The following is a 54,252-nucleotide window of genomic DNA, read 5'->3' on the forward strand; positions in this document are numbered from 1 at the left end:
CGGAAGCCGTCCAAGGCTTTGCCCTGATCAGCCCGACCTTCGTTTACGCCCTTATTCTGCTCGTCCTGCCGATCCTTGTGGTCATCGCGCATTCCTTCTGGACGCAGCACTACCTGACCATCGACCACACCTTCACGCTGGAGAACTATCGGATCGCGCTGACCGAGCCGATCTACCGCGACCTACTCTGGCGCTCGCTCTACATCTCGCTGACGGTCAGCCTGCTCACCGTGGTGCTTGCCTATCCGATCGCCTATTTCATTTCCTTCCATGGCGGCCGCCACAAGAGCCTGTGGCTCTTCCTCATCACCATCCCGTTCTGGACCAGCTATTTGCTGCGCGTGATGTCGTGGAAGGTGATCCTCGGCTACAACGGCGTCTTGAATTCCGGCCTGATGGGCCTCGGCATCATCAGCGAGCCGTCGGATGCGCTGCTTTACAACTCCACCGCCGTCATCATCACGCTGACCCATGCCTGGGCGACCTTCGCCATCCTGCCGATCTTCGTCTCGCTGGAGAAGGTCGACCGCACACTGGTCGAGGCGGCGACCGATCTCGGCGACGGGCCACTGCGCTCCTTCCTGCGCGTGACCTTGCCGCTGTCGGCGCCGGGTGTCATCTCGGCGGCGCTGATCGTCATGATTCCGACTGTCGGCGATTATGTCACGCCCAAGCTCGTCGGCGGCAAGGACGGCGTCATGATCGCCAATGCCATCCAGGCGCAGTTCGGCAAGGCGTCGAACTGGCCGCTGGGCGCCGCGCTTTCGGTCACCACCATGGTCATCGTCTCGCTGATGGCCGGCACCACCGTGCTGATCATTCGCGCCCTGCAGAGGCTGGCAAGATGACCGCGATCAAACGTTTCCTACCAGGATGGCTGCCGACCTATGCAGGCCTCTACATCGTCTTCCTGTATCTGCCGGTGATCTTCCTGCCGATCTTCTCGATCAACATCGCGGCGACGCCGAAATTCCCGCTCTCCGGCGCCACGCTTCAGTGGTATGAGGACCTGCCGCGCACGCCAGCGCTGATCGACGCCACCTGGAACAGCCTGATGGTCGGCGTCTCCGCCTCGATCCTGTCGACGGTTCTCGGCATCCTCGCCGCCCGTTCGATCACCCGCTACCGCTATCCCGGCCGGCGCACCATCAACGGCCTGATCATGGCGCCGCTGGTGCTGCCCGAAGTGATCGTCGCCATCTCGATGCTCCTGGTGATGTTGCAGCTCGGCTTGAGCCTGTCGCTGTTCACGGTCGTGCTCGGCCATGTGCTGGTCTGCATCCCCTATTCGATGACGGTGCTGACCTCTGGCTTTGAAGGCTTCGACCGCAGCCTGGAAGAAGCGTCCGCCGACCTCGGCGAGAGCGCCTTCGGCACGTTCCGGCGTGTGACGCTGCCGATGGTCGCGCCGGCGATCATCTCCAGTCTGCTCGTGTGCTTCACCATCTCGCTCGATGAATTCATCATCGCCTTCTTCCTCACCGGCACCGAGGCGACGCTGCCGATCTACATCTGGGGGCAGCTGCGTTTCGCGGCGAAGCTGCCTGGCGTGCTGGCGCTGGGCACCTTGCTGCTCCTCGCGTCCTTCGTGCTGATGACTGTTGCCGAAATCCTGCGCCGCCGCGCGGCGAGACGCACCCAGAGTGAGGGAGGCCTCTATGCTTGAGCGGGTCCAATCCGAGCGCACACAGGGCGATCGCACGATGATCGACATCCGCGACGTCACCCGCAGCTACGGATCGTTCAAGGCGCTGGACAACGCCTCGCTGGCGATCCACGAGGGCGAGTTCTTCTCGCTGCTCGGTCCCTCCGGCTGCGGCAAGACCACGCTCTTGCGCATGATCGCCGGCTTCGACACGCCGACCAGCGGCTCGATCGCCGTCGACGGCCAGCCGATGGACGGCATTCCGGCCAACCGGCGGCCGACCAACATGGTCTTCCAGAGCTACGCCATCTTCCCGCATCTCAATGTCGAGCAGAACGTCGCCTATGGGCTGAAGCGGCTGAGGCTCGACGCCGGCGAGGAAAAGCGCCGCGTCGAGGAGGCGCTGGCGCAGGTGTCGCTGACCGGCCTCGGCAAGCGCCGCGCCACCGAGCTCTCCGGCGGCCAGCGCCAGCGCGTCGCGCTCGCCCGCGCGCTGGTCATGCGGCCCAAGGTGTTGCTGCTCGATGAGCCGCTCTCGGCGCTCGACAAGAAATTGCGCGAGCAGATGCAGGTCGAGTTGCGCCGGCTGCAGCAGGCGGTCGGCATCACCTTCGTTCTGGTCACTCATGACCAGTACGAGGCCCTTGCCATGTCGGACCGCATCGCCGTGATGTTCGGCGGCCGCATCGCGCAGGTCGCCTCGCCCAAGGAGATCTACCAGCGCCCGGTCAACCGCCAGGTGGCCGACTTCCTTGGCGGCATGAATTTCGTCAAAGCCGAGATCGTCGAGGAGAACGGCGCCTCGCTGGTGCTCGACACGCTGGGTTTCGGCCGTGTGAAGACCGACAAGCCGAAGGCTTTCGTGCGCAATGGCGGCAACGCGACACTCGGCATCCGCCCGGAGCGGCTGCGCGTTTTGTGGGACAATGCGACGGCGAAGTTCGAGGTCGCCGGCAAGGTCGTCGAGCGCCACTATTTCGGCGAGATCACCCATCTGATCGTCGAGATACCGGGGCTGGAAAAGCCGCTCTCGGTGACCGAGACCAACGATTTCGGCGCCGATGACATCCCGGTCGGCACCTCGATCCGCCTCGCCTACGACCCCGAGGCCTTGGTGGCGATGGCCGACTGAATCTTGGCCGCCGCGATGCGCCCCGCCACGATGGCGCCTTCGACATAGCCCGGGAAAGACGGCGAGACTTCCGAAGCGGCGAAATAGACCGGCGGCGCGCCGGTGAGGATAATGCGCTCGGCATTGCGAGTCGTCACATCGACGATGAGATCGCTATAGGCGCCGCCGCTCCAGCGGTCCTGCGTCCAGTCGCGCGCGCTGAAATCGAGGACATTGGCGGCCTGCGGGCCAAGTGCCTCCACGAGCCTTGCCGTAACCTCGGCGCGCAGCGCCGTCTCATCGAGCGGATGCCAGCGCAGCGCCAGAGGCCCGCCGACAAAGACGACCAGAGCGGCATGGTCGGCATCCTTGCTGGCGTCGCAGGCGAACAGCCCAGGCTGGTCGCGCCACATGACCATGCCGCACAGGTCACGCTCGCGCCAGAAGGGGCTGGCATAGCGCACCAGGATCTTGATCACCGCGCCGCTCTCCCAGACGCCGAGCGCTTTTGCAAGCTCGGCAGGCAAGGCAGGCGCGAAGTCGAGTTTCGCGGCCGTCGCCGGCGGCAGGGCAAGCAGCGCCGAGCGCGCTTCGATGACGCCGCGGGTCGAGACGACGCGAACGCCTTGCGGCCCGTGCTCGATCCGCGTCGCGGCCTTGCCGAGCCGCAGCCGGTCGGCGAGATCGCCGGCCAGATCGTCGGCCAGCGACTGCATGGTCTCGCGCAGAAAATACTGCAGCTCGAACACCTCATTGGTGATGCGGCGATCATTGTCGATCAGGTACCACAGCGGCACCTTGTCCAGCGCCAGGCACCAAAGGCCCTCGATCATCGACCGGAACGCGGCCTTGGCGTCGGCCGTGTCCTTCTGGCGCTCGAGCCATGTCGCCACGGTCAATCCGGCGATCGAAGCATCGTCCGGCTCGATCCTGTTCATGCGCTCGCGGATCGCCATCGCGACCTGATAGGTCCGCTCTGCCGCCTCGGCCGACATCCACGGATGGGTGATGAACTCGCCTTCGATATAGGTCTCGACGAAGGTCTTGCCGCGCGCCTTGGCCAGCGCCATCAGCTCAGGCATGTCCTGGCAAAGGAATTGCCCGCCGCTGTCGATCAGCTCGCCAAGTCCGTTCGGCCTCGCTTCCACGCGTCCGCCGGCCCGGTCGCGTGCTTCGAGCACAAGGAAATCGATGCCGGCGCGCTTCAATTCGAGCGCGGCCGACAGGCCGGTGAAGCCGGCGCCGACGATGACGACGTCGGTTCTTTCAATGATGCTGCTCAATAGCCGGCCTTGATCTTCTCGAACTCGGCGACCATGCGCTGCTTCAGGTCCGGCGCCACCGGCTGCTGGAACAGCGTCTTGTCGAGGAATTTGTCGAGATTGTCGAAGCCGCGATCGCTCAGCAGCTTCTGGTCCATCGCCGCCATGCCGGCGCTGTTGCCGTGACCGTAGCCGAAGGTCTTCACCATATACTCCGAAACACCCGGCGCGTTGACCGCGCTCAGGAAATCATAGGCCTGGTCGAGCTTGCCCGGCGCATCCTTGAGCAGCACATAGCCGCACACCCAGGTCGAAATGCCTTCCTTGGTGTCGCGGTTCATGGCGATCGGCATGCCCTGCCCTTTCAGCGTCACATAGGTCTCGTTCCAGCCCCAGACCAGGTCGACTTCGTTGCCGGTGAAAGCCTGGTTGAGGTCGGTGTCGTCGGTCCAGTAGAAACGGACATTCTTGTGCACGTCGCGCAGGAAAGCGGAAGCCTGCTTGAACTGCTCGTCCGTCATCCTGGTCCAGTCCTTCAGCCCGATCACCAGGCTTGCCAGCGCATAGGCGTCGTCGACATTGTCGCCGATGGTGACGCGGCCCTTGAACTTCGGGTCGGCGAAGATCTTCAGCGACTGCGCCTCGTCGGCCGTCACCTTGTCGGTACGGTAGAGCAGCGAGGTGTTGCCCCAGTCGAAAGGCATGAACCAGGCCTTGCCGTCGGCGGTAGTAGTGAGATCCTTCATCGCCATGATGCCTGGATTGAGGTCCTTCCAGCCGGCGATCTTCGACGTGTCCAGCGGCTGCAAGAGACCGGCCTCGCGCCACTTCACCACGCTTTGCGAGCAGGGATGCGCGATATCGGCCTTGAAGCCGGCGCGCATTTTCTCGAACGCCTCGTCCTCGTCGCCGAAGAAGGCGAAGGTCGGCTCGGCGCCATGTTTGGCGGTATAGGCCGGATGCAATAGCGGATCCTCGTAACCCGACCAATCGAAGACGACGAGGTCGCCGCCGCCTTCGGCAAGCGCATAGGCGGTGCCGGCGCCGATCGTGACGACAGCGGCAAGGACAAGGCGGCGAAGCATGGATGTCATGGCGCGAGAACTCCCCCATCGCGGGCGCATCGGGGAGGTTAGGAGAATTCCCGGCCTTTGGCGAGCCCGCTCACTTTGCTCTGCCTGGCAGGTGAGCGGGCCGCTGAAATTCGGCTCAATAGCCGGCTTTGATCTTCTCGAACTCGGCGATCATCTTCAGCTTGAGTTCCGAGGGCAGCGGCTGCTGGAACAGCGTCTTGTCGACCCACTTTTCCACATTGTCGTAGCCCTTTTCCTTCAGGATCGCCGGGTCGACGCCGGCCATGCCCTTGGCGTTGGCCTGGCCGTAGCCCCAGTCCTTGACCAGCGTCTTGGCGACTTCGGGATCGTTGACGGCATTGAGATAGTCATAGGCCTTGTCGATGTTGCCCGGCGCGTCCTTGAACAGCACGTAGCCGCACACCCAGGTCGAGATGCCCTCGTCGGTGTCCTTCTTGGACTTGATCGGCACGCCGGCCTTGACCGACTGCACCGTCGCATCGTTCCAGGCCCAGGCGAGGTCGACTTCGCCGCCGGAAAGCAGTTGCACGATGTCGGTCGTGTCGGTCCAGTAGGAGCGCACATTCTTGTGCACCTGGCGCAGGAAGTCGGACGCCTGCTTGAACTGGTCGTCCGTCATCTTGGTCCAGTCCTTGAGCCCGATGGCGAGGCTGGCCAGCGCATAGGCGTCGTCGACATTGTCGCCGATCGAGACTCTGCCCTTGTATTTCGGATCGGCGAACACCTTCAGCGACTGCACGTCCTTTTCGGAAATCTTGTCGGAATTGTAGGTGAGCTGGGTGTCGCCCCAATCCCACGGCATGAACCAGGCCTTGCCGTCGGAGGTCGTGGCGAGGTCCTTCATCGCCATGATGCCGGGATTGAGATCCTTCCAGCCGGCGATCTTCGAGGTGTCGAGCGGCTGCAGCAGGCCAGCCTCACGCCACTTCACCACGCTCTGCGAGCAGGGATGGCCGATATCGGACTTGAAGCCGGAGCGGATCTTCTCGAACGCCTCGTCCTCGTCGCCGAAGAAGGCGAAGGTCGGCGAGTCGCCGTTCTTCTCGACATATTTGCCGTGGAAGCTCGGATCTTCGTAGCCGGACCAGTCGAACACGATCAGGTCCTTGTCGGCGGCGACGGCGAACGCTGCCGCCGAGGCCGCGAGCGCGCCGCCAAGCGCCAGGGTCAAAGTCATACGTCGGCTAAGATTTTTCATGCGGTTCCATCCTCTTTTGATCTTGCCGGTCTTGTGGGCCGGCTGTTGCTATCCGTAATGCTTCGGGAAAGCGGCGGCCAAAAATGCGTTGGCCGCCTGCAAGGCCGTTTCGCGCGTGGTGTCCTCCGTGCCCATCATCAGCCGCAGCCACAGGCCCTCGAGCATGGCGCTGAGCGCCAGCGCCATCACCTGCGGGTCATAGGCATAAGAGCCGCTCTCTTTGAGCGCCGCGCAGAGATCGATGAAGACTTGCTGGTAGTAATTGTCGCGCGAGCTGCTCAGCGCCTGGTAGGTCGGCCGCGACTTGGCCTCACCCCAGAAGGCCAGCCATGCCGCGAGCTTGCGCTTGTTGCAGATCGAGCGGTCGAAATCGGCCCAGACCAGATACTGCAGCTGCCTGGCCGGATCGTCGCCGGCCTTCTGCAAGGCGGTGCGCCAATGCGCCGAATACTCATCATACATGTGCTGCAGCGTGGCGATCAGCAGCTTTTCCTTGCTCTCGAAATGGAAGTTGACGATGCCGCGCGACAGGCCGGCGCCGTCGGCCACATCCGCCATCGTCGTTTCGGCGTAGCCGCGCTTGGCCAGTGAATCGATCGTCGCCTCGATCAGCTGCAGCTGCCGGACCTCTTTAGAGGCCTTGCGGCCGCGCTTTTCGGCCTCGCCTTTTTGCGCCGTTTCGGAGAGAGCATCGCTCGCCGCTGCAGTCTTCATGGGTGTGACGGTCTCCAGCATTGCCGGCTATCCAACCGGCTTCCAACCGCGCAGATGAGTGGGGCGGTGCTCGCCACTGTCAAGCACCTTCTGCATCGCCTCCCAGGTCTTGATGTTCTTGTCGACATAGGCCGCGCCGACCGCCGCCGCGGCCCGGGCGTAGAGAGGTCCTCTTAGCCGTGCGAGTTCCTCCCGCGCGACCTCGCGGTACCATGGATTGCGGTCGCGGATGGTGATGTCGGTAAAGCCCGCGCGGCGCATCGCTTCGGCGTAGCGTGCAGGCGAGGCCATCGCGAAGGACAGGCCCTCGGCCGCGACATAGGCCTTCATCTGAGCCGACGGCTCGCCGTCATGTCCAATCATCCAGTTCGATGCCGCAAATACTCCGCCGGGCCTGAGCACGCGAAAAATCTCGGCGAACAGTGCGTCCTTGTCCGGCACATGCAGCAGCGCGTCCTTGGAGAACACGACATCGAAGGAAGCGTCCGGGAATGGCAGCGGCCCAGGCGGCGCCTGGACGAAGCTGACTCGATCCTCGAGACCTTGCCTGGCCGCCCCTCGCCTTGCCTTCTCGATCACTGGCCTTTCGACGTCGAAGCCGGTGGCGCGAGCCGCACCGTGCGTTGCCACCAGATGCAGCGTGATGCCGCCGGCGCCGCAGCCGATGTCGAGGATCGTCTTACCCTTGAGCGAAAGGCCCTCGACCACGCGGTCGACTTCTTCCGGACCGCCCGGCGACAGGTAGCCTTCGCCCCACAGCGCTTCGAGGAAGCGAATGGCCGTGTCGTCATATTCCGGCTCGGCGTCAGCCGTCTCGATCATCGGATCTTCAACCCCAAATGCCGATGTGGATCAGTCCAGAAATCAAGGCAAAGCCTAGCGCATCAACAGGAAAACGCAACACCATTTGTTGAACATTCATTCAATATGGCTGGACAAAAAACCGTGATCCGTGCCAAATTCGAGCAATCAGGGAACCAACGGCACCGAGCAATTCCAGGAAAAGTGTGAAGCGGCTTTCCGTCCGGAATTGCGTAAAAACAAGAAGATAGGGCGGCGAAATGGAGGGTGAGCGCGCATGAAGGCATGGGACGCGATCGTCATCGGCGGTGGCCACAACGGCCTGGTCAATGCCTGTTACCTGCAGCGCGCCGGGCTGGACGTACTAGTCGTCGAGAAGAACGACTGGGTCGGCGGCGCCGCCACCAGCCGCGAGCTGACGCCGGGCTTCCTCTACTCCAACTGCTCCTATGTCTGCTCGCTGTTCAGGCCCGAGATCATGCGCGATCTGGAGTTGCCGCGCTTCGGCCTGCAGGTGATCTCCTATGAAGGCGGCGCCGTGTTCACCCGCGACGGCGACTACCTCGCCAACTACCGCGACCACGACGCGCATCGCCGCGAGTTCGCCCGCTTCTCCAAGCGCGACGCCGAGGCTTATGACCGCTATTCGCGCGACGTCACGAGGCAGTGCCGCTTCATCCAGCCGCTCTTGATGCGCACCGCGCCTGACCCAACCAGTTTCAAGCCGCGCGACCTCGGCGAACTACTTTATCTCGGTAAGAAATTTGCCGGTCTCACCGCCGAGGAGATGGCGCTGACCCTGCGCTTCTGGACGATGTCGATCTCCGACTTCCTCGACGAGTATTTCGAAACCGACGTCATCAAGGCGAATTTCGCGCTCTCCGGCATCATCGGCACGGCGCTCGGGCCGATGTCGCCTGGCACCGCCTATGTGCTGCTGCACCATTATATGGGCGAGGTCGACGGCTCGGTCGGCGCCTGGGGCTATGCACGCGGCGGCATGGGCGCCGTCACCAAGGCGCTGGCCGCCTCCTTCAAGGCTTCCGGCGGCACCATCCGCACCGGCGCCGAGGTCGACCATGTGCTGATCAGGAATGGCAAGGCGAAGGGCGTGGTGCTCGCCGGCGGCGAGGAGATTTATGGCAAGCTCGTCATCTCCAACGCCGACGTCAAACGCACCTTCCTGAAGCTGGTCGAGGAGAAGGAGCTGCCCGACATCTTCCTGCGCCGTGTCAGGAATTTCAAAATTCGCGGTTCGTCCGGCAAGGTCAACATCGCGCTCGATTCGCTCCCCGAATTCCCGGCTTTGCCGAAGAACTCGCCGGTCTATCGCGCCGACATGCACTTCACCGATTCCATCGAACGCATGGAGCGCGGCTATGACGATTGGAAGGCCGGGCGCTGGTCGGCCGACCCCTTCCTCGACATGATGATCCCGACCACGCTCGACCCGACCATGGCGCCGCCGGGCAAGCATTTCATGAGCTGCTTCGTGCAATACGCGCCGCCCAAGATAGATGGTCGCGATTGGACCGATGCCGACCGCGACGGCTTTGCCGAAAGCGTGATCTCCCAGATCGCCGAATATTCACCCGGCTTCCGCGACCGCATCGTCCATATGGAGGTGCGCACGCCGCGCGAGATCGAGGCCGAGGTCGGCCTCACCGAAGGCAACATCTTTCAGGGCGAGCTCACCTTCGACCAGTTGCTGTTCAACCGCCCGGTGCCGGGTTACGCGCAATACCGCTCGGCGGTCGGCGGGCTCTATATGTGCGGCTCCTCCACCCATCCGGGCGGCGGCGTCATGGGCGCGCCCGGACGCAATGCCGCCGCCGAGATCCTGCGCGATCTCGCCAAGCCAACCCTGCATATGAGCCCCGCCCATGACGTCATCTGATTTGAACTGGGACGCCATCGTCATCGGCGGCGGCCATAACGGCCTCGTCGCCGCCGCGACGCTGGCCAAGTCCGGCCGCAAGGTGCTGCTGCTCGAGGCCGGCAACGAGGTCGGCGGCGCCGCGCGCACCGAGGAATTCGCACCGGGCTTCCGCGTATCGGCCGTCGCCCATCTGCTCAACCGTCTCCATCCCGATGTGGTGAAGACGCTGGAGCTGGAGCGCCACGGGCTGAAGGTCGAGCGTGGCGATTTCGTGCCCTCGATCGCCTTGTCGAAGGATGGTCCGCTGGTGCTGCACGGCGCCTATGGCGAGGTGCTGACCGGGGCCAGCCCCTCCGAGCAATCCGCCTGGCAGGAGCTGCGCGCGCAACTGCTGCGCTACGCCGGCATTCTGAAACCGTTCCTGTCGCGCCGCCCGCTGGATCTCGGCGGCATGTCGCTCGCCGAGATGACCGGTCTCGGCCAGACGGCGCTGGCGCTGAAGCGGCTCGGCAAGGAAGACATGCGCGACTTCCTGCGTGTGCTTCTGATGAATGTCTACGACCTGCTGGATGAGCAGTTGTCCGACAACAGGCTGAAGGGCCTGCTTGCTTTCGACGCAACGCTCGGCTCGCATCTTGGGCCGCGCTCGCCGACCTCGCTGCTCGGTCTCTATTACCGGCTGGCCGGCGAGATCGGCGGCCTCGCCGGCGCGCAGATACAGCCGAAAGGCGGCATGGGCGCGGTGGTCGCCGCCATCCGCGCGGCGGCGGAAAAGGCTGGGGTTTCGATCCGCCCCGCATCGCTGGTTGCCAAGGTCATCGTCGAGAAGGGCCGCGCCGTCGGCGTCGTCACGCAGAGCGGCGAGACGCTGCGCGCCAGGACCGTCGTTTCCGCGATCAACCCGGCGACGACCATTCTCGACCTCGTCGGTCCGCGCGAGGTCGACACAGGCTTCGTGCGCAAGGTGAAAAACATCCGCATGAAGGGCGATGCGGCCAAGCTGCATCTGGCGCTCGACCGGCCGCCGCAATTTACCGGCGTCGACGCCGCCGGCCACAGGGGCCGCCTCGTCATCGCGCCCTCGCCAGACCATGTCGAGCGCGCCTTCAACCCGTCGAAATATGGCGAGTTCTCGCCCGAGCCGGTGATGGAGATCACGCTGCCCAGCCTCGTCGATCCATCGCTTGCGCCGTCCGACGCCTGCGTGCTCTCGGCCGTTGTGCAATACGCGCCCTATGCGCTGAAAGAAGGCTGGGCCGCCGGCAAGCCGAAATTCCTCAAGGCGATCATGGGTGAGCTCGAAACTTATTCGCCTGGCATCGGCGCCACGGTGCGCCATGCAGAGCTGTTGACCCCGGCCGACATCGAGGCGCGTTACCGCATGCCCGGCGGCCATTGGCACCATGGCGAATTGCAGGCCGACCAGATGCTCATGTCGCGGCCGGTTTCCGGCTGGTCGGGCTACGACACGCCGCTCGAAGGACTGTTCCTCGCCGGCGCCGGCTCGCATCCCGGCGGCGGCATCTCCGGCGCGCCCGGCCTCAACGCCGCGCGCCGCATCATCGCGATGAGGGCCTAGGTATGTTTTTGCAAATCGCTGAAGTTGCGCTCTACGGCGAAGGAACGCCGTCATGAACCATCATCCCACCATCAAACCGTCGCTCGACGCCCGCACCCTCGCCCAATCCCACTTCCGCACGCTGCGGCTCGGCACGCCGTTCCAGCCACGCATCGACGCGCTGGGGCTGAAGCAGGAGTGGTACAGCTGGGCCGGCTACCGTGCCCCGCATTCGCTGTGGGACGAGGAGCTCGAATATTTCGCCATCCGCAGCCAAGCGGCGCTGTTCGACATCTCGCCGATGACCAAATACCGGATCGAGGGGGCGGACGCCGAAGCCTATCTCGACCGCGTCACGCTGCGCGACGTCACCAAGCTGAAGCCCGGCCGCGTCCACTACACCGCCTGGTGCGACGACGAAGGCTTTGTCCTTGACGACGGCACGCTGTTCCGGCTGTCGCTGACACGCTTCCGGCTGTGCTCGCAAGAGCGGCATTTGCCGTGGCTGCTCGACAGCGCCCACGGCTACGAGGTGAGTGTCGAGGAAGAGACCGAGGCCGTGGCGGGACTGGCGCTGCAAGGCCCGACGTCCTTCGCCATCCTGCGCGACGCGGGCTTCGCCGGCGTCGAGCGGCTGAAGGTCTTCGACCTTGCCGAGTTCGCGCATGACGGCGCTACGATCACCATCTCGCGCACCGGCTTCACCGGCGATCTCGGCTACGAGTTGTTCGTGCCGGCCGACAAGGCGCTGAGCCTGTGGGATCGGCTGATGGCGGCGGGCGAATTGCGCGGCATCCGCGCCATCGGCTACACTGCGCTGAACCGCGCCCGGCTGGAAGCCGGCTTCATCGTCGCCAATGCCGACTTCACCACGTCGGAGCATGCCATCCGCGCCGACCGCCTGCGCATGCCGGATGAAATCGGCCTCGGTTTCATGATCAATCCGGAGAAGGGCCATTTCAACGGTCGCCGCGCCATCCTCGAGGCCCGCGCCAGGAAGAAGCTGCGGCATGTGCTGGTCGGGCTCGAGATCGAAGGCAACATCCCGGCCGAGCATGCCATCGTCTATTACCGCAAAAGCCAGGAGATCGGGCTGGTCAGCGCGGCGATGTGGTCGCCCATGGCCAAGCGCAACATCGCGCTCGCCTCGCTCAAACGGCCTTATGGCGACACGATCGTCGACGACCTCTGGGTCGAGATTTACGCCATGCGCGAGTTGCAGTACCAGAAGCTCATGAAGAAGGCGAAGGTGGTGCCGCGTCCCTTCATCAAGCTCGATCGCCGCACCGCCAACCCGCCGGCGGACTTCTGAGATGCCAAGCAAAGCGGAAGATTTCGACACGGCGGCGGAAGCCACCGAGCAGTGGGAGCTGGTCAACACACCGCTCGGCGAGATGTGGTCCGGCCGCACCCGATATGCTGCGGCCATGTTCTTCTTCAAGCGCGGTGAGATGAACGCCGAGACGCTGGAAGTCTACCGCATCTGCGCCAGGCTCGATGCGGAAAATCCCTTGCCGATCATCCGCGACCGCGGCGTCGGCAAGGAATGGCTGAAGCGGATGGGCTACGGCCAGTAGCTGCGCTTAGCCTATTGTGCGCTCCAGCACGCTCAGCCAGTTGCGATAAGCGATCTTCTCGATCAGCGCGCGTCCAAAGCCGCGCGCGGCGAGCGCATCGATCAGCTTGGGCAGGCCGGCGACGTCGCCGATGGGGGCCGGGATCATGGCGCCGTCGAAATCGGAGCCGAGACCCACGCCGTCCTCGCCCAGCGCCTGCAGCAGCGAATCGATGTGGCGCACCATGATCTCGATGCTGGTGTCGGCATTCATGCGGCCATCCTCGCGCAGGAAGCCGGTGGCGAAGTTCAGGCCCACCATGCCGCCCGACTCGCGGACCGCGCCGAGCTGCCATTCCGTCAGGTTGCGCGAATGGCCGCAGATCGCATGCACGTTGGAATGGGTGGCGACCAGCGGCGCGTCGCTCAAGTCCACCACATCGCGAAAACCCTTCTCGTTGAGGTGCGAGAGGTCGATCATGATCTTCAGCTTATTGCAGGCCTTGACCAGCGCCTTGCCTGCATCGGTGAGGCCGGGCCCAGTGTCGGGCGACGAGGGAAAGCGGAACGGCACGCCATTGCCGAAAGCGTTCGGCCGGCTCCAGACGATGCCCAGCGAGCGCAGGCCTGCGGCGTGCAGCACGTCGAGCATGGCAAGCTCGGGGTCGATCGCCTCGACGCCTTCGATGTGGAAAATCGCCGCGATCGAGCCTTTCGCCATGGCGGCGCGCACGTCGCCGGCGCTGCGGCAGACGGTCAGCGCGCCGGCGCGCTCCAGCCGAAACAGGATCGAGGCCATGCCGATGGTCGAGGTGATCGCCTCGGCCTGCGGCAGTTCCGGCGGCAGCGGTTCATTGTCGCTCGGCGCCGGCGGCACGGCGCTGCGCTTGGACTTCTCGACGGGTGGCGGAAAGATCGCGAACATACCGCCGGCAAAGCCGCCCTTTTTTGCACGCGGCAGGTCGATATGCCCGCCCGGCGTCCCCTCGATGAACAGCTTTTCGACGTCGGCCTCCTTCGACTGGTAGAGTCGAAGCAGCGTGTCGTTATGTCCGTCGAAAACGGGGATCAGGTCGGTATCGGTCATCAGGGGAGCCATTCAAATCAGTGACGGGCGGGACGTTCGTCCGAGCGAACCGTCAACTTAGGCAAGATGACCGGGCGGTGCAAATGCCAAGGCTGGGCCTCTTCCTTCTCCCCCTGTGGGAGAAGGTGGCCGCGAAGCGGCCGGATGAGGGGTGCTCCAGGGAACGCCGACCTCTCACTCCGCTGGAGCACCCCTCAACCGTCTTGGCGCTGCGCGCCGATCCACCTTCTCCCACAAGGGGAGAAGGGAACGCCGCGCTACCGCTTCAGCACATCCGCCCATTCCGGGTGGCGCCGGAACTGGGCGTTGGCGAAGGGGCAGAGCGGGATGATCTTCTTGCCGGCGGCGCGCGCGTCCTCGACGGCGCGGGTGACGAGCCGAAGCCCGGCGCCCTGGCCGCGAAAGACATCCGGCACCTCGGTGTGATCGATGATGAGCTGGTGCTCGCCGATCTTGGTGAAGGTCATCTCGGCCTCGGCGCCGCCGGGTCCGCGCAGCACGTAACGCCCCTTGGAGCCGCGGTCTTCCAGTTCGATCTCGGGCAGTTGGTCAGCCATTTTGTTTGCCTCCTCAGAGCATGATGCCGAAAAGTGTGAAGCGGTTTTCGGACGACATCATGCTCTATCTTTTTGATTTGCAGCCGGCGCCGGCGCGAACAGCCGCCGCGCCGCCTCGATTTCATTCGGCCGAACCTCATGCCCGCCGTCGTGCCATTCCACTGTGACATCGGCGCCGTCAGCGCGCAAATAAGCCTCGAGCCGCGACGTCAAATTGGGTGGGCAGATCGGGTCGCGCCTGCCGGCCGTGATCAGGATATGGCGGCCGGCAAGGCTTCCTTGCACCTTCGGTTCGAACGGGATCAGCGGATGCATCAGCGCCGTGGCGTCGAACAGGCTTGGCTCGGCAAACACTACCGAAGCCAGGATGTTGGCGCCATTGGAATAGCCGAGGCCGAACACCGCCGAGGGTGTTGCCGCCTCGACATGCGCCTTGACGAAGCCCACCATTTTCGACGTCGCGCGAGCCAGGTCGTCCATGTCATAGACGCCCTCGCCGGTGCGGCGGAAGAAACGCGCGGCGCCGTGCTCCGAGACATCGCCACGCGGCGAGATGATCGTCGCCGAAGGCAAAAGCTCGCGGCCGAAGCCGAGAAGCTGGTTTTCGTCCGCGCCGGTGCCGTGGAAGACGAAGAGCAGCGGGCTGCCCGGCGAACCGGGCAGCATTTTATGGATGTAAGCGTCCTTGCTCATGGCTTCAGTCTTCCAGCTTCTGCAGGTGTTCTTCGAGGTAAGGTCTCAGATGCTGATGCTGTTTCGGCAGCTTCAGCGCTTCGCCCAGATGCGCGGTATCCTCGTCGCGGTTGAAGCCCGGCTCGTTGGTCGACACCTCGAACAGCACGCCGCCCGGCGTGCGGAAATAGATCGCCCAGAAATAGTCGCGATCGATGACCGGCGTCACGCCATAACCCGTGTCGACCAGCGCCTTGCGCACTTCGAGCTGCTTGGCGCGATCCTCGACCGCGAAGGCGACATGGTGCACCGAGCCGGCGCCGAGATTGGCGAAGCCGGCGCCCGGCAGCGATTCGATGTCGACGACATCGGCGCCGTTGCCGTTCTTGATCGCCATCCGGCGGACGTTGCCGGACTTGTCGACCTCCTCATAGCCCATGAACTTCAAAAGTTCCTCGGTGGCGCCGCCGTCCTTCAGCCTGAGCGAGACCGAGTGAAAGCCGCGGATCGCCTCGTCGCCGGGGATCCCGCCCTTGACCCAGGGCGCCCTGCTGTCGGCCTTGTCCTCGACCAGTGCAAAGCTGTCGCCGTCGGGACCGGTGAAGGTCAGCCGCTTCTCGCCAAAGGCCTCAGTGCGCGCGACATTACCGACGCCCTCGTCAGCAAAACGCTTTTCCCAATAGGCGAGCGTGCCTTCCGGCACCGAGAACACCGTCGTGCCGACCTCGCCGACGCCATGACGGCCCTTGGCGATGTCGGGGAACGGGAAATAGGTCATCACCGAGCCCGGCGTGCCGACCTCGTCGGCGTAGTAGAGGTGGTAGACGTCCGGCGCGTCGAAATTGACCGTCTTCTTGACCCGGCGCAGGCCGAGCTTCTTCGTGAAGAACTCATTGTTGCGGCGCGCATCGCTGGCCATCGAAGTGACGTGATGCAGCCCCTTGATCTGATTGAGCATGATTGTGCTCCTTCCCTTGTTCCTTGTGCGGCCCTCGCCGCTGTCCACGCCAATATGAGGATAGCTCAGGCCATGGCAAAGCAGGCAAACGCAGAATGGACTGTGTCATAATAGTGAACGACTGTTCAAAATATGTTCACCATTCTCTCACCGACGTCGGCTTGCAACGCCGGTGATTTTCCGTTCCATCTGGGCGCTTCCACAAGGACACGATCTTGCACGACCAGCCGAGCCGCCCGAATCTCCTCCTCATCACCTGCGACCAGTGGCGCGGCGATTGCCTGTCGGCGGCGGGTCATCCGGTGGTGAAGACGCCGAACGTGGATGCCTTAGCCGCCGAAGGCGTGCATTTCCGCCGCCATTATGGCGGAGCGGCGCCCTGTTCTCCCGCCCGCGCCTGCCTCTATACCGGGCTCTATCAGATGAACAACCGCGTCTGCCGCAACGGCACGCCGCTCGATGCGCGCCACGGCAACATCGCGCTTTCGGCGCGCGCGGCGGGTTACGACCCGACGCTGTTCGGTTACACCGACGTCGCGCTCGATCCGCGCGAGATGGCTGACAACGACCCACGCCTTCGCAGCTATGAAGGCGTGCTGCCCGGCTTTACCGTGCGGCAGGCTTTGCCGGAACACCAGAAGCAGTGGCTGTCGTGGCTGCGCGCGCAAGGCATCGACACCAGCGCCGGCAGCCCGGACATCCACCGTCCGGCCAGCGGTCAGACCAAGAGCGATGTGACCAACGCTCCTCCAGTCTATTCGAAGGACCAGACTCCGACGGCTTTCCTGGCCGGCGAATTCGTCCGCTGGCTTGGCGAACAGGAGAACAGCGCGCCGTGGTTCGCGCATATCTCCTTGATCAGCCCGCACCCGCCCTTCATCGTGCCGGAGCCCTACAACACCATCTACGACCCCGCTGACGGCCCGGCCTTTCAGCGCGCGGCAAGCTGGCAAGTCGAGGCGGAAAGCCACCCCTACCTCGCCTATGATCTCGCCAGGCAGAAGAGGAAAAAATTCGTTCCCGGCATCGAGGGCAGCGTGGCGGACTGGAGCGAGGAAGATTTCCGGCGCATCCGCGCGATCTACTATGGCATGATCTCAGAGGTCGACACGCAGCTCGGCCGCATCTGGCAGGCGATCAAATCAGCCGGCGCCTGGGACGACACCGTCATCGTGCTCACTTCCGACCATGCCGAGATGATGGGCGACCATTTCATGCTGGGCAAAGGCGGCTTCTTCGACGCCAGCTACCATATCCCGTTGATCATCCGCGATCCGCGCCGGAGCGCTGCGGCCGGCTCATCCGTGGACCATTTCACCGAAGCCGTCGACATCTTCCCGACCTTGCTCGATCTGATCGGCGCCACGCCGCAGCGCCATCTCGACGGCCGTTCGCTCGCGCCCTGGATCGACGGCAACGAGCCGGAAGACTGGCGCAACGCCGCGCATTGGGAGTTTGATTTCCGCACGGTCGCCGCAGGCGAAGCCGAGAGCCATTTCGGCATTGGATCGAGTGCCTGCAACCTCGCCGTTATCCGCACGGCGGACGTCAAATATGTCCATTTCGGCGGCGGCCTGCCGCCGCTTCTGTTCGACCTTCAGAAGGACCCGGGAGAGTTGAACAATGTGGCGAACGACCCGGCCTATCTGCCGGTGCGACTGGAGTTCGCGGAGAAAATGCTAGCCTGGCGCGCCGCGCATCTAGACCAGTCACTGGCGCTGGCCGAGCTGACGGACGATGGCGTGGCCGGGTACGTTGCCAAGGCAGTAGGGCAGTAAGGCAATAGGGCAGTATGGGAACCGCTCCCTGCTGCCCTACTGCCCTACTGCCCTACTTCAGCATCATCCGCTGCTGGTCGCGCTTCTCGGCATAACTGCTCTTGTCATAGGCCGTCTGCGCCTGCAGCTGCTCCTTGGTGAAGTTGGTGTAGAGGTACTTCTTGCCGTCCTTGTCGGTCATGAATTTCAGCTTGTCCATGCCGACCGCCACCTCCTTGGCGCCAATGCCGAGGAAGCCGCCGACGTCGACGATTACCGCGTCCGGCTTGTTGTCGGGCGTCAGCACGACGTCGCCGATGGAACCGATCTTGGCGTCGTTGGCGCCATAGACCGTCGCACCCTTCAGATCGTCGACCCTGATATTGCCCATCGGCATTTCCGTCAGCGTCGACTTGTCGATTGAAGCGGTCTTTGTCTGGTCGGTGGCGGCAGCACCGTTATCGGCCGGCTTGTTCTCGGCCGTGCTCTGGGCCGCCGGTGTCGCGGGCTTGGTCTCCGCGGTCGACTTGGCGGGCTCTGCCGGCTTGGCGCCCTTATCGGAGGTCGTGTCCGACGACGCTACCGCGGGCGTGGTCGTGGCCGGGGCATTGTTCGCGGCCGCCGTCGAGCCGGGCGCCGGATCATAGGCCTTGCGGTTGAAGTCGGGCCGTGCCTGCAGTTCCTCCTTGGTGGTCTCGGCCACCAGCCAGCGGTTGCCGTCCTTCTCCGCCCATTTTGCCTTGGCGAAGTCGTAGGTGACATTCTTGGTGCCGATGCCGAGGAAGCCGCCGACGCCGATCACCAGTGATTCCGCCTTGCCGTCCTTGGCCAGCACGATGTCCTTCACGTCGCCGATCTTCTGGGCATCGTCCGCGGTGCCGTTATAGACCGCCTTGCCCATGATGCTGGTGGCGATGTTGCCCTCCGCCTTCTTCACCGGCTCGGCCGGTTGCGCGGCGGCTTGCTTCTGCGTCCCTGTCGTATCGGTCGCCGCCGGCTGCGTGGCGTCGGTGGACTGCGCCGGCGCCGGATCATAGGGCTTGCGATCGAAAGCCGGCTGGGCGTTCAGCTCATCCTTGCTGGTCTTGGCCACCAGCCAGCGGTCGCCGTTCTTCTCGGCCCATTCAAGCTTGCCGTAGTCGAAGGCGACATCCTTCGTGCCGACGCCAAGGAAGCCGCCGACGCCGATGATCGCGGACTTGGCCTTGCCGCTTGAATCGAAGACGACATCGTCGACCTTGCCGATATTCTGGGCATCGTCGCCGGTGCCGTTATAGACGGACTCCCCGATGATATTGGTCATCAGCGCGCCGTCGGAACGCGGAACAGGAGCCGTGTTTTCGGCTGCGGGAGCCTGCGCCGGAGCAGGCGTGGTCGTCTGTGCAAAGGCGCCGGTTGCAAGCGATGTCGCCAGAGCGGTGGTCGCAAGAAGCGTGCGGATCATGACGGTCTCTCCTCGTGCCTGATTTCGTGCATGCCGCTCGCCCGGCCAGCCCTGCGCGGCAGGCCGGGAGCGGCATTGTCAACAGGTTCACAACGTTGTGACCCAAGCGTTGTTCCAACGCCGAGTTTTCCCGGGAGCTCGGATTCTCGACCTCTGGCGGAACCTTTGCGACCGCATCTTCGTTTCAGCCTGCGGCTGGTGGGTCTTCAGCCCAGACTTGAAGACAGACGGAGCGGGGCATGCGGTTTGCTGCGGTGCTGAACCAGGATGGCGGCACCTTGCGCACCATAGACATCGGAGCGTTTTCCGAGCAGTTGCGTCAGATACTCGAAGCGGCGGGGCATTCGGTCGAGATCGATATCGTCGCCGGCCGAGACATCGCCGCGGCGCTGGAAAAGGCGATCGCCAAGCGAAATATCGATGTCGTGCTTGCCGGCGGCGGTGACGGCACGATTTCCACCGCGGCCTCCCTTCTCATGAACAAGAAGAAGGCTCTGGCGATTTTGCCCGCCGGCACCATGAACCTCTTCGCGCGCGGCCTTGGCATTCCCCAGACATTGGAAGCGGCGCTGCAATCCTTTGCCCATGGTGAGGTGATCGCCGTCGATATGGCGAGCGCCAACGGCCGGCCTTTCGTGCACCAGTTCTCCGTCGGCATGCACGCCAAGATGGTCCAGCTGCGCGAGAAAATGGATTTCGGCTCGCGTCTTGGAAAGATGCACGCATCGGTGCGCGCCGCCTGGGCGGCGATCAAGAACCCGCCGGCGCTTAAGGTCAGCCTGAGCGTCGGCAAGGCGGAGATCGTCACCCGCACCACCGGCATCGGCATCTCCAACAACCTGTTCGGCGAAGGCCATCTGCCCTATGCCGACAATCCGGCCGGCGGCGTGCTTGGCGTCTATGTCAGCGTCGCGCGCCGGCGTCATCACCTGGCAAAGCTGCTGCTGGACATGCTGCGCGGCCGGTTGCGCCAGAGCGCGCATGTCGAAGTGCATCAGGCTGGCAAGGCGGTGCTGAAAATCCACTCTCCCGCCAGGAGGTTCAGCGCGGTTTTGGACGGCGAATTGATCAGGCTGGAGCGCGAAACAACGATCGAGATTCATCCCGGCGCGCTGAACGTGCTCGTTCCGGCAAGCAATGCGCAGGCAAAGGCGGCGTGATGCGGAGATCAACCGCCCTGGACGGGTTTTTGCGCCGCCGGAGGCGCTTCCGGCAGGGTCTGCTGCGTGGTCGGCGGCTTGATCAGTTCGCCATAAATCTCGACCGCGCCCCACGCGATAAAGGCGAGCAGAAGTCCGGCGACGAGGATTCTGAGGCCATGCCAGCCCCAATGCCCTTGGCGCGCTTTGTCTTCAGGTACGATCTTGGTCACCTTTGGCCTCCATACTGCGCGGCGGCGGGCACTTCAGGTGCGACATGTCAGGTAACGGGGCCTGTTCGGGAAGGTTCCGCGCTCAGGGCGGACGCTCAGGCATGTGCGCGGCGATGGATCGCATATACGCGGGGATGATTGCATGACCACTCGGGGGATTGGTGACTAGCAAGGCAGACAGTTTGCCGGAGGATGTGGGCCGCGTTGTCATCGATGCGGACCGGCTCGCCGTGCTTGCGGGCCTGGGCGCCATGGATGCCGCGACCGATCCTGACTTCGACCGCATCGCTGGTCTTGCAGCGGCCATTGCCGAAGCGCCCATCGTGCTGGTCAGCCTCGTCGACAGCGATCGCCAATGGTTCAAGTCGCGCATCGGTCTCGACGAGCAGGAGACGCCGGCCAGCATCTCCTTCTGCGCCCATGCCATCGCCGCCGGCGACGATCCCATGGTCGTGACCGACGCCAGGCTCGACCCGCGTTTTACCGCCAATCCGCTGGTCAATGGCAAGCAGCACATCCGCTTCTATATCGGGGTGCCGATGGTGGTGGCCGGGGCCAGGATCGGCACACTTTGCGTGCTCGATCGCGAACCGCGACCGTTTCCGACCGCGGACAGGCTGGCGAAACTGAAGACGCTCGCCGACCTCGCCGCCAGCCTGTTCACTTTGAAGGACGCCACCCGCAACGGCGCCATCGCCAAGACGGAACTGGCGCGCGAGGAAAAACGCCGCGCCATTGCGCTCGATGCCGCTTCGCTGGCAAGCTGGGTGTGGGACATCCGCACCGACATGATCGAATGCGACTCGCTCCTGGCCGGGCTTTTCAACCTGCCGGCGTCGAACCGGCTGAAGGCGCGCGACATCCTGCGTGCCATCGACCCGCGCGATGTCTACCAGACCGAGACGCGTTTTCGCGACGCGCTGAGCGGCAGCGACGACTATTTTGGCGAGTACCGGGTCAATGGATTCGACCCTCCCCGCTGGGTCGCCACGCGCGGCCGCGTCGTCGAACGCGACGGCGAGGGCAAGCCGACACTGATCTTCGGCGTCAATTACGACATCACCGAACGCAAGCTGGGCGACGAGCGGCAGCGCCTCCTGCTGCGCGAGCTCAACCACCGCGTCAAGAACACATTGGCGACCGTCCAGGCGCTGGCGACGCAGACGGTCCGCCACGCGCGTCAGCCGAGCGAGTTTCTCGAAGCCTTCAGTGCGCGATTGCACGCGCTCGGCGCCGCCCATAGTCTACTGTCCGATCGGGAGTGGCGCGGCATCGGCATCGGTGAGTTGGCGCGTATCGAGGCCAAGGCTTTCGACACCGGCGACCAATCGCGCATTACGATTTCCGGTCCCGAGCTCCTGCTCTCGCCGGACCAGGCGGTGGGTCTGGGCCTGATCCTGCATGAACTCGCCAGCAACGCGCTGAAATACGGTTCGCTTTCCGTCCCATCGGGAAAAGTCGATCTCGACTGGAAGACGAAAGGCCGCAAAGGCGCGCGCCGCCTGGTGCTGACCTGGCGCGAAAGCGGCGGTCCGGAAGTCGAACCTCCCGACCGCCAGGGTTTCGGCTCGATCCTCATCCGCCGCAGCCTTGCCAAGGTGATCGACAGCGACGTGACCCACGAATTTCGCCCCGGCGGTGTCTTCGCCGAGATATCGATGCCGCTCGAACCGTCCTTGAAATGAGTGGTCCGGCGATTTGCTAAGCGGATCTAAGGCATGCCGTCCGGACCCGGCTTCGGCGGATTGGGTTTGGCGTTCTCGCGATAGATGGCGTAGGCGACGATCGCCAAGGCAGGGGCCACGACGGCTCCCAACCCGCCCTTGCTCTTGGCAAGCGCCGGAAGCAGGGCAAGTGCCGCGGTAATGCCCACCGCCGTCATGTCGGCCTGCCGCCGTCTTGCGCGCCGCCTGCTGCGCATGCTGGCGGTCAGCTTATGGATGACCACGATCAGGCCGGCTATGACCAGGAATCCGATGCCGAAACCGAGGCTGGTCGCCAGCGGTCCGTAGCGCGCCGCCAGCCAGATATAGGCAGCCCCTATGAGGAAGCCGACGCCGCACAACGCAAAAATGGCGGCAAGCCCGTAAAGGATTGCCGTCATCCGCGCCCTTTGCAAAGCGGCCATCGCTTCGCCCGAAGCAAGGGCCGAGATCAGCGAGACAATCGTCCCCATCTGCGGCTAACGGCGGGACAGGAGAGCGAAGAGGAAGCCGACGCCTGCGGCGATCGCCAGCGACGTCACGGGCTTCTCGCGCACTTTCGCGATCAGCTGGGCTTCGATGTCCTCGGCGCTTCCCCGCATGCTTTCGAATGCGGCCTCACCTTGCGCCCGCAATTGTTCGACGCCGTCGGCGGCGGCGCGACGGGCCGCGCCATAGCCGTGCTGGCCGGTCTTGGCGAGTTGCTCGGTGAGCTTCTGGATGTCCGCTTTCAGCTGCTCGATATCGGCTTCCAGGTCGGCGGTGGTCGCTTGCTCAGTCGTGGATCTGCCTGCAGCGGTTGCCATTCTCTAACTCCTTGCGTTTGCTTGGATTTCAACGTCTGTTCTGCGCCAAGGTTCCGCACCTGGCCACTCAAAGCACTCTAGGGTGTGTTGAGATTCAGGTCAGGCCGAGTCGAAAATGGTGGCTTCCGAGAACCGGAGCGGAGCGTACTTAAAGTACGTGAGCACCGGAAGCGCAGGAAGCCGCCATTTGCAGGCCGGCATCACCTGAATATCGACGCACCTAGATAAGCGGCCGGCGTTCTTCACCGAGCCCTTCCCAGCGGGCCAGGTTCTTCAGCCCATCGTAGTCGATTACCTCGCAGCCGCCGTCGCGCCACCTGACGAGCTTGCGGTCCATCAATTTGCGGATCGTCTTGTTGGTGTGAACCAGCGAGAGGCCAAGCGTGTCGGCGATGTGCTGCTGCGTGATCGGGATTTGCACCGGAGTCTTGCCGTTGAGGCCGGCGCCGCGGGCCCGGCTGGCGATGAAGGCAATAAGATAGGCAGCGCGTTCGAGCGCGGTGCGGCGGCCGATGCTGAGCAGATTCTCATCCAGCATCCGTTCCTCGCGCGACGCGATCCAGGTGATGTCGTAGGCAAGGCCTGGATAGTTGCGATAGAGGTCGTGCAGCTGCTCGCGCTCGAAAACGCAGAGCAGCATCGGCGACAACGCCTCGACGGAATGCTGCATCTCGCCCATCAGGCTGCCTTGCAGGCCGATGAGGTCGCCAGGCATGGAATAATTGAGGATCTGCCGTCGCCCGTCAGGCAAGAGCTTGTAGCGGAACGCCCAGCCGGACAGCACCGTGTAGAGATGCGCGCTGTGGCTGCCCTCGACCAGGACCGTCGCCCCCTTGTCGACAGCCAACTCGCCGCGTTTGAAGGTGCTGATGAACAGCAGTTCCTGCATGTCGAATTCGCGAAAGGCCGGCAGCGGCCGCAGCGGGCACTTTTCACAAGGGTATTGACGACTGGCGACCGAACGTGTGCTTTGGCTGGACATTTCGACCCCTCTCGAAATCCCTGCCCTTATGGGCGCATGGAAACGTCTGAGACCGGCAGGGGTTCCGCGAGGCATGGAGGCCCATGTCTTTTTTAAATGACATAGCGCCGAATTCCGCGCATGAGTGCGGCCCGCCGAGGAGACACTGATAGGTGCCAGCATTGCTTGACGGACTGCGTATTCTCATCCTGGAAGACGAGTTCCTGATCGCTATGGATGTCGAGCAGCTTTGCCGGGATCACGGCGCCGCGGATGTGACGATCGCGCGCGATCTCGCAGAGATCGACGGGCAGGCATTGCCGTCCCGCTTCGACGCGGCGGTTGTCGATCTGATGCTCGGCGGCGTATCGACCCTGGACTTTGCCGCGCGGCTGCGCAGCGAGGGCGTGCCGTTCGTGTTCGCTTCCGGCTATTCGGATTCGGACGAAGTCAAGGGTTCGTTCCCGGACATCCGGCTGGTGACCAAGCCTTATTCGGGAGACGACCTCATCGAAGCCGTGGCCATTGCTTGCGGCCGCGCAAGAGCTGCCTGAGGCACTGTCGCGCCCGAACTACCGTGGTGTGATTCAGCTCACGCCGCGTTTGAACCCGTCACCTGCGCCGAGATGGCGTCGGGACCGAACTCGTCCTCTCCGGAAATCTTGAGGATCTCCTGCAGCCTTGTGCGCGCCCGGCTGACCCGGCTCTTGATCGTGCCGACCGCGCAGCCGCAGATTTCGGCGGCTTCTTCATACGAGAAGCCGGAAGCGCCGATCAGGATGATGGCTTCGCGCTGGTCCTCGGGCAGTTGCTCGAGCGCGCCGCGGAAATCCTTGAGGTCGAGCTGGCCGTGCTGGGCCGGATGAACGGCAAGCCTCGCCGTCATGATGCCGTCGCTGTCCTGCACCTCGCGGCCGCGCTTGCGCATCTGCGAATAGAACTCGTTGCGCAGGATGGTGAACAGCCAGGCCTTGAGGTTGGTGCCCGGCTGGAAGCTCTCATGCTTGTCCCACGCCTTGACCAGCGTTTCCTGGACGAGATCGTCGGCCCGGTCGGCATTCTGCGTCAGCGACACGGCGAAAGCGCGCAGGCTCGGGATCGCACCGAGCAACTCGGTCTTGAAGCTCTGGGACACCGCCGCCATGCCTCAGTCCTTTTTCTGGGCAGGTTCGGTCTGTTCCAGCTGGCTGAGCAACTGAGCGAAACGGTCCGGCACCTGGTCCGAGACCAACTCATCATAATATTGCTTGAGCTTGCGGGCAATTTCGGAGTTCGCTCCAAGCGGGTTGCCGTCCCCGTTCCGATGCCTGTTTGCGGCATCAGCCATCTGTTTTTTCGACATGTCTTTCATAGTCGCCCTGATTTCCAGCACCCGAACCGCTCTTCGACTTCAAACCACAACGCAAGCGGAACGCTCGTCTGGTTGCCCATCCCGAAATGCCCAAACGCCGGCCTGCTAATTTAGTTCCACAGCCGGCGGAACTTTTTCTGAAAGCCGGCGTTTGATTTTCCGGGGCTTGCACCGGCATGGCCTTGAACATGCAACGTCATCTGAGGGAGACGTAAATAATGAGTTTGTCCGCAACCATCGCTCCGCATCTTCCGTTCCTGCGCCGCTTCTCGCGGGCGGTTTCGGGATCGCAGGAGAGCGGTGACGCGCTGGTCGCCGCGATGCTGGAAGCCATCATCGCCGACACTAACATCTTCCCCGACGCCTCCAGCGACCGCATTGCGCTGTACAAGGTCTTCGCCAGGCTGTTCACGTCCGTGGCCATCCGCGTCCCGCAGGAACAGGCGCAGACCGCCTGGGAGCAACGCGCCGCGGCCAATCTGAACGCGATCGCGCCGCTGCCGAGGCAGGCTTTCCTGCTGGTGGCCGTCGAAGGCTTCAGCGAGGATGAATCGGCCGAGATTCTCGATGTCGACGAGGATGAATTCTCAGGACTGCTTTCCCAGGCGAGCAACGAGATTTCCCGACAGGTCGCGACAGACGTGCTGATCATCGAGGACGAGCCGCTGATTGCCATGGACATCGAGGAGATGGTCGAAAGCCTCGGCCACCGCGTCGTCGGCACGGCGCGCACGCATGCCGAGGCGGTGGCCATGTTCGGCAAGACCCGGCCGAAAATGGTTCTGGCCGATATCCAGCTCGCCGACGGCAGCTCCGGCATCGAGGCGGTCAACGAGATTTTGTCCTCGACGCCGGTGCCGGTTATTTTCATCACCGCCTTCCCGGAACGCCTGCTGACCGGCGAACGTCCGGAGCCGGCCTTCCTGGTCACCAAGCCCTTCAACCCCGACATGGTCAAGGCTTTGATCAGCCAGGCCCTGTTCTTCGACCGGCAGGCCAAAGCCGCGGCCTGATCCCGTCAAAAGCCCGGACTTTTCAGTGTCATGCGAGGCCTTCGCCCCTCGTGTGACGCTTGTCTGTTTTTACGATCTGAAAAGCCCCTTCAAGGGGATCGTCTTTTTCGGCAAATGGTGGAACAAACGGCACCGAGCCACGTTCTTTTCCCGACATAAGAAGGAGACGCATCATGCTGTACTGGGCGCTCGTATTTCTCGTAGTTGCGATCATCGCCGGCGCGCTTGGGTTCGGCGGCATAGCCGGTACGTCGGCAGGCATCGCGCAGATCCTGTTCTTCATCTTCCTCGCCTTCCTGGTGATTTCGCTCATTGCAGGCCTCTTCAGGAGAGCCTGACCGCTACACTGGAAGCCGCACCCCTCAAACGGTTTCCAGCCCCCGCCGGGCGGCGCCTCGAAAGAGCACCGTCCGGCGGACCGTTTTTGGAGAGCCTGCAATTTTCGGAGCGCCGAGACGGCGCGGAACCGGTGCGAGGTGAAGCCGTTCATGGAACGGGTGCGGACAAGGAGCGAGTGCGGGGATGTTTTCCAATGCCTTCCGAGGGTCCCACGAAAGACAGGGTTGAAAGAAAGGACAGCGAAGTGATCGCGATGCACCCTGCCGAAAGCGGGATGCAGTTGGGGCGGGCGTTGCTTCATGCCCTGCACAATGCGGGAATTTCGGTTCTCTACCAGGATCGGCAGATGAAAACGGTCTGGGCGCGCAACATGAGCGCGCCCTGGGCGTCCGAAACCGCCGACGGCAAGGATTTGCTTTCGCCCGCGCAGGCCGAGCGCATAAGAGCCACCAAACTCAAGGTGATCGATTCCGGCAACGCTGAACGGCTCGAGCTCAGCATTCCGGGAAGCCAGGGCGTACGCTGGTTTCAGCTGTGGATCGATGCCGATCGCGGGGATACCGGAGAAGTCCTCGGCATCGTCACCACGATGGTGGAGACGACGGAGCAAAAACGCCGCGAGCAGACGCTGAAGACGTTGCTGCGCGAAGTCAGCCATCGATCGAAAAATCTGCTCGCCATCATCCAGAGTATCGCCACCCAGACCGGGCGCTACACGGAGACGCTCGGCGAATTCCTGGCGCGCTTCCGCGGCCGGCTGCAATCGCTGGCTTCCTCGCAGGACCTCGTCACGTCCTCCAACTGGCGAGGAGCGGCGCTGCAGGAGCTTGTATCCGGCCAGGTCGGCCGCTACAGCAGCGATCTGTCGCAAAGCCTGCGCTTCGCGGGCGAGAATCCTTTTCTCAATCCCAACGCCGCCTTGCATATCGGCCTGGCGATGCATGAGCTGGCCGTGAACTCCGTGAGCTACGGCGCGCTGTCGCGGCCGGGCGGCCACGTCGAGGTGCGCGCCAGGCTGGAAGCGGAGAACGGAGCCCCGCCCAACCTTCTGCTGACCTGGACGGAAGTGGTCGGCGACGCGCCGCGCAATGAGAAGCGCTTCGGCAGCGTGGCGCTGGAGCGCGTCGTGCCGATCTCGCTGAATGGCTCCGCGACGCTCGACATCGGCAAGGACCGCATGGAATACCGTCTCACCGTCCCGCACGGGAATTTTGAGACAGATTAATAGCGTGGACCTTTGCCGGCGAAGCCTTAACCGGCTGTTCACCATAAAGTCCGATCCTGTGCTCCCGGCTAACGAGGCGCCGGAGACCCATCCGCGCCCGGTGCGCGATCTGGGAGATTGAATGATGGTTGCCGACTTGAACAGGCTGGAACAGGCTGCCCGCGTCTCGATGAGCGGCTTCCAGGAAGCCGAGCCGCCGCCGGTGCCAAGATCCTCGCACCTCCCGCTTCGCCTCGGCGCCATCGCGCTTCTCGCCGCCGTGGCCCTGACCGCGGCCTGGCAATTGTTCTGATTCCGTAGACGGCTTTGAAGTCTGACTAAAATCCAGGCCCGGAACTTTTATTCGCCAAGAATCGTTGTTTGCGGCGAGAGGTTTGGAGCCATGGAACACATCGCCGCATTGCTCTTCGTGGTCGGCTGTTCGAGCTCGATGACCGACTGCCGCGAACTCCAGGTGCCGGTCAGCGTTTTCGAGACCGAGCAGGCCTGCACCGCCGAAAGGCCCTTCGCGCTCGGCGACCTGCAGGGCCAGGCTCCCCACATCATCGGCAGGTGCCTCGCCGTCGATCCGGCGCTCGAGGACGACTACGACGAGGTCGTCTGGAACGTGCGGCCCGACGGCACGCTGGTGGCGTCCCTGGAGGTTTCCGGCATGGTCGTCGCGTCGAACGGCGAGCGCCCTGAAAAAGACTATCTTAGCCAACAGTAAAATCGGGCGGGCAAAGCCCGCTTTTTCATGCTAAACGATTGCCGGCACTGCCAAAAGTGAGGACAAAAGTGAGGAGCAATTCAATGCGGAAGATGATCATTGCCATGGTTGCCGTGGTCGCTGTCAGCGGCTGCACCAGCACCGAGCAGGACGTCGTCGGCGGCGGCCTGATCGGCGCTGGCATCGGCGGCCTGGTCGGTGGCGGCAAGGGCGCGCTGATCGGCGCGGCCGTCGGCGCCGGGTCGGGCCTCCTGGTCCGCAACCTGCGCAACGGCTACTGCCAGTATCGCGATCGTCACGGCCGGATCTACACGGCTCGCTGCAACTGAAGCAATTTCAGGAAAAGCGTGACACGGTTTTCCGTCCGAAATTGCGTCACAACAAGAAGATAGGGCGGTTCGCCGTTTCCCTGAAACGGTGAACCGCCCTAGTTCGGTACCGCAAAAACACCGGGGGCCGGCTGCCGGCCTCCGGTTTCTTTTTGAATTCAGATCGCTTATTCGCCCGCCGCCAACGCTTTTTTGGCCGCTCACACAGCCAGCGGGATCCTGATTTCCACCTTCAATCCGTCGTCGTGGTAGTCGCGCGCGATCGTGCCACGCAGTTCGCGCGTGACGTTGAGATCGATCAGCTTGGTGCCGAAGCCGGTCTTGGCCGGCGCTTCCAGCTTCTTCTGACCGGCTTCGCGCCAGTTCAAGAGCAGCGTGCGCGCGCCGGCGCGCGTTTCGACGCTCCAGTCGACCTTGAGAGCGCCCACGGAGCTGCCGGCTTCGCCATATTTCAACGCGTTGGTGGCAAGTTCGTGGAAGGTCAGCCCGAGTGCCTGCGTCGTCGTCTCGTCGAGCAGCACTTCCGGCCCGGACAACAGGCCTTCGGGAAGGTCCTTGCCGAACACCTGTCCGAGCTCGATGCGCAGCAGATCGCCGAGATCGGCCTTCTGCCAGCGCGAGCGTGTCAGCATGTCCTGCGATGCCGCCATGGCCTGGAGGCGCGCCGAGAACGATGCCGAAAACTCCTTGACGTCGGTGGCTTGCGAAGCCGTCTGCCGCGCGATCGCCAGCACGCGGGTGATCGAATTCTTGATACGGTGCTTCATCTCCTGCAGGATCAGGTCCTTTTCCAGCAGGCTCTTTTCGGTCGCCTCGTGCAGCGCCGATTTCGCGTCATAGGCACGTTCCTGATAGCGCGCCACCAGGGCGATGGCTCCGGCCAGCAGCAAGCCGAACAATCCGAGCATGACCGGAATGGCGCGCGAGGACGGCGGCTCGAAAGCGCTTGTCGGCCTGAACAGCAAAGTCCAGGGCTGACCCGCGACGACGATATCGCGGCGCGCCAGAAGCTTGGCGCCGATGCGTTCCGCCGGCGGCGCCTCCGAGCGAAAAAGCAGCTTGCCGGCTTCCGGCTTGCCGTCATAGACCTCGACATTGACCGGCAGCAGCGGCGAATGGCTGAGCGCCACCTGGAACAGGTCCTGGGCGCGGAAGGCGGCATAGAGAAAACCGGCCGTCGAGGAACGGCTTGCGTTGATGACGTCGGGGGCGGTCTCCACGTTCAACCGTACGAAGACCAGGAAGCCCGTGAAGGTCTGCGCCACGCCGGTGCCCTGGCCGAGCTGGACCAGGCCGCTCGCATGCTGCTGGTCGTCGGCCATCGCCTTTTCGATCGCGGCGCGGCGCACCGGCTCGCTGAACATGTCGAAGCCGATGATCGACTGATTGGATGTATCGAGCGGCTCGAACAGCACGATCGGTGTCCGCCATGGCTCGGTTGTCTTGGGATAGATTGGGTGGGCCGTTCCATGGTCGCGCAGGATATCGCGTTCGACAGCGGCCTCGTCGCCGGCTTTGGCGAGCCTGAGGAAGCCGATACCGCGCAGGCCGGCGAAATTGTCGTCGATGTTCAGCGCGGTGAAGAAGGCCTTGAACTCGCCGCGCGTGATATCGCCGTTGCGGGCATCGAACAGCGCCTGCGTCGAGCGCAGCAGCGACAGATGCAGGTCGATGCGGCTTTCGATGCGGCTGAGCGCGTCGTCGGCGGTGCCTTCGAACTTGATTCGCGCCGCTTCCTGGGTCGCGAAATAGGCAAAGCCCGCCATCGTCAGGCTGATCAGCGCGACGGCGATGAAGGCGACGATCGGAAAAAGCTTCTTCAAATCAAAAAATACGGCCCGTGGACGGTCGACGACCTTTATGGGCAAGTCTCCGCGCCAACACAATGGCGAGGCCAAGTCTTCATGGTGGCTGGTACATCAACCGGTCGTTAATTAGCCGGCTATCTTATAGTTTCATGCAGCGATCTTCAGCGCGCCCGGCCCCGGGATGGCGCCGGGTGGGCATTTGCCCAGGATGATCATGCCGAGCACCTCGTCCTGTGTGACATCGGTGGTGCGCGCGGTGCCGACCACCTGGCCGTTCTTCATCACGCAGACCCGGTCGGCGAGCTCGAACACGTCGTGGATGTCGTGGCTGATCAGGAAGATGCCGATGCCGTCGGCCTTGAGCTGCTTGACCAGTTCGCCGACCTGGGCCGTCTCCTGCGGACCGAGCGCGGCCGTCGGCTCGTCCATGATCAGGATGCGGGCGTTGAACAGGATCGCGCGCGCGATCGCCACCGACTGCCGCTGTCCGCCCGACAGCTTGACGACCGGCTCCTTGAAGCGCTGGAAGCGCGGATTGAGCCGGCCCATCACCTTGCGCGCCTCGGCTTCCATGGCGACGTCGTCGAGCGTGCCCCAGCCCGTCATCAACTCGCGGCCGAGAAAGAGATTGGCCGCGGCATCGACATTGTCGGCCAACGCCAGCGTCTGATAGATCGTCTCGACGCCGTACTTCTTGGCGTCGCGCGGGTTGGAGATCGAAGCCTCCTCGCCGTTGATGAAGATCTGCCCGCTGTCGCGCCTGTAGGCGCCGGACAGGATCTTGATCAACGTCGATTTGCCGGCGCCGTTGTGTCCAAGCAGCGCCATCACTTCGCCGGGGAAAAGATCGACCGACGCGTCGTCGACGGCGCGGATGCCGCCGAAGGCGATCGAGATGTTGCGCATATCGACCAGCGGAACGCCGGTGGGAGTGGATTTTTCAGCCATGTTGGTTCTCCTCCCTATAGTCCATGCTTGGGCATGATCTCGTCCGAAAACCGGCTCATGCTCAGACGCGCTTGCGATAGATGGTGTCGAGCCAGACGGCGATGACCAGCACGGCGCCGACGACGATGCTCTGCAGCGGCGAATCGACACCGAGCAGCACCATGCCGGACTGCAGCGACTGCATCAGCAGCGCGCCGAGCATGGCGCCGAGCACGGTGCCGGAACCGCCGGCGAGCGAGGTGCCGCCGATCACCGCGGCGGCGATGACCAGAAGCTCGTCCAGAGTGCCGAGCGCATTGGTCGATGAGTTCTGCCTGGCCGACGAGATGGCCGCGGCAATCGTTGCCAGCACGCCCATGATCATGAACACCTTCATGGTGATCCAGCGCGTGTTGATGCCGGCAAGGTTGGCCGCTTCCGGATTGCCGCCGATGGCGAAAACATAGCGGCCGAAGCGCGTGCGCTTGGTGACGAAGGTCATGATCAGGCCGACGGCGACCGCCATCAGCACCGGAATGGCGATGCCGTGCGCTATGAAGAGCCCGCCTTCGGGAACGGTGATGTTATTGGCGGCGGCGTAGCGGTTCACGATGCCGACCGGCCATGGATAGGAATTGGCGAGCCATACCGCGCCCAGGATGATCGCGCAGGTGACCGTGGCGAGCAGCGTCTCGGCCCAGACCGGGCGCAGCGGGAAGCGGAAGCGCTTGCGCTGCACGCGGCCATTGAAATGCATGAAGATCACCGCCAGGCAGGCGACGATGCCGACGGCCCAGCTCCATCTGGCGCCGATCGAGCCCGCCGGACCGCCGCCCATCAGCTGGAAGGTGGCATCGAGCGGGGCCACCGTCTGGCCGCTGGTCACCCACCAGGCGGCACCCCGCCAGACCAGCAATCCGCCCAGCGTCACGATGAAGGCCGGCACTTCGAGATAGGCGATGATGAAGCCTTGGAAGGCGCCGATGATGAGGCCGAGCGCCAGCCCGATCAGCAATGCCAGGATCCAGATCCAGGGATTGCCAAGCTCGAGCCCGACGAAGCGAACCAGGAAATGCACCTGGGCAAAGCCCATGATCATGCCGATCACCCCTTCGGCCGATCCGACCGACAGGTCGATGTTGCGCATCACGATGACCAGCACCATGCCGGAGGCCATGATCGCCACAGCCGAAGTCTGCACCGACAGGTTCCAGAGATTGCGCGGCGTCAGGAACGTGCGGCTGTCGAAGTCGAGCGGATTGACGCCAAGGCGCAGGCTGGAGATCACATGCAGCCCGACCCAGATCAGCAGCAGCGCGCCGATCATGCCGAGCATGCGGGTGTCGAGCTCGGTGGCCTTGAGGAAGCGGGCGACAGCGCCGAGTTCGGAAGCACGCGCGGTGTCTGCCGGTTGGGTAGACGTCGTGTCGGTCATGATTTCCTCCCGCCGGCCTGCCGTCTGACGCGGATGCCGGACCTCAGCCTGGAAGCCTATCCGCTCGAGGCGGAACGGTAAATCTTTGAGAAAACGCCGCGGCTTTCAGGCCGCGGCGCAGGGATTTTGGTCTGGTGTCGTCAAAGCTTAGTTGCAGACCTTGACGCTGCCGGCGGCAACGCCCGCGCAGACTTCGTCCTTCTTGATCCAGCCGGCGTCGATGACGACGTTGAGATTGTCCTTGGTGATCGCGATGGGGGTCAGGAACAGCGACTTGACGGTGTTGCCGCCCGGCGTGGTGAAGTCCTTGGCGCCGGCGATGTCGGCATTCTTCTTGCCGCCGGCGAGCTGCGAGGCGATCTCGGCGGCGTTCTTGCCGAGCTCGCGCGCGTCCTTCCACACCGACACGGTCTGCGTGCCGAGCGCGATGCGGTTGAGCGCCGCGTGGTCGCCGTCCTGGCCGGAGACCGGAACGGTGCCGGCCAGGCCCTGTGCCGTCAGCGCCGCGACGACGCCGCCGGCGGTGCCGTCATTGGCCGCCACGACCGCATCGACCTTGTTGTCGTTGGCGGTCAGGAACTGCTCCATGTTCTTCTGCGCGTTGGCCGGCAGCCAGCCGTCGGTATAGGCCTCGCCGACATTCTTGACCTTGCCGCTGTCTATTGCCGCCTTCAGCACTTCCATCGAGCCGGAGAACAGGAAATCGGCGTTCGGATCGGAACCCGAGCCCTTGATGAAGACGTAGTTGCCTTCGGGCTTGGCCTTGAACACCTCGCGGGCCTGCATGCGGCCGACTTCCTTGTTGTCGAAGGTCAGGTAGAACACGTCCTTGTTCTCGATCAGACGGTCATAGCCGACGACCGGGATGCCTTCATCGAGCGCCTTCTGCACCGCCGGACCGATCGCCGAGGCATCCTGCGCCAGGATGATCAGCGAATTGGCGCCCTGCGAGATCAGGCTTTCCACGTCGGTCAGCTGCTTGCCCGGATTGGACTGCGCGTCGGCCGAAATATACTTGTCGCCGGCGGCCTCGATGGCGGCCTTCATCGCGGCTTCGTCGGTCTTCCAGCGCTCTTCCTGGAAATTCGACCACGAGACGCCGATCACCTTGTCCTTCGCCTGTGCGACCGACGCCAGCGCCAGCGACATGGCAACGCCCGCCAGAATGGCGGTTGCAAATCTCTTCATGATTTCCTCCCTTGCGCCCTTACGGCGCGACCCAGACTGACCCGAAGGTCGGTACAGAGGCTTTTTTTCGAGCCTCGAAAAAACACTGATCCAATGCTAAGGCTCTGTCAACTCGGATTCTGATGGGTTTTGAGGTGCCTCGAACTTTTTTTCGAGCTCCGCAATAAATAATGACAGCTTCGTCGGCTTCTGCCAGTATCTCTAGCATGTCACCGACGGCCCGTGGCATCATCAGGCCGTGATGACCAGGAGGAAATGTTTCAGACAATGTCGGTCGGAATCCGCCACGACGATCTGCGCCGGCGCAACCGCGCCATGGTGATCTCGGCGGTGCGCCGCGCGGGTCAGCCGTCGCGGACCGAGATTGCCGCCACCACCGGGCTCAGCCACTCGACCATCTCGGCGATTTCCGCCGACCTGATCCAGGAGGGCATTCTCACCGAAAGCAAGGCCAGCGAGCCGACGGCGTTGAAGCGCGGCCGGCCGCAGATCGGGCTGGCGCTGAACCCTGAAGCCGCCGCCGTGCTGACCGTTGTCTTGTCGCTGAACTTCCTGTCGGTGGCTGTCATCGACTATGCCGGCCAGGTGGTTGCCGAGGAACAGCTGCGTCTGGACACGCTCGTCATGCCGCGCGACGAGCTGATCGGCGAATGCGTGGCCATCGTCCGGCGGCGGCTGCGGGATCCCGACCTCGATATCGGCAGCGTCGCCCGCATCGCCATGGGCATCCAGGGCATCACCGATACGCATGCGCGCGCCATGCTGTGGTCGCCGATTACGCCGTTGACCGACATTCCTTTTGCCGACATCCTCGAGACGGAATTCGGCATCCCCGCCACCATGGAGAACGACTGCAACATGATGGCGGTGGCGCTGCAATGGCGCGACCCCGAGCGCTACCGCGACGATTTCATCGCCATCCTGTTGTCGCACGGCATCGGCATGGGCCTTGTGCTGAAGGGCACGCTGTTCACCGGCACGCATTCCTCAGGCGGCGAGTTCGGCCACATGATCCATCGTCCGGGCGGCGCGCTATGCCGCTGCGGCCGCCGCGGCTGTGTCGAGGCCTATGCCGGCAATTACGCGATCTGGCGCAGCGCCATGAAAATGAGCGAGGACGCCGAGCCGGTCGATATCGGCGACGCCGATATGCGCGCCCTTGCCGCCAAGGCGCGCGAAAAGGACGGTCCGGAGCGCGAGGCTTACCGCCGGGCGGGCGAGGCGCTGGGCTTCAGCCTCGGCAGCCTGTTCGCGCTCATCGATCCGGCGCCCGTCGCCATGGTCGGCGTCAGCGCGGCCGCCTTCGACCTGATCGAGCCGGCGCTGCGCGAGGCGATCGCCCAGACCGCCGGCGGCCAGCACTCGACATCGATCTCCTTCGACACCGAGCCGAACGAACTGCCGCTGATCCGCGAAGGCTGCGCCATGCGCGCTCTGACCTTTGTCGACCAGGAGATCTTCGCCCCGGGCGTTCAGGCGCGGACGGGCAAGCACGTCGCATAAGCAGCTTTGAAGTGACCGTTGATTTCCGAGTGTCCCGCCGGACGCCAGAGATTAGCGAAGGCCCCGAAGCTTCGTCATTCCAGGGCGGAGCAGGAGCGAAGCTCCGTCGCGAAGACCCTGGAATCCATGCCGCTACCTCGGAGGTGGGGCGCAGCGGAGCAGAATTCCGCACCGTGGCGGCGCGTCGAGGTCACGGAATGGATCCTCGGGTCTGCGCTGCGTCGCTTCGCTCCTTGCTCCGCCCGTGGATGACGAAGCACGAACGTCGCGGCTACTCTTCAACGCATGCGATCCGGTAGCGGGTGCGTCAATTCTACGAACGGCGCGCCTAATCCTCGCGGATGGCATAGCCCGCCCCACGAATGGTGCGGATGACGTCCGGCATGCGGCCGTTGTTGACGGCTTTGCGCAGGCGGCCGACATGGACGTCCACGGTGCGTTCGTCGATATAGATCGTCTCGCCCCAGACATTGTCGAGCAGCTGGCTGCGCGAGAACACGCGGCCGGGGTGCCGCATCATGAATTCGAGCAGGCGGAACTCGGTCGGGCCGAGCCTGATCTCGCTCTTCTTGCGGTAGACGCGGTGCGACTCGCGGTCGAGCACGATGTCACCGACCTTGAGCACGCTGGACAGCACTTCCGGCTTGGCGCGGCGCAGCAGCGCCTTGACGCGCGCCATGAATTCCGGCGTCGAGAACGGCTTGACCAGATAGTCGTCGGCGCCGGTCGAGAGGCCGCGCACGCGGTCGCTTTCTTCACCCCGCGCCGTCAGCATGATGATCGGCAGCCGCTCGGTCTCGGGCCGCATCCTGAGACGCCGGCAAAGCTCGATGCCGGAAACCGCCGGCACCATCCAGTCGAGCACGAGCAGATCGGGAACATTTTCCTGCAGGCGGATTTCGGCCTCGTCGCCGCGGGTCACCACTTCGACCTGGTAACCCTCGGATTCGAGATTGTAGCGGAGCAGCACCCCCAGCGGCTCCTCGTCCTCCACCACCATGATGCGTGGCGCGATCATCGGGGTAACCTTTTCCGTCAGGCCGCCGGCGCCGACATCGCCGTCTCGTCCTGCTTCGGACGGTTGGCGGGCAATTGCGTACCGGTCAGCACATAATAGGCGTTTTCCGCGATGTTGGTCACATGGTCGCCGATGCGTTCGAGATTCTTGGCGCAGAACAGAAGATGCGTGCAGGCGGTGATGTTGCGCGGGTCTTCCATCATGTAGGTCAAAAGCTCGCGGAACACGGAGGTGTATTTGACGTCGATGCGCTCATCGTCGTTGCGCAGCTTGGCCAGCGCCGAAGCATCGCCCACCGTGTATTCCTGGATCACGGCCTGGACCTGGATCAGCACCAGCTGCGCCATGGAATCGATCGAATGCGTGAGGTCGCGCGGCGCGGCGCTGATGCCGACCGAGCCGACGCGCTTGGCGATGTTCTTGGCAAGATCGCCGATGCGTTCGAGGTCGCCCGCCATGCGGATCGAGCCGACCACGTGGCGAAGATCGTCCGCCATCGGCTGGCGCTTGGCGATCAGCGTGATGGCGCGGTCGTCGAGCTCGCGCTGGCGCGCGTCCATGATGGCGTCGTCGGAGACGACGCGCTGCGCCAGCGCATTGTCGGTCTCGAGCAGAGCCCTGGTCGCCGCGCCGACCATCGAACCGGCCAGGTCGCCCATGTCGTTGATCAGCCGGCTGATCTGCCTCAGATCCTCGTCGAACGAGGCAACGGTATGTTCGGCCATAATGATGTCCTCGTATATGAAATCAGCCGAAGCGGCCGGTGATGTAGTCCTGCGTGCGCTTCTCATGCGGCGAGGTGAAGATCTTCTCGGTCCGGTCGAACTCCACCAGCTCGCCGAGATACATGAACGCCGTCTGCCGCGACACGCGCGCCGCCTGCTGCATGTTGTGGGTGACGATGACGATCGTGTAGTCGGCCTGCAATTCGTCGATCAGTTCCTCGATCTTGGCGGTCGACAGCGGATCGAGCGCCGAAGCCGGCTCGTCGAGCAGGATGACCTCGGGCTTCACCGCGACGGTGCGGGCGATGCACAGGCGCTGCTGCTGGCCGCCCGACAGGCTCTGGCCGCTGGCGTTGAGCTTGTCCTTGACCTCGTTCCAGAGCGCGGCGCGCTTCAGCGCCGACTCCACGCGGTTGTCCATCTCGGCCTTGCTGATCTTCTCGTAGAGCCTGACGCCGAAGGCGATGTTTTCGTAGATCGACATCGGGAACGGCGTCGGCTTCTGGAACACCATGCCGATCTTGGTGCGCAGCAGGTTGAGGTCCTGCGAGCGGTCGAGGATGTTCTTGCCGTCGAGCAGCACCTGGCCCTCGGCGCTCTGCTTCGGGTAGAGCTCGTAGATGCGGTTCAAGACGCGCAGCAGCGTCGACTTCCCGCAGCCCGAAGGCCCGATGAAGGCGGTCACGCTGCGCTCCGGCAGGGACAGGTTGATATCCTTCAGCGCCTTCGACTGGCCATAGTAGAAGTTGAGGCCCTTGACCTCGATCTTGGCCTTCTCGACGGCCGTGTCGGGTACGTTCAGGTCGGTGGACAACATCGGTTTCATCTGTCCTCTCTGCGTCCGGTTAGGCTGCGGGCGAAAATGCTCAGCCCGAGAACCGTCAGGGTGATTATGAGTGCGCCCGTCCAGGCCAGCTGCTGCCATTCCTCATAGGGGCTGAGCGCAAACTGGAAGATGGTGACAGGCAGGCTGGCCATCGGGGCATTGAGATTGCTCGACCAGAACTGATTGTTGAGCGCGGTGAAGAGAAGCGGTGCCGTCTCGCCGGAAATGCGGGCGACGGCCAGCAGGATACCGGTGACGATACCCGACATTGCCGCGCGATAGGCGACCGAGCGGATCACCACCCAGCGCGGCGCGCCGATGGCGGTGCCCGCTTCGCGCAAGGCGTTGGGCACCAGGTTGAGCATATCCTCGGTGGTGCGCACCACGACCGGGATCACCAGGATCGACAGCGCGACGGCGCCGGCAATGGCCGAGAAATGACCCATCGGCCGCACCATGAGCTCATAGACGAACAGGCCGACGATGATCGAGGGCGCCGACAAAAGGATGTCGTTGATGAAGCGCACCACCGTGGTCAGCTTCGAGAAGCGTCCATACTCGGCCATGTAGGTACCGGCCAGCACGCCGATCGGCGTGCCGACGAGGATGCCGATGATGGTCATGACGATGCTGCCATAGATGGCATTGAGCAGGCCGCCGGCATCGCCGGGCGGCGGCGTCATTTCGGTGAACACCGCCAGCGAAACACCGGACAGGCCCTTGTAGATCAGCGCGCCGAGGATCAGCGCCAGCCAGGCGAGACCGATGCCGGCGGCGACGACGCACAGCGCCATCATCACGCTGTTCTTGCGCTTGCGGCTCTGGTGGAGGGACAGGGCTGTCGACATGGATCAGGCTCCCGCGCGGCTGTCGATGCGCAGCAGCATGTAGCGCGCGATGGCAAGGATGATGAAGGTGATGATGAACAGGATGAGGCCGAGCGCCACCAGCGACGAGGTGTAGAGGTCGCCGACGGCTTCGGTGAATTCGTTGGCGATGGTCGCCGAGATCGTCGTGGCCGGAGCAAAAAGCGAGGCGCTGATACGGTGCGCGTTGCCGATGACGAAGGTGACCGCCATCGTCTCGCCGAGCGCGCGCCCGAGAGCGAGCATGACGCCGCCCATGATGCCGACGCGGGTGTAAGGGATGACGACGCGCCGGGTCACTTCCCAGGTCGTGCAGCCGATGCCGTAGGCCGATTCCTTGAGCACTGAAGGCACCGTATCGAACACGTCCTTGGTGATCGAGGTGATGAAGGGCAGGATCATGATGGCCAGGATCATCGCCGAGGTCAAAAGGCCGATGCCGTAGGGCGGGCCGGCGAACAGGCTGTTGAGGCCGGGAATGCCATGAAACATCCAGATGATGAAGGGCTGCACCGTCGTCTGCAGGAACGGCGCGAACACGAACAGGCCCCAGATGCCGTAGATGATCGACGGAATGCCGGCCAGAAGCTCGACGGCCATGCCGATCGGGCGCCGCAGCGGCCGCGGGCAGAGCTCGGTCAGGAATATGGCGATGCCGATGCCGATCGGCACGGCGATGACGATGGCGATCGCCGAGGTGATGATGGTGCCGTAGATGGGCGCAAGCGCGCCGAATTTCTCGGTGACCGGGTTCCACGCCTCGGAGCCCACGAAGGAGAGACCGAAGGTCGAGAGCGCCGGCCAGGATCCCGCGATCAGCGAGATGGCGACGCCGCCGAGCAGGACCAGAACCAATATCGCGGCGGCTTTCGTCAGCGCGCGGAAGATCGCATCGGTGAGGGCGAAGCGCCGGACCGTGGCATCGCGCGAACCGCGAGCGGCCGGCATGGCTTCCTGGACAGCACTCATGGAAGGTCTGCTCTTTGGCTGGAGGAAAAGGAGCGCCGCGATGCGGCGCTCCTTCGATTTTATCACTCGCCGGCGTAGAGGGGCTTGCCGCCAGCCTGGATGTCGGCCTTCCACGAAGCCTTGATCAGGTCGACGACGCTGTCCGGGATCGAGACATAGTCGAGGCCCTTGGCGGTTTCCTTGCCGTCCTTGTAGGCCCAGGCGAAGAACTTGAGCGCTTCACCGGCGGCGGCGGCATCGTCCGGAGCCTTGTGGATCAGCACCCAGGTCGAAGCCGCGATCGGCCAGGTGGCGTCGCCGGGCTCGTTGGTGATGATGACGTTGAAGTTCTTGGCGGTCTTGAAGTCGGCGTTCGAAGCGGCGGCGCCGAAGCTGTCGAGCGACGGCTCGACGACCTTGCCGGCCGCGTTCACCATCTTGGAGTAGGAGAGCTTGTTCTGCTTGGCGTAGGCATACTCGACATAGCCGATGCCGCCGTCGGTCTGCTTGACGGTGTTGGCGACGCCTTCGCTGCCCTTGGCGCCGACACCCGTCGGCCATTCGACGGCGCTGTCCGAACCGACCTTGTCCTTCCAGTCGGGCGAGAGTTTCACCAGATAGTTGGTGAAGTTGAAGGTCGTGCCCGAGCCGTCCGAACGGTGGACGACGGCGATGGCGGTCGACGGCAGGGTGACGTTCGGGTTCAGCGCCTTGATCGCGGCGTCGTCCCAGGTGGTGATGGCGCCGAGATAGATCTGGGCCAGGGTCTTGCCGTCGAGGACGAGCTCGCCCGGCTTCACGCCCTGCAGGTTGACGATCGGCACGATGCCGCCCATCACCATCGGGAACTGCACGAGGCCGTTCTTTTCGAGGTCGGCGTCGGACATCGGCTTGTCGGTGGCGCCGAAGGTCACGGTCTTGGCGATAACCTGCTTGATGCCGCCGCCGGAACCGATCGACTGGTAGTTGAGGCCGGTGCCGGTGTTCTTCTTGTAGGTGTCGGCCCACTTGGCGAACACCGGGTAGATGAAGGTCGAGCCGGCGCCGGAAAGGTCAGCGGCCATGGCCGCGGTCAGCGTAACGGTCGACGCCGCGGTCATTGCAATCGCAACGACCGCCGAGCGGATGAAGTGTCTCATATGGCCTGCTCCTGTTCGGAAGATAGTCTCTTGGCACCTGTCTCTGTCGGCGCCCGACGAGGGGCATAGCTTTCGATTATTACAGTCGCATGACAGTTTCATGTCAGCCCGGTAACGACTGGAGAGTGATGTGGGGAGAGGCCTTCGGCGGCCTCTCGGGGCCATCCGGAGTTTGCCGCGGGAATCAGCAACTTGTCTGACTTTTGAAATAAAATTTATCCCGGCGGCCGGATCACGGCCGCCGGGAAATAAAATCCGGACGAGAGCGCGTTGCCTGAACGCCAGAGCGGATCATGACGTGGCCATCGCCGAAAACAGGTCCGTTGGGGTAGAGTCGACGCTGTTTCTTGTTGGCGGTCGCTTGCTCCCGCCCGTAACCGACAAGCGGAATCAATGTTCGTTATTGTCCGAACTTGGCGTTTGCTTTGATATGGTGCGATCGCACCATACGCATGCGTCAGCGTCTCGCCCACACCCGCTGACGATTCTTCGGGCGGTTAGCCGGCGTTGCGCCGGGCTTCCGCGTCCGTACCCAGCCAGCGCTCCAGCTTTTCGAGCAGCGCCCGCGGACTGATCGGCTTCGGCAGATAATCGTCCATGCCGGCTTCCAGGCAGCGTTCGCGGTCGCCCTTCAGCGCATGCGCGGTGACGCCGACGATCGGCACATGCGTGCCCATGTCTTGCTCGAGCCGGCGAATGGCGCCCGTTGCCTCAAGCCCGTTCATCTCCGGCATCGACACATCCATCAGGATCATGCGCGGATTGAGCTTGCCGAAAGCGTCGAGTGCCTTGCGGCCGTTGCCGACGATCTCGAAGCGATAGCCGGTCTCGCCGAGGATCTGGGTGAACACCAGCTGGTTCACCTCATTGTCCTCGGCGACCAGGATGTCGAGCCCGAGCTCCGCATCGGCGGGGCGCGGACGCGCGCGCGCCGGCGGCGGCTGCAGCATGGCGCGGTCCGATGCCGCGACCTGCGCCGGCGCGGCCCGCGGCGCGCCTTGGCCGGCGGCGGCCGATTGCGCCGTGGCGCTGCTGTGGCGATGGCGCTGGATGGTCGCGACGAGCGTTTCCAACAGGATCGAGGAGCGCGCCGGCTTGATGAGCTGCGCATCGATGCCGAGGTCGCGATAGGCCGTGTTGGCAAGCGACTGGTCGACCGAGGTCAGCATGACGATCGGCGTATGCGCGAGGCCCGCCGTGTTGCGCACGATGCGCGCCATCTCGGCGCCTGTCATGCCGGGCATCTGGTAGTCGAGCACGACGCAATCGACCGGCACGCCATAGGCGGCGGCGGCAATCAGCACCTTCAATCCCTCGGCGCCGCTCTCGGCCGCGCAGGCATCGAACGTCCACGACGCCATCTGTTCGCTCAGGATCGAGCGGTTGACGGCATTGTCGTCGACGATGAGCACGCGCGCGCCGGTGACGTCGACCGGCGTGATGCGCTGTCCGCCCTGCTCGGCCTTGGGCAGCGTGACGGTGAACCAGAAGGTCGAACCCTTGCCTTCGGCGCTGTCGACGCCGATCTCGCCGCCCATCATCTCGACCAGCCGCGAGGTGATGGCAAGCCCGAGCCCGGTGCCTTCATGTCGCCTGGTCGAGGAGGTGTCGACCTGGCTGAATTTTTCGAACACCAGCTTCAGCTTGTCTTCCGGAATGCCGATGCCGGTATCGGTGACCGATATGGTGAGCCTTGTTCCCGCCGGTACTCGCTCGCCCGTCACGTCGACCAGCACATGGCCTTCGTCGGTGAATTTCACCGCATTGCCGAGCAGGTTGGTGACGATCTGCCTGATGCGGCCGACATCGCCGACGAACTGGCCGTCGAGCCCCGGCTGGACGCGGACGATGAGCTCCAGGTCCTTCTCCTTGGCGCGCGTCGACACCAGCGTCGCCACGTCCTCGATCGCCTCGGCGAGGTTGAAGGGCGCCGGGTCGAGCACCAGCTGGCCCGCGTCGATCTTGGAGAAATCGAGGATGTCGTTGATGATGGTGAGCAGCGCGTTGCCGGATTTGACGATGATGTCGGTGAACGTCTTCTGCTTCGGATCGAGCTCCGACTTTGCCAGCAGTTCCGCCATTCCAAGGACCCCGTTCATCGGCGTGCGGATTTCGTGGCTCATATTGGCGAGGAATTCCGACTTGGCCCGGTCGGCAAGCACGGCGCGCCGGCGCGCTTCGCTGAGTTCGGCCTCGCGCTGCTTGAGCTCGGTGATGTCGGTGGTGGAGCCGATCAGATAGAGCGAGCCGTCGGAGGCGATCATCGCGCCCTTGCGCGCGAACTGATGACGGACACTGCCGTCGGGCATCGTCACCGTCTCTTCGATCTCCTGCGTCTGACCGGTGCGCAGCACGGCAAGGTCGCCTGCGACGAAGGCTTCGCCATCCGGACCGAAAATCTCGACATCGGTCTTGCCGACCGCCTCTTCCTGGCTGAAGCCGGTGAGATCGGACCAGCCCTTGTTGACGTAGAATTGCCTGAGGTCCGAGCGCTTGGCGTAGATCGACACCGGCACATTGTCGATGAGGCTGCGAAACACCTCGTTCTCGCTCATGCTTTCCTTGAGCGCCTGCTCGCGCCGCTTGACGTCGGTGATGTCGGTGCTGGAGCCGACCAGATGCACCGAGCCGTCGGTCGCCACCAGCCGGCTCTTGCGCGTCATCAATTGCCGCACCGTTCCGTCGCGGCTGGTCACGGCCTCCTCGACCTCGCGCCCGGCGCCGGTTGCCACGACTTCCGTATCGTCATTGGCGAAGCCGTCCGCCTCGTCGCCGGCGAAAAGCTCACGATCCGTCTTGCCGATCACGTCATCCTTGGTCAGGCCGGTCAGCGCGCACCAGGCCTTGTTGACGAATTCGATGGCGAGGTCGTCGGCCTTGATGAAGGCGGCGACCGGCAATTCGTCCATGACGTGCCGATAGAGGTCGATCTGGCGCATCGAGTCGCGCAGCGCCTTCTCGCGTACCTTGAGGTCGGTGATGTCGACGCGCACGCCGATGAACGTGCCATCGTCGGTGCGCATGTCATAGACCTGATACCAGCGCCCGTCGGGATTGAGGCGCTCGTAGGACGAGTTCGGCAAACGGTATCGTTTGAGCATGGCATCGAGCCAGCGCTCGGTGTCGACGCCATAAAGGCCGTCGATCCCGGTATCGCCGCTCGAGCGGAAGTAGCCGACGGAGTGGCCGAGGGCCAACGCCTCGCGAAAAGTGCGGCCCGGCTGCCAGGCCGGCTTCAGCGCCGGCAACGTGTCCTGCAGCTTTCGGTTGGCGAAGACGAAACGATCGTCGCGGTCGTAGATGATGACGGCGGCCGGCAGCGACTCCAGCACGGTGGCGAGGTTGCGGCGCGCGTCCTCGGCTTCGCTCTCACGCTGTTTCATGTCGGTGATATCGACATAGGAAATCAGTCGCTTGCCGCCGGCGAGAGGCGCCAGCGAGGCGATCAGCGTGCGGCCGTCCTTGCGCGGCAACTGCCTGGAGCCGGCGGCGCCGGCCCGGATTTCGGCTTCCCGCTCGGCGACATGGTCCTGCCAGGCCCGCTCCTCGCCGCCGAACGGATCGGCGTCCCGACTGGCTTCCATGAGGTCGCGAAACGAGCTGCCTGCCGGAGCGCGCCGCGGGTCGATCTTCCAGAAGTCGTAGAATGCCCGGTTGACCACCTCCGCCCGCAATTCGGCGTCGAGAACGATGACGCCGATCGGCATCGAATCGACCATCAGGCTGAGATTGGCGAGCGCCTCCGAAGCCCCGGCCATGTCGCGACCCTCGCTCGGGGAGGCCTCGTTGCCAAGCATGTCCGCCTTGTTGAAATTCCGCGCGCTGCCCGCCCCGACAGTCCCGTCCGTATCCGCCATTCCCACCCCCAAGGCCGAACCGTACCGGCCCATCGGCGGAATGTGCCCGACAAGCATTAACGATCCGCTAACCATAACGAATTGCAACCACGCGCCGTCGAATGCCGTTGAGACAATCGCAACCGTGGCGCCGGATGCGCTAATCCGCCTGTTGGCGATCATGGGAACGACGCCTATAAGGTGCCTGAGGTGTTGCTAATGTTCGGTCGATTCGCGGCTTTTATCCTGTGCCCGGCGCTGCTTGCAGCGGGCGGCTGCGCGCGCAGCGACGACGGTACGGTGATCGTTCCGAGCCGGATGGATGTCAGGCGTGTCTGGGACCGGGCGCCGCCCGGAACGATCGCGTCGAGGCAGATCGCCTCGGACGTATTTCCCTTGCCGCCGAGCTTGCCGGCGAGCCCTGCTGTCCGACGCCATCTCCGGCCCGCCGCGGCGAGGCCATCCTTCAGCCAGGATCTGCCCAACTCGTCTTCCGACCAGCAAAGCCCCCTCACCTGCAGGAATGTCGGCGAGAACGGCAAGCGCTACCGCGTCGTCTGCGAATAGCTTTGCTCAACCCGGTGACGGCCGATCAATTCGCGGGAAAGAAGGTGGGTCCGACCACGCGCACCGGCTTGGCGCTTACCGGGACAATCGCCGCGGACGGCGCGGTGCCGCCGGCCGCATTTGTTTGCGCGCCATCAGTGCCGCCCGAAGGAATGTCCGAGACCGTGCCCATGTCGGGCCTTGTTGTCGGCAGTGGAATGATGGCGTTTTCCATGTTGCCCGGCGTCACCGTGCGCGCCCTGAGTTCGGCCACGCGCTCAGAGTAGCGCTTGAGATCGCAGGCCTTGAACTCGGCGGCGTCGCGATAGCGGAAGGCGGTCGGCAGCTCGGAATAGGGCTTGCGTGTCTCGACCGCGACCATCTGATCGGTCTCGAGGCTCGGATCGCCGAGCGTATAGAGATCGACGCCCGGATCGTCGCAGATGTAGCGGCACTGATCGACGGTATCCTTGATATCTCCGGCTTGTGCGAATTGCGAGTTCGGCGCGGGGAAGAAATAGCCGTCCGAGAGGCGAACGCAAAACAGCATCGAATTGCCGCCATATCCCGGACCGGAAGCTTCCCCGTTGGACGCCTGCTTCGGCGCCTGTTGCCGCTTGGGTGCCGCCTGACAGCCGAGGGCGACATATCTCGCCTGCAGCCCGGAGACGTCGCGGCCGGAATTGCCGATGCCGGCGATCCGGCGCTGCACTTCGGCCCGGTTGCGGGCAAGATCCGCGCAGGCATTGAAGAAACCGCCGGCGCTGCTAGCGGTGCAGCGGCGCTGTCTCTCCAGCCCCTGGATCGCGGCAAGCTGGCGCCGCAGTTGCGCCAGTTCAGGGCTCGCCGCGCCGCGGCCGCCGGACAGCATCTGACTTCTCAGTGCCGAGCAAGGATCGGCGTAAGAAACCTGTGTCAGCGCCAAGATCGTAATGGCCACAAGGAATGGTATCTCAAGAAGCCGTAAACTCGCCATCGGGTGCCACCCCTGCTCGAAACACGAGATCGACTTAATCAATGCCGGCTAATTAAGGATATACTCATCAACCGGAAGATTAGCCCGAGAGTCTCTTATAGGGTTTGAGTGTTACTCTCAACCATATGAAGCGAATATTACGCTTTCATTTCAAGATTGAGACAGTAGCCGAAAAACCATTTTCAGGTTGGTAGCCACCGATCCCGGCCAGCTGATCACGGATTGCTGATGAAACCTTTGGCCGCCGATGAACGTTGCTAGCGCTGATGTGATCCGCGCGGTGCAGAGGAGACTGAAGATGTCCATTCACTTCACCGTCTCTGGCCTGACCAGGAACCTGATCCACTCGCTTGGGCTGGATCATGAGCAGGCGCCGAGACCCCTTACTCCCGAACAAAACCTTCTCCTGGACTGTTACTTGGCCGGGCAGATCCCGGACTCCGCCTGGAGCGACTATGTCTTCGAGATGCCGGAACTGGAAAAGCATGCCCGGGCCAGGCGCACGCGCGGTTCGACCTAGAGCAATTCCAGGAAAAGTGTGAGCGGTTTTCCGTCCAGAATTGCGTAAAAACAAAAAGATAGAGCGGTTCGCCGTTTCCATGAAACGGTGAACCGCTCTAAAAGCAATTCCAGGAAAAGTGTGAGCGGTTTTCCGTCCGGAATTGCGTCCAAACAAATTATCAGGGCTGCCGCTTACTTCTTCGGCGAGTTGAACTGCAGCGTGAAGATGTTTCCGGCAACGCCTTGCGCCAGCGACGGCGAGAAGCTGAGCGGCAGGCAGTTCTGCAAGGCCTTGGCCGCCGCGTCGACATAGGCCATGCGCGCGGCGTCGTCGCCGATGACATGAATAGCGGTTGTTCTTGGCGGGCCGATCAGCGTGCCGTCGCGCTTGAAGCTGAAGCTCAGCGTCACCGAGGAGTTGTCCGTATTGGCCGGCGGTGCCCAGCAGGCGAGCAGAGCGGCGCCGACGTCGTTCATGCTGTTGAGCGACGCGGCCACTGCGGGAAGGGGTACGGCCAACAGCGCGGCGGCCATCGTCAAAAACCTGATCATCTTCGTCGCGGTCCTCGTTGCCATCGCTCAGCCGCCTAGAGCAATTCCAGGAAAAGTGTGAGCGGTTTTCCGTCCGGAATTGCGTAAAAACAAGGAGATAATGCGTTTCGCCGTTTCCGTGAAACGGCGAAACGCATTAGCGGCATGGTACGATCCACGACGAGGATGACAACAGGATTTCGGGCAACCCGTCTGCGAGGCAATCATACTGTCGTGATTGCGTGAAAAGCAAAAGGCCGGCACGGAGCCGACCTTTCCCTTGCCCCGCCATCGCGCCAGTACATCCGTGGTCGCGGCGAGGACTATGACCAGTAGACAGGCCTTGGGTAAACGAAACCTTAACCTGATGGGCCGCTACGCACTGGTCTGCGATTTCACGTGCGCGATGTAGCCGCGCACGTCGCCCGCCGGTTCCGCGTAGGCCTTGCCGAGCTTCTTCTCCAGCGCCGCCATATACTCCTTCGCCCATTTGGGCAGCGCGTAGTCGACGACTGCCAGGAATTCGAGCGTTGCCGCCAGCCTTATATCGGCGATCGATGGATTCTTGCCGCCGATGAACGGTTTGCCGTCGCGGAAGAAGGAGTGGAACACCTCGAGCGGCTCGGCGATCGCGGCCATCGCCGCCTTCTGCGCTTCCGATTTCTTGTCGGGATGGGCGTCGCTGTGGCCAACCTCGCCGGCATATTGCGGGAAGCCGAGCGCCGGATAGGTTGCGCGCGCGACATAAGGATAAAGCGTGCCGACCAGATAGAACATGGCGCTGTCGATCATCGCCCGTTTGGCCGGCGCCTTCGGATAGAACTTCTCCAGCCCGTGCTTGTTGGCGAGATACTGCATGATGGCGCAGCTTTCCCACAGCACGCCGCGCGGCAGGCCCTTATCCTCGATCATCGGCGTCAGATGCGCCGGATTGCGCGCCAGGAACTCCGGCGAGCGCGTATGGCCCCAGGCATCCGTTTCCGCCGGATCGAGCCCGGCAGCGCGTGCGAAGACCCGCACCGTCATGTTGTTGACGCTCGGCCTCAGCATGCTGAGTTTAATGCCTGGCTTCTTGGCCGGCTTTGCCTTGGCCTTGGACACGGCTTTTGCCGTCGCTTTAGGCGCGGCTTTTGCCGCTGCCTTGGCGGCCGGCTTTGCCGCGGCCTTGGCCGCGGGTTTCTTCACGCTCTTCGTTGCAGCCTTTGCCATCTGTTCCTCCCCTTATGGCTCGCTCAATATGGATTCTTCGCCGCCCGCTCACCCGACAGGGTTTCGCGCGACCGCTCGACCAGCGCCTGGATGGCGTCGGCAAGATGGAGTTCGGCGATATTGTAATCGCCGCGCCCCACGCGGATCTTGTGCGCCTCCATCAGCACGTCGGCATGGGTGAAGCCGGCCGGCGGCTCGAAGCGGTAGGAAGCAAGCTCGATCAGCAGTCCCAGCGGATCCTCGAAATAGATCGAATCCATGAAGCCGCGATCCTTGACGCCGCTGTGCTTGATGCCGCGCTCGTCAAGCCGAGCGACTGCTTGCAGGAAGGTGACCCGCGACACCGAGAACGCGATGTGGTGGACGCAGCCTATATCGGTCGGCGTGCGCCGCTTGACCGGGCTGCGGCTCTCGTCGGTGAAGACGGTGATCAGCCGGCCGTCGCCCGGATCGAAATAGAGATGGCTCTCGCTCGCCTTGTCGAGATTGGGCTGCTCGAAGATGAAGGGCATGCCGAGCACCCCTTCCCAGAAGTCGATCGAGGTCTGGCGCCCGGCGCCGACAAGCGTGATGTGATGAACGCCTTGCGACTGCAGCTTCCGCATTGGCTCCTCCCCGCCTGCATTTGCGCCTTGCCGGCTGGCGAGTTTTCAGATGCCCACCGCGCCCTGACCGGCGCTTGGCACGCGATCGCCTCCCGCGCTCCCGCATCCTGTTGGATTGCCGGCGCATTGCTGAACGGATGCTAATTCAATCCGAGACGTTGCGCCAGAAGCGGCGACACCTCGGCAAAGGGCCAACGCCGAAAAGTCGTGCCACGACCGCGCGGGCGTCGATCCCTCAGGTCGGGATCCAGGCCACGGTCCTGCCGGCATCGGACGGAACGCCCCCGATTCCGGCGGAAAGATCCGGCGAAATAACACCCAGCGGCACTTCCAGAATGTGCGCGATCGCCTTGAGGGTCTTGGTGGAGGCCGTCTTTCCGGATCGCTCTATCTGCGACAGCATGCTGGGCGTTATCCCGGCTTGGACGGCAAGCTGCCTTCCGCTCAGGCCGCGCAGGATCCTGACGGCGCGAACGGGGTTCTCGCCGGCTGCGATCCTGTCAAGGACACGCTTGGGCAACGGGCTGTTGGGCGCAGGCTCGTCAAGGTCGCTCACACCGGCCATCGCCGTCCGCTTGAGCACGCGGAACTGGGATTCCGGCAGCACGACCATGCGCTCCTTGGAGCCTGGGTGCTTGATGAATTGAACGTTGAGCTTCATGTCGGCTCTCGATCTAGGTTTTTTGGCTGGGCAGGGACATCTGCCGAAAGTCAGGGTCGAGATGACGAAAGTCATATTCGTTTGCGGCCGGTCCGGGCTTACGCCAAAGTGGACATGCCGCGTCCCGCGGCTGTTTTTGTGAGAACGAATGATCGATATCGGCACGGAATTACTGCCGGCCGCGCGAGCGGAAGTCATCGGACTTGCTGTTTTGCGGGCCGACAGAACAGTCCAGCAAAAAGTCGGGCATTTGGTCGAGTGGCTCCCTGCCGTTGGAGCGGACTGCTGCCTGTGCACGCTCCTGGTCGGGATGGAAGCCGAAATGGCGGCTTTGTCCGAGGGCCGCCGCGACCTGATCGCCTTGTCGGGCGTGCGCGCCGAACTGCCCGGGCTCGATCGCCCGGTCACCGCGGTCATCTTGTGGAATGGCGATCGATCGCACTACGTCGTGATCGCGATGCCCGACTTCACGGCGCGCCAGGCCGAGATCATGTTCGAAAGCGAGCGGCGCGCCCGACGCCTGATGGAACAGCAGCTCGAAGCCGCCAACTCCGAGGTGCGCTTCGCCTCGCTCGCCCGCACGCGCCTTCGCTTGGCGCGCGACCTGCACGACACGCTCGTGCATTCGATCATCGCGCTGCTGACGCAGATCCGGCTGACGCGGCATTTCCTGGCGACCGACCCCGCCCGTGTCGCGGACGGGCTCGCGGTTGCCGAGGATGCCGCGATCAGCGGCCTGGCGCGGGCGCGCGATGCCATCGCCCGGCTCAGGATGCCCGACGAGCTTGAACCGGATTCGGATGTAGAGAAAATGCTGTCGGACTTCGCGCGGCAGACCGGCACCGAGGTCGCCATGCGGATCGATGATGGAGCCCGCGCCGGGTTGCAGGATCACGCGGCGACGATCCGGCGCATCCTTGGCGAAGCGTTGCGCAACGTCGAGGCGCATGCGAAAGCGCGGCTGGTCCGGTTTGACGCCACCGTCGAGGGAAACGGCCGAAGCCTCGTCGTCGACATCCGCGACGACGGACGCGGCTTTGACGGCACCATCCCCAAACAGGGACATTTCGGGCTGATCGGAATGGCTGAATTCGCCGAGCTGGCAGGGGGGCGATGCATGGTGGAGAGCGCGCCGGGAGCAGGGACGCTGGTTCGGACATCGCTTCCGCTGACGACGGTACCGGCGACGGACGCCGGGTCCGGCGCCGCGGGAGCTTAGAAGATGACCGATCCGCGCCTGCCTGAAAGGATACGCGTGCTGATCGCCGAGGATCAGACTTTGATCCGGGAGGGGCTTGCCACGCTTCTTGCCCAGCAGAACGACGATTTCGAAATCGTCGGCGCAGCCGCCGACGGCGAGCAGGCGATCGAATTCGCGCGCCGGTATCGTCCGGACGTCGTTCTGATGGATCTGCAAATGCCGCGCGCCGATGGCATCACGGCAACCCAGCGGATCCTGCGCGAGTTTCCTGGAACCAGCATCGTGGTCCTGACCACATTCGAGACCAACGACCTGATTTTCGACGCTGTCAGCGCCGGGGCCAAGGCATATCTGTTGAAGGACTCCAGGATTGACGAGATCGCGGCGACGATCCGAACGGTGGTGAACGGCCAATCGGCGCTTTCACCCGGTGTTGCCGCGCGAATTCTGGAGGAATTCAAGCGATTGCGCCCGCGGCACGCCCCCGCAAGCGTCTCGGTCCGTGACGACCTCACCGCCCGCGAGAATGAAATCCTGAAACTGATCGTCGAAGGCAAGAGCAATGGCGAGATCGGCGCGCAGCTGCATTTGGCCGAAGGCACGATAAAGAATTACGTCAGTACGATCCTGGAGAAATGCGGTGCCAAGAACCGGACCGAGCTGGCCATAAAAACGATAAGCTGAGCGATCCTCCGGCTGCGCTTGCTCCGCACGGGTCTTGCACGGCGATCGACACCCCAAAAAGGCCCGCGGCTCCGGGGTTTGGGGAGGGGAAGCCGCGGGCAGTCTTGTCGCCCGAGTTCCTGCTCTTGGCGGCAGGTCGAGGGAAAGGTGGCGGTCAGCACCTCGCCGCGGCGGCCGTCGGCTACGTCTTTGTCCGATCGCGGGCTTCGATTTCACGAAACGCCAGAATGGTCAGAACCATTTCGGCGCTGGCGATCGACGGCCGGGGCGCGAGCAGGCGTATGAGCGCGTCGAGCTGCTCGGTATCCATTTCGGCCAGCTGACCTTTGACGGCCCGCATGCTGTCGTCGAGCCGCGTAAGCAATTCCGCAACGATCTTCATTGTCCGAAGCCTTGCCACGCGGCTCGCTGGCGATCTTGTTGAAGGCGGAACACTGTGCCGGAGGACTTCCGCTGATCGGCCGCGAAGGCTTGCGGATCGGGAAATGACGCAGGTGGTGCGGGATCCAGAGGCGACCAGGCCTGGCCCGGCCGCCTCGGGCGACCCGGGTTACTTTCTGGCCAGCAAGTCGCGGATTTCGGTCAGAAGCTGTACATCGGCCGGCGGCGGGGCCGCGGCAGGCGCTGGCTTCTCGCTCTCAAGCCGCTTGCGCAGATTGTTCACCGCCTTGACCATCAGGAAGATGATGAAGGCAAGGATCAGGAAGTTCAGCACGACGGTAATGAAGCTGCCATAGGCAAAGACCGCGCCTTCTTTCTTGGCATCGGCCAACGCGGACGAGTGGACGTTCGAGGATAGTGCGACGAAGTAATTGTTGAAGTCCAGTCCGCCGAAAATCGCGCCGACGATCGGCATGATGATGTCGCCGACCAGCGAATCGACGATCTTGCCGAAAGCCGCGCCGATGATGACGCCGACGGCCAAGTCCATCACATTGCCCTTGGAAATGAATTCCTGGAATTCCTTCAGCATCCCCATCCCCTACTTTACCTTTCCGCCTTGTCCCCGCCGTCAGGCGAATGCGCTCTCGCGCCTGAAATGCTTGACCAGCAGATAGTAGAAGACCGCGCGATGCTTGTTGCGATTGGCGCTGCCGTACTGGTCGATGACCTTGGCGAGCCCCGCATCAAGTCCAGCATCGGCCGCCAGCCCCAGTCTTTTGATGAGGAAGTTCTGCTTGACCCGCTCCAGTTCCTCCTTGTCCGAGGCCGAAACGGTGGATGCGTCCTTGTCGTAGATCGCCGGGCCGCAGCCCTTGGTGACTTTCGTCAAGAGGTCCATATCCGCCGTAAGGCCGCACTTCACCTTCAGGTCCGCCGCATATTTGTTGATCAGTTCGTCCTGCTTGCTCACACGTTTGCCCTCTCGTTCCCGGCCGGACAGCAGAGCTGCTGCCGAGCCGCGCGGCCTGATTGCCGCAAAGCTGCGCCTCGATTGTCCCGCCGCCCGTAAGTGTCAGCTGGCGCGCGTCGCAAGCACCCCGTCGGGGCTGGCCTGGTCGACGGCGGCCGGAAGATGCTGCGCCAGGGCGCCGGCCACCTGATCCAGCGGAATCCCGAACTGGCTTGCCAGTTGCTGAAGACGCTGGTCGCCAAGAGCCGCTTTGATCTCGTCCGGCGCGATCGGAAGATTTGCGGAATTGGTGCTCAGCCACGATTCGACGCGGTCGCCGAGGCCTGATTTCTGCAGCATGGCGAGCACGCCCTGGTAACCGCCGACGCTGGTCAGCGCATCGGCCAGGAGTGACGAACCTCCGCCCTGCTGTCCCCCCTGCAAGGCGCTTTGCAGACTGTCCAACAATCCCATCCGAAAACCTCCCGTCCGAAAATCGCGCCCGCTGTTGCGCAAGGTTGAGGCGTGCTGATAGGCCCTTTCATGGGATCGCGACACCTGACGAAGGTCAGGACCGAAGATGACGAAGGTCATGTTTGGTGACGGCCGGACCGCACCTAATTGACCAGCCATAGTTCCCGGCGAGACGGCTTCGCCGTTCTTGCCGCGCTTGAGGCCGAGCGGAC

At 63.7% G+C, this 54,252-nt stretch carries 58 protein-coding genes (1 of these 58 cut by a window edge); 22 read left to right on the forward strand and 36 right to left on the reverse strand.

Features of this window, described 5'->3' with window-relative positions; genetic code table 11:
• The 3 genes in view from KVT37_RS11715 to KVT37_RS11725 are tightly spaced (at most 37 nt apart) and all read left to right on the forward strand, a layout consistent with a single transcriptional unit that may run on beyond the window.
• Nucleotides 1-848 carry the 3' portion of an ABC transporter permease gene (locus tag KVT37_RS11715; protein ID WP_217572911.1) on the forward strand. Its footprint begins 70 nt before the window's first position, so only the last 848 of its 918 coding nucleotides appear in the window; the start codon falls outside the window, past its left edge; its stop codon occupies nucleotides 846-848.
• A complete protein-coding gene (locus tag KVT37_RS11720) occupies nucleotides 845-1,666 on the forward strand; it encodes an ABC transporter permease (protein WP_217572913.1) in 822 nt (273 codons plus the stop codon). Before KVT37_RS11715 ends, KVT37_RS11720 begins: the two co-directional genes overlap by 4 nt.
• A gap of 37 nt (nucleotides 1,667-1,703) precedes the next feature.
• Nucleotides 1,704-2,777 (forward strand): ABC transporter ATP-binding protein, encoded by a 1,074-nt coding sequence (locus KVT37_RS11725; protein WP_217573282.1) that lies wholly within the window; start codon nucleotides 1,704-1,706, stop codon nucleotides 2,775-2,777.
• Here KVT37_RS11725 and KVT37_RS11730 read toward each other — a convergent pair.
• The 5 genes from KVT37_RS11730 to KVT37_RS11750 form a co-directional block, all read right to left on the reverse strand.
• Nucleotides 2,741-4,039, reverse strand: coding sequence for a flavin monoamine oxidase family protein (locus tag KVT37_RS11730; RefSeq protein ID WP_217572915.1), 1,299 nt, complete (start codon nucleotides 4,037-4,039; stop codon nucleotides 2,741-2,743). The two genes, KVT37_RS11725 and KVT37_RS11730, sit on opposite strands and share 37 nt — an antisense overlap.
• Nucleotides 4,036-5,112 (reverse strand): extracellular solute-binding protein, encoded by a 1,077-nt coding sequence (locus KVT37_RS11735; RefSeq protein ID WP_217572918.1) that lies wholly within the window; start codon nucleotides 5,110-5,112, stop codon nucleotides 4,036-4,038. The genes KVT37_RS11730 and KVT37_RS11735 overlap by 4 nt, the downstream gene beginning before the upstream one ends.
• Before the next feature lie 115 nt (nucleotides 5,113-5,227).
• Nucleotides 5,228-6,310 carry an ABC transporter substrate-binding protein gene (locus KVT37_RS11740; RefSeq protein ID WP_217572920.1) on the reverse strand — a complete coding sequence of 361 codons (1,083 nt, stop codon included), beginning with the start codon at nucleotides 6,308-6,310 and terminating at the stop codon, nucleotides 5,228-5,230.
• 48 nt (nucleotides 6,311-6,358) lie between these two features.
• Nucleotides 6,359-7,024: a transcriptional regulator BetI gene (gene betI / locus KVT37_RS11745; RefSeq protein ID WP_254633954.1), complete on the reverse strand. Its 666-nt coding sequence runs from the start codon at nucleotides 7,022-7,024 to the stop codon at nucleotides 6,359-6,361.
• A gap of 27 nt (nucleotides 7,025-7,051) precedes the next feature.
• On the reverse strand, nucleotides 7,052-7,846 hold the full coding sequence (locus KVT37_RS11750; RefSeq protein WP_217572924.1) for a class I SAM-dependent methyltransferase: 795 nt from the start codon (nucleotides 7,844-7,846) through the stop codon (nucleotides 7,052-7,054).
• Nucleotides 7,847-8,102: 256 nt separating this feature from the next.
• Here KVT37_RS11750 and KVT37_RS11755 point away from each other — a divergent pair, with 256 nt between their 5' ends.
• Genes KVT37_RS11755 through KVT37_RS11770 form a run of 4 tightly spaced genes read left to right on the forward strand, consistent with a single transcriptional unit; the run spans nucleotide 8,103 to nucleotide 12,839 of the window.
• The gene (locus tag KVT37_RS11755) at nucleotides 8,103-9,722 is read left to right on the forward strand and encodes an NAD(P)/FAD-dependent oxidoreductase (RefSeq protein WP_217572926.1); all 1,620 of its coding nucleotides are present in this window, start codon (nucleotides 8,103-8,105) and stop codon (nucleotides 9,720-9,722) included.
• On the forward strand, nucleotides 9,709-11,283 hold the full coding sequence (locus KVT37_RS11760) for an NAD(P)/FAD-dependent oxidoreductase (RefSeq protein ID WP_217572928.1): 1,575 nt from the start codon (nucleotides 9,709-9,711) through the stop codon (nucleotides 11,281-11,283). The genes KVT37_RS11755 and KVT37_RS11760 overlap by 14 nt, the downstream gene beginning before the upstream one ends.
• Before the next feature lie 52 nt (nucleotides 11,284-11,335).
• On the forward strand, nucleotides 11,336-12,574 hold the full coding sequence (locus tag KVT37_RS11765; protein WP_217572930.1) for an aminomethyltransferase family protein: 1,239 nt from the start codon (nucleotides 11,336-11,338) through the stop codon (nucleotides 12,572-12,574).
• A 1-nt stretch (nucleotide 12,575) separates the two neighbouring features.
• Nucleotides 12,576-12,839 (forward strand): hypothetical protein, encoded by a 264-nt coding sequence (locus KVT37_RS11770; protein ID WP_217572932.1) that lies wholly within the window; start codon nucleotides 12,576-12,578, stop codon nucleotides 12,837-12,839.
• A gap of 6 nt (nucleotides 12,840-12,845) precedes the next feature.
• Here KVT37_RS11770 and KVT37_RS11775 read toward each other — a convergent pair whose 3' ends face one another.
• The 4 genes from KVT37_RS11775 to KVT37_RS11790 all read right to left on the reverse strand — a co-directional run bounded on the left by KVT37_RS11775 (nucleotide 12,846) and on the right by KVT37_RS11790 (nucleotide 16,091).
• Entirely contained in the window at nucleotides 12,846-13,904 is a 1,059-nt protein-coding gene (locus KVT37_RS11775; RefSeq protein WP_217572934.1) for a dipeptidase, read from the reverse strand.
• 257 nt (nucleotides 13,905-14,161) lie between these two features.
• Complete coding sequence (locus KVT37_RS11780; RefSeq protein WP_095767389.1) at nucleotides 14,162-14,461, reverse strand: GNAT family N-acetyltransferase; 300 nt, start codon at nucleotides 14,459-14,461, stop codon at nucleotides 14,162-14,164.
• A gap of 57 nt (nucleotides 14,462-14,518) precedes the next feature.
• Complete coding sequence (locus tag KVT37_RS11785) at nucleotides 14,519-15,154, reverse strand: alpha/beta hydrolase (protein WP_217572936.1); 636 nt, start codon at nucleotides 15,152-15,154, stop codon at nucleotides 14,519-14,521.
• 4 nt (nucleotides 15,155-15,158) lie between these two features.
• A complete protein-coding gene (locus KVT37_RS11790) occupies nucleotides 15,159-16,091 on the reverse strand; it encodes a VOC family protein (RefSeq protein WP_217572946.1) in 933 nt (310 codons plus the stop codon).
• A 215-nt stretch (nucleotides 16,092-16,306) separates the two neighbouring features.
• Here KVT37_RS11790 and KVT37_RS11795 point away from each other — a divergent pair, with 215 nt between their 5' ends.
• Entirely contained in the window at nucleotides 16,307-17,869 is a 1,563-nt protein-coding gene (locus KVT37_RS11795; protein ID WP_217572948.1) for an alkaline phosphatase family protein, read from the forward strand.
• 52 nt (nucleotides 17,870-17,921) lie between these two features.
• On the opposite strand, the gene KVT37_RS11800 is transcribed toward KVT37_RS11795, so the two are convergent.
• Nucleotides 17,922-19,292, reverse strand: coding sequence for a PRC-barrel domain-containing protein (locus KVT37_RS11800; RefSeq protein WP_217572950.1), 1,371 nt, complete (start codon nucleotides 19,290-19,292; stop codon nucleotides 17,922-17,924).
• 239 nt (nucleotides 19,293-19,531) lie between these two features.
• On the opposite strand from KVT37_RS11800, the gene KVT37_RS11805 reads away from it, so the two are divergent.
• Complete coding sequence (locus tag KVT37_RS11805) at nucleotides 19,532-20,452, forward strand: diacylglycerol kinase family protein (RefSeq protein WP_217572951.1); 921 nt, start codon at nucleotides 19,532-19,534, stop codon at nucleotides 20,450-20,452.
• A gap of 8 nt (nucleotides 20,453-20,460) precedes the next feature.
• Here KVT37_RS11805 and KVT37_RS11810 read toward each other — a convergent pair whose 3' ends face one another.
• Nucleotides 20,461-20,664, reverse strand: a complete 204-nt coding sequence (locus KVT37_RS11810; RefSeq protein WP_217572954.1) for a hypothetical protein — start codon at nucleotides 20,662-20,664, stop codon at nucleotides 20,461-20,463.
• 161 nt (nucleotides 20,665-20,825) lie between these two features.
• Between KVT37_RS11810 and KVT37_RS11815 the strand changes: the two genes are divergently transcribed.
• The gene (locus KVT37_RS11815) at nucleotides 20,826-22,349 is read left to right on the forward strand and encodes a sensor histidine kinase (RefSeq protein WP_217572956.1); all 1,524 of its coding nucleotides are present in this window, start codon (nucleotides 20,826-20,828) and stop codon (nucleotides 22,347-22,349) included.
• Nucleotides 22,350-22,375: 26 nt separating this feature from the next.
• Here KVT37_RS11815 and KVT37_RS11820 read toward each other — a convergent pair whose 3' ends face one another.
• From KVT37_RS11820 to KVT37_RS11830, 3 genes are all read right to left on the reverse strand, one after another.
• Nucleotides 22,376-22,840 carry a phage holin family protein gene (locus KVT37_RS11820; protein WP_217572958.1) on the reverse strand — a complete coding sequence of 155 codons (465 nt, stop codon included), beginning with the start codon at nucleotides 22,838-22,840 and terminating at the stop codon, nucleotides 22,376-22,378.
• A 6-nt stretch (nucleotides 22,841-22,846) separates the two neighbouring features.
• A complete protein-coding gene (locus KVT37_RS11825; RefSeq protein WP_217572960.1) occupies nucleotides 22,847-23,173 on the reverse strand; it encodes a YqjD family protein in 327 nt (108 codons plus the stop codon).
• Between the two features lie 220 nt (nucleotides 23,174-23,393).
• Nucleotides 23,394-24,155, reverse strand: a complete 762-nt coding sequence (locus KVT37_RS11830) for a Crp/Fnr family transcriptional regulator (RefSeq protein ID WP_217572962.1) — start codon at nucleotides 24,153-24,155, stop codon at nucleotides 23,394-23,396.
• 152 nt (nucleotides 24,156-24,307) lie between these two features.
• On the opposite strand from KVT37_RS11830, the gene KVT37_RS11835 reads away from it, so the two are divergent.
• The gene (locus KVT37_RS11835; protein WP_217572963.1) at nucleotides 24,308-24,688 is read left to right on the forward strand and encodes a response regulator; all 381 of its coding nucleotides are present in this window, start codon (nucleotides 24,308-24,310) and stop codon (nucleotides 24,686-24,688) included.
• A 38-nt stretch (nucleotides 24,689-24,726) separates the two neighbouring features.
• Here KVT37_RS11835 and KVT37_RS11840 read toward each other — a convergent pair whose 3' ends face one another.
• Both KVT37_RS11840 and KVT37_RS11845 read right to left on the reverse strand, forming a co-directional pair.
• Nucleotides 24,727-25,278, reverse strand: coding sequence for an RNA polymerase sigma factor (locus KVT37_RS11840; protein ID WP_027166584.1), 552 nt, complete (start codon nucleotides 25,276-25,278; stop codon nucleotides 24,727-24,729).
• Nucleotides 25,279-25,281: 3 nt separating this feature from the next.
• Entirely contained in the window at nucleotides 25,282-25,485 is a 204-nt protein-coding gene (locus KVT37_RS11845; RefSeq protein WP_217572965.1) for a NepR family anti-sigma factor, read from the reverse strand.
• Between the two features lie 218 nt (nucleotides 25,486-25,703).
• Here KVT37_RS11845 and KVT37_RS11850 point away from each other — a divergent pair, with 218 nt between their 5' ends.
• The 6 genes from KVT37_RS11850 to KVT37_RS11875 all read left to right on the forward strand — a co-directional run bounded on the left by KVT37_RS11850 (nucleotide 25,704) and on the right by KVT37_RS11875 (nucleotide 29,100).
• A complete protein-coding gene (locus tag KVT37_RS11850) occupies nucleotides 25,704-26,498 on the forward strand; it encodes a response regulator (protein ID WP_217572967.1) in 795 nt (264 codons plus the stop codon).
• Nucleotides 26,499-26,671: 173 nt separating this feature from the next.
• Nucleotides 26,672-26,836: a DUF1328 domain-containing protein gene (locus KVT37_RS11855; RefSeq protein ID WP_018429836.1), complete on the forward strand. Its 165-nt coding sequence runs from the start codon at nucleotides 26,672-26,674 to the stop codon at nucleotides 26,834-26,836.
• Between the two features lie 254 nt (nucleotides 26,837-27,090).
• The gene (locus tag KVT37_RS11860) at nucleotides 27,091-28,062 is read left to right on the forward strand and encodes a sensor histidine kinase (protein WP_254633983.1); all 972 of its coding nucleotides are present in this window, start codon (nucleotides 27,091-27,093) and stop codon (nucleotides 28,060-28,062) included.
• A gap of 121 nt (nucleotides 28,063-28,183) precedes the next feature.
• Nucleotides 28,184-28,354 carry a hypothetical protein gene (locus tag KVT37_RS11865; RefSeq protein ID WP_217572969.1) on the forward strand — a complete coding sequence of 57 codons (171 nt, stop codon included), beginning with the start codon at nucleotides 28,184-28,186 and terminating at the stop codon, nucleotides 28,352-28,354.
• A gap of 90 nt (nucleotides 28,355-28,444) precedes the next feature.
• Nucleotides 28,445-28,771: a hypothetical protein gene (locus KVT37_RS11870; protein WP_217572971.1), complete on the forward strand. Its 327-nt coding sequence runs from the start codon at nucleotides 28,445-28,447 to the stop codon at nucleotides 28,769-28,771.
• Between the two features lie 83 nt (nucleotides 28,772-28,854).
• A complete protein-coding gene (locus KVT37_RS11875) occupies nucleotides 28,855-29,100 on the forward strand; it encodes a YMGG-like glycine zipper-containing protein (RefSeq protein ID WP_112100808.1) in 246 nt (81 codons plus the stop codon).
• A 200-nt stretch (nucleotides 29,101-29,300) separates the two neighbouring features.
• On the opposite strand, the gene KVT37_RS11880 is transcribed toward KVT37_RS11875, so the two are convergent.
• The 4 genes from KVT37_RS11880 to xylF form a co-directional block, all read right to left on the reverse strand.
• Nucleotides 29,301-30,923 (reverse strand): CHASE domain-containing protein, encoded by a 1,623-nt coding sequence (locus KVT37_RS11880; RefSeq protein ID WP_217572973.1) that lies wholly within the window; start codon nucleotides 30,921-30,923, stop codon nucleotides 29,301-29,303.
• A 132-nt stretch (nucleotides 30,924-31,055) separates the two neighbouring features.
• Nucleotides 31,056-31,856: an ATP-binding cassette domain-containing protein gene (locus tag KVT37_RS11885; protein WP_217572975.1), complete on the reverse strand. Its 801-nt coding sequence runs from the start codon at nucleotides 31,854-31,856 to the stop codon at nucleotides 31,056-31,058.
• Between the two features lie 61 nt (nucleotides 31,857-31,917).
• A complete protein-coding gene (locus tag KVT37_RS11890) occupies nucleotides 31,918-33,270 on the reverse strand; it encodes a sugar ABC transporter permease (RefSeq protein ID WP_217572977.1) in 1,353 nt (450 codons plus the stop codon).
• A 147-nt stretch (nucleotides 33,271-33,417) separates the two neighbouring features.
• On the reverse strand, nucleotides 33,418-34,458 hold the full coding sequence (gene xylF / locus KVT37_RS11895) for a D-xylose ABC transporter substrate-binding protein (RefSeq protein WP_217572979.1): 1,041 nt from the start codon (nucleotides 34,456-34,458) through the stop codon (nucleotides 33,418-33,420).
• Nucleotides 34,459-34,725: 267 nt separating this feature from the next.
• On the opposite strand from xylF, the gene KVT37_RS11900 reads away from it, so the two are divergent.
• Nucleotides 34,726-35,961 carry an ROK family protein gene (locus KVT37_RS11900; protein ID WP_217572984.1) on the forward strand — a complete coding sequence of 412 codons (1,236 nt, stop codon included), beginning with the start codon at nucleotides 34,726-34,728 and terminating at the stop codon, nucleotides 35,959-35,961.
• Nucleotides 35,962-36,289: 328 nt separating this feature from the next.
• On the opposite strand, the gene phoB is transcribed toward KVT37_RS11900, so the two are convergent.
• The 7 genes from phoB to KVT37_RS11935 form a co-directional block, all read right to left on the reverse strand.
• Entirely contained in the window at nucleotides 36,290-36,979 is a 690-nt protein-coding gene (gene phoB, locus KVT37_RS11905; protein WP_010911896.1) for a phosphate regulon transcriptional regulator PhoB, read from the reverse strand.
• A 17-nt stretch (nucleotides 36,980-36,996) separates the two neighbouring features.
• Nucleotides 36,997-37,704 carry a phosphate signaling complex protein PhoU gene (gene phoU, locus KVT37_RS11910; RefSeq protein ID WP_217572986.1) on the reverse strand — a complete coding sequence of 236 codons (708 nt, stop codon included), beginning with the start codon at nucleotides 37,702-37,704 and terminating at the stop codon, nucleotides 36,997-36,999.
• Nucleotides 37,705-37,726: 22 nt separating this feature from the next.
• Nucleotides 37,727-38,530, reverse strand: coding sequence for a phosphate ABC transporter ATP-binding protein PstB (pstB, locus tag KVT37_RS11915; protein WP_217572988.1), 804 nt, complete (start codon nucleotides 38,528-38,530; stop codon nucleotides 37,727-37,729).
• Entirely contained in the window at nucleotides 38,527-39,378 is an 852-nt protein-coding gene (pstA, locus tag KVT37_RS11920) for a phosphate ABC transporter permease PstA (protein WP_217572990.1), read from the reverse strand. Before pstA ends, pstB begins: the two co-directional genes overlap by 4 nt.
• A gap of 3 nt (nucleotides 39,379-39,381) precedes the next feature.
• Complete coding sequence (gene pstC, locus KVT37_RS11925) at nucleotides 39,382-40,365, reverse strand: phosphate ABC transporter permease subunit PstC (RefSeq protein WP_217572992.1); 984 nt, start codon at nucleotides 40,363-40,365, stop codon at nucleotides 39,382-39,384.
• Between the two features lie 62 nt (nucleotides 40,366-40,427).
• A complete protein-coding gene (gene pstS, locus KVT37_RS11930; RefSeq protein ID WP_217572996.1) occupies nucleotides 40,428-41,483 on the reverse strand; it encodes a phosphate ABC transporter substrate-binding protein PstS in 1,056 nt (351 codons plus the stop codon).
• Between the two features lie 497 nt (nucleotides 41,484-41,980).
• Nucleotides 41,981-45,340, reverse strand: coding sequence for a response regulator (locus tag KVT37_RS11935; protein WP_254633956.1), 3,360 nt, complete (start codon nucleotides 45,338-45,340; stop codon nucleotides 41,981-41,983).
• Between the two features lie 198 nt (nucleotides 45,341-45,538).
• On the opposite strand from KVT37_RS11935, the gene KVT37_RS11940 reads away from it, so the two are divergent.
• On the forward strand, nucleotides 45,539-45,886 hold the full coding sequence (locus KVT37_RS11940; RefSeq protein WP_254633957.1) for a hypothetical protein: 348 nt from the start codon (nucleotides 45,539-45,541) through the stop codon (nucleotides 45,884-45,886).
• A 25-nt stretch (nucleotides 45,887-45,911) separates the two neighbouring features.
• On the opposite strand, the gene KVT37_RS11945 is transcribed toward KVT37_RS11940, so the two are convergent.
• The gene (locus KVT37_RS11945) at nucleotides 45,912-46,736 is read right to left on the reverse strand and encodes a DUF2865 domain-containing protein (protein WP_254633958.1); all 825 of its coding nucleotides are present in this window, start codon (nucleotides 46,734-46,736) and stop codon (nucleotides 45,912-45,914) included.
• Between the two features lie 403 nt (nucleotides 46,737-47,139).
• On the opposite strand from KVT37_RS11945, the gene KVT37_RS11950 reads away from it, so the two are divergent.
• A complete protein-coding gene (locus tag KVT37_RS11950) occupies nucleotides 47,140-47,361 on the forward strand; it encodes a hypothetical protein (protein ID WP_217573000.1) in 222 nt (73 codons plus the stop codon).
• Between the two features lie 173 nt (nucleotides 47,362-47,534).
• On the opposite strand, the gene KVT37_RS11955 is transcribed toward KVT37_RS11950, so the two are convergent.
• From KVT37_RS11955 to KVT37_RS11970, 4 genes are all read right to left on the reverse strand, one after another.
• The gene (locus KVT37_RS11955) at nucleotides 47,535-47,918 is read right to left on the reverse strand and encodes a hypothetical protein (RefSeq protein ID WP_254633959.1); all 384 of its coding nucleotides are present in this window, start codon (nucleotides 47,916-47,918) and stop codon (nucleotides 47,535-47,537) included.
• 330 nt (nucleotides 47,919-48,248) lie between these two features.
• Entirely contained in the window at nucleotides 48,249-49,082 is an 834-nt protein-coding gene (locus KVT37_RS11960; protein ID WP_217573002.1) for a glutathione S-transferase family protein, read from the reverse strand.
• Nucleotides 49,083-49,105: 23 nt separating this feature from the next.
• On the reverse strand, nucleotides 49,106-49,687 hold the full coding sequence (locus KVT37_RS11965; protein ID WP_217573004.1) for a VOC family protein: 582 nt from the start codon (nucleotides 49,685-49,687) through the stop codon (nucleotides 49,106-49,108).
• A gap of 235 nt (nucleotides 49,688-49,922) precedes the next feature.
• Nucleotides 49,923-50,348, reverse strand: coding sequence for a helix-turn-helix domain-containing protein (locus KVT37_RS11970; RefSeq protein ID WP_217573007.1), 426 nt, complete (start codon nucleotides 50,346-50,348; stop codon nucleotides 49,923-49,925).
• Nucleotides 50,349-50,496: 148 nt separating this feature from the next.
• Here KVT37_RS11970 and KVT37_RS11975 point away from each other — a divergent pair, with 148 nt between their 5' ends.
• Entirely contained in the window at nucleotides 50,497-51,567 is a 1,071-nt protein-coding gene (locus tag KVT37_RS11975) for a sensor histidine kinase (protein ID WP_217573009.1), read from the forward strand.
• Nucleotides 51,568-51,570: 3 nt separating this feature from the next.
• On the forward strand, nucleotides 51,571-52,233 hold the full coding sequence (locus KVT37_RS11980; RefSeq protein WP_217573011.1) for a response regulator transcription factor: 663 nt from the start codon (nucleotides 51,571-51,573) through the stop codon (nucleotides 52,231-52,233).
• A 181-nt stretch (nucleotides 52,234-52,414) separates the two neighbouring features.
• On the opposite strand, the gene KVT37_RS11985 is transcribed toward KVT37_RS11980, so the two are convergent.
• The 4 genes from KVT37_RS11985 to KVT37_RS12000 all read right to left on the reverse strand — a co-directional run bounded on the left by KVT37_RS11985 (nucleotide 52,415) and on the right by KVT37_RS12000 (nucleotide 54,160).
• A complete protein-coding gene (locus tag KVT37_RS11985; protein ID WP_217573013.1) occupies nucleotides 52,415-52,615 on the reverse strand; it encodes a hypothetical protein in 201 nt (66 codons plus the stop codon).
• 168 nt (nucleotides 52,616-52,783) lie between these two features.
• Nucleotides 52,784-53,206: a large conductance mechanosensitive channel protein MscL gene (gene mscL / locus KVT37_RS11990; protein ID WP_217573015.1), complete on the reverse strand. Its 423-nt coding sequence runs from the start codon at nucleotides 53,204-53,206 to the stop codon at nucleotides 52,784-52,786.
• Between the two features lie 39 nt (nucleotides 53,207-53,245).
• A complete protein-coding gene (locus KVT37_RS11995) occupies nucleotides 53,246-53,587 on the reverse strand; it encodes a DUF2853 family protein (protein WP_217573017.1) in 342 nt (113 codons plus the stop codon).
• A gap of 102 nt (nucleotides 53,588-53,689) precedes the next feature.
• A complete protein-coding gene (locus tag KVT37_RS12000; RefSeq protein WP_217573019.1) occupies nucleotides 53,690-54,160 on the reverse strand; it encodes a YidB family protein in 471 nt (156 codons plus the stop codon).
• Nucleotides 54,161-54,252 lie beyond the last annotated feature (92 nt).

The organism is Mesorhizobium sp. GbtcB19, from assembly GCF_019091085.1.
In the GTDB taxonomy this organism is placed as follows: domain Bacteria; phylum Pseudomonadota; class Alphaproteobacteria; order Rhizobiales; family Rhizobiaceae; genus Mesorhizobium.

What these genes read in the sequence shown, in the direction of transcription:
- xylF (WP_217572979.1), bottom strand. Translation starts at nt 34,458, where the DNA reads ATGAAGAGATTTGCAACCGCCATTCTGGCGGGCGTTGCCATGTCGCTG.
- KVT37_RS11940 (WP_254633957.1), top strand. Translation starts at nt 45,539, where the DNA reads ATGTTCGGTCGATTCGCGGCTTTTATCCTGTGCCCGGCGCTGCTTGCA.
- KVT37_RS11985 (WP_217573013.1), bottom strand. Translation starts at nt 52,615, where the DNA reads ATGAAGATCGTTGCGGAATTGCTTACGCGGCTCGACGACAGCATGCGG.
- KVT37_RS11750 (WP_217572924.1), bottom strand. Translation starts at nt 7,846, where the DNA reads ATGATCGAGACGGCTGACGCCGAGCCGGAATATGACGACACGGCCATT.
- KVT37_RS11790 (WP_217572946.1), bottom strand. Translation starts at nt 16,091, where the DNA reads ATGCTCAATCAGATCAAGGGGCTGCATCACGTCACTTCGATGGCCAGC.
- KVT37_RS11725 (WP_217573282.1), top strand. Translation starts at nt 1,704, where the DNA reads ATGATCGACATCCGCGACGTCACCCGCAGCTACGGATCGTTCAAGGCG.
- KVT37_RS11740 (WP_217572920.1), bottom strand. Translation starts at nt 6,310, where the DNA reads ATGAAAAATCTTAGCCGACGTATGACTTTGACCCTGGCGCTTGGCGGC.
- KVT37_RS11800 (WP_217572950.1), bottom strand. Translation starts at nt 19,292, where the DNA reads ATGATCCGCACGCTTCTTGCGACCACCGCTCTGGCGACATCGCTTGCA.
- KVT37_RS11770 (WP_217572932.1), top strand. Translation starts at nt 12,576, where the DNA reads ATGCCAAGCAAAGCGGAAGATTTCGACACGGCGGCGGAAGCCACCGAG.
- mscL (WP_217573015.1), bottom strand. Translation starts at nt 53,206, where the DNA reads ATGCTGAAGGAATTCCAGGAATTCATTTCCAAGGGCAATGTGATGGAC.
- KVT37_RS11875 (WP_112100808.1), top strand. Translation starts at nt 28,855, where the DNA reads ATGCGGAAGATGATCATTGCCATGGTTGCCGTGGTCGCTGTCAGCGGC.
- pstB (WP_217572988.1), bottom strand. Translation starts at nt 38,530, where the DNA reads ATGAAACCGATGTTGTCCACCGACCTGAACGTACCCGACACGGCCGTC.
- pstS (WP_217572996.1), bottom strand. Translation starts at nt 41,483, where the DNA reads ATGAGACACTTCATCCGCTCGGCGGTCGTTGCGATTGCAATGACCGCG.
- KVT37_RS12000 (WP_217573019.1), bottom strand. Translation starts at nt 54,160, where the DNA reads ATGACCTTCGTCATCTTCGGTCCTGACCTTCGTCAGGTGTCGCGATCC.
- betI (WP_254633954.1), bottom strand. Translation starts at nt 7,024, where the DNA reads ATGAAGACTGCAGCGGCGAGCGATGCTCTCTCCGAAACGGCGCAAAAA.
- KVT37_RS11780 (WP_095767389.1), bottom strand. Translation starts at nt 14,461, where the DNA reads ATGGCTGACCAACTGCCCGAGATCGAACTGGAAGACCGCGGCTCCAAG.
- KVT37_RS11900 (WP_217572984.1), top strand. Translation starts at nt 34,726, where the DNA reads ATGTCGGTCGGAATCCGCCACGACGATCTGCGCCGGCGCAACCGCGCC.
- KVT37_RS11735 (WP_217572918.1), bottom strand. Translation starts at nt 5,112, where the DNA reads ATGACATCCATGCTTCGCCGCCTTGTCCTTGCCGCTGTCGTCACGATC.
- KVT37_RS11970 (WP_217573007.1), bottom strand. Translation starts at nt 50,348, where the DNA reads ATGAAGCTCAACGTTCAATTCATCAAGCACCCAGGCTCCAAGGAGCGC.
- KVT37_RS11720 (WP_217572913.1), top strand. Translation starts at nt 845, where the DNA reads ATGACCGCGATCAAACGTTTCCTACCAGGATGGCTGCCGACCTATGCA.
- KVT37_RS11755 (WP_217572926.1), top strand. Translation starts at nt 8,103, where the DNA reads ATGAAGGCATGGGACGCGATCGTCATCGGCGGTGGCCACAACGGCCTG.
- KVT37_RS11845 (WP_217572965.1), bottom strand. Translation starts at nt 25,485, where the DNA reads ATGAAAGACATGTCGAAAAAACAGATGGCTGATGCCGCAAACAGGCAT.
- KVT37_RS11865 (WP_217572969.1), top strand. Translation starts at nt 28,184, where the DNA reads ATGATGGTTGCCGACTTGAACAGGCTGGAACAGGCTGCCCGCGTCTCG.
- KVT37_RS11960 (WP_217573002.1), bottom strand. Translation starts at nt 49,082, where the DNA reads ATGGCAAAGGCTGCAACGAAGAGCGTGAAGAAACCCGCGGCCAAGGCC.
- KVT37_RS11975 (WP_217573009.1), top strand. Translation starts at nt 50,497, where the DNA reads ATGATCGATATCGGCACGGAATTACTGCCGGCCGCGCGAGCGGAAGTC.
- KVT37_RS11935 (WP_254633956.1), bottom strand. Translation starts at nt 45,340, where the DNA reads ATGGCGGATACGGACGGGACTGTCGGGGCGGGCAGCGCGCGGAATTTC.
- KVT37_RS11980 (WP_217573011.1), top strand. Translation starts at nt 51,571, where the DNA reads ATGACCGATCCGCGCCTGCCTGAAAGGATACGCGTGCTGATCGCCGAG.
- KVT37_RS11955 (WP_254633959.1), bottom strand. Translation starts at nt 47,918, where the DNA reads ATGGCAACGAGGACCGCGACGAAGATGATCAGGTTTTTGACGATGGCC.
- KVT37_RS11805 (WP_217572951.1), top strand. Translation starts at nt 19,532, where the DNA reads ATGCGGTTTGCTGCGGTGCTGAACCAGGATGGCGGCACCTTGCGCACC.
- KVT37_RS11885 (WP_217572975.1), bottom strand. Translation starts at nt 31,856, where the DNA reads ATGGCTGAAAAATCCACTCCCACCGGCGTTCCGCTGGTCGATATGCGC.
- KVT37_RS11775 (WP_217572934.1), bottom strand. Translation starts at nt 13,904, where the DNA reads ATGACCGATACCGACCTGATCCCCGTTTTCGACGGACATAACGACACG.
- pstC (WP_217572992.1), bottom strand. Translation starts at nt 40,365, where the DNA reads ATGAGTGCTGTCCAGGAAGCCATGCCGGCCGCTCGCGGTTCGCGCGAT.
- KVT37_RS11850 (WP_217572967.1), top strand. Translation starts at nt 25,704, where the DNA reads ATGAGTTTGTCCGCAACCATCGCTCCGCATCTTCCGTTCCTGCGCCGC.
- KVT37_RS11765 (WP_217572930.1), top strand. Translation starts at nt 11,336, where the DNA reads ATGAACCATCATCCCACCATCAAACCGTCGCTCGACGCCCGCACCCTC.
- KVT37_RS11830 (WP_217572962.1), bottom strand. Translation starts at nt 24,155, where the DNA reads ATGTCCAGCCAAAGCACACGTTCGGTCGCCAGTCGTCAATACCCTTGT.
- phoU (WP_217572986.1), bottom strand. Translation starts at nt 37,704, where the DNA reads ATGGCCGAACATACCGTTGCCTCGTTCGACGAGGATCTGAGGCAGATC.
- KVT37_RS11945 (WP_254633958.1), bottom strand. Translation starts at nt 46,736, where the DNA reads ATGCTGTCCGGCGGCCGCGGCGCGGCGAGCCCTGAACTGGCGCAACTG.
- pstA (WP_217572990.1), bottom strand. Translation starts at nt 39,378, where the DNA reads ATGTCGACAGCCCTGTCCCTCCACCAGAGCCGCAAGCGCAAGAACAGC.
- KVT37_RS11760 (WP_217572928.1), top strand. Translation starts at nt 9,709, where the DNA reads ATGACGTCATCTGATTTGAACTGGGACGCCATCGTCATCGGCGGCGGC.
- KVT37_RS11785 (WP_217572936.1), bottom strand. Translation starts at nt 15,154, where the DNA reads ATGAGCAAGGACGCTTACATCCATAAAATGCTGCCCGGTTCGCCGGGC.
- KVT37_RS11950 (WP_217573000.1), top strand. Translation starts at nt 47,140, where the DNA reads ATGTCCATTCACTTCACCGTCTCTGGCCTGACCAGGAACCTGATCCAC.
- KVT37_RS11840 (WP_027166584.1), bottom strand. Translation starts at nt 25,278, where the DNA reads ATGGCGGCGGTGTCCCAGAGCTTCAAGACCGAGTTGCTCGGTGCGATC.
- KVT37_RS11860 (WP_254633983.1), top strand. Translation starts at nt 27,091, where the DNA reads ATGCACCCTGCCGAAAGCGGGATGCAGTTGGGGCGGGCGTTGCTTCAT.
- KVT37_RS11855 (WP_018429836.1), top strand. Translation starts at nt 26,672, where the DNA reads ATGCTGTACTGGGCGCTCGTATTTCTCGTAGTTGCGATCATCGCCGGC.
- KVT37_RS11820 (WP_217572958.1), bottom strand. Translation starts at nt 22,840, where the DNA reads ATGGGGACGATTGTCTCGCTGATCTCGGCCCTTGCTTCGGGCGAAGCG.
- KVT37_RS11825 (WP_217572960.1), bottom strand. Translation starts at nt 23,173, where the DNA reads ATGGCAACCGCTGCAGGCAGATCCACGACTGAGCAAGCGACCACCGCC.
- KVT37_RS11890 (WP_217572977.1), bottom strand. Translation starts at nt 33,270, where the DNA reads ATGACCGACACGACGTCTACCCAACCGGCAGACACCGCGCGTGCTTCC.
- KVT37_RS11870 (WP_217572971.1), top strand. Translation starts at nt 28,445, where the DNA reads ATGGAACACATCGCCGCATTGCTCTTCGTGGTCGGCTGTTCGAGCTCG.
- phoB (WP_010911896.1), bottom strand. Translation starts at nt 36,979, where the DNA reads ATGATCGCGCCACGCATCATGGTGGTGGAGGACGAGGAGCCGCTGGGG.
- KVT37_RS11965 (WP_217573004.1), bottom strand. Translation starts at nt 49,687, where the DNA reads ATGCGGAAGCTGCAGTCGCAAGGCGTTCATCACATCACGCTTGTCGGC.